We start from the raw sequence: 57,671 nt of genomic DNA, 5'->3' as shown, positions 1-57,671 counted from the left end.
TTTCATTCTTTTTCAAGGTAACATGGTCGCCCTTAACATGCTCCACGAAAGCATAGGCACCTGTTCCGACAGGATGGTTCAAGTAATCCTCGCCATATTTCTTCACCGCATCAGGAGATACCATCATCCCTGATCGATCGGTAAGGATGGAAATAAAAGGAGAGAATGGTTCGGACAGTTCAATCTTCACCGTTTGCGGATCTACTACCTCTACTTTTTGAACAAAACTCATTTCATTCTTACGACGAGAATTATCTTCTCTATTACGCTCGATGTTGAATTTTACAACGTCAGCATTAAATTCAGTACCATCATGAAAGGTAATCCCTGTCTTTAATTTCAAGGTATACACCTTTCCATCCGGAGAAACCTCATAGGATTCGACTAAGACAGGTACAATATTTCCATCCTTGTCCAGGTCAAAGAGTTTATCATAGATGCTGTTTTGAACCTGGCGATCTACTAAAGCATTGGATTGGCTGGGATCTAAGCTTGGCGGATCCGCTTTAAGACCGATATTAATCACTTTTTTGTCACCAGGTACTGAAGCTTGTGGCTTTTGTTCAGATTTACCACTCGTTGCAGATTCATTCCCGCCATTGCATCCCGTCAATGCCAGCATCGTACCGATTATGGCTGTAGCAAAAGTAAACCGAGCCTTTTTACTAAACATACTTTCAACCCCCATTTTGATTGATCTAATTTTTAAAAATAAAACTGAAAAATAATTATTTTCAGAAATTTTAATTCAAAAAAATAGCACACTACCTACTCAGCCATCCGAAGAAGGTGAAATTAGTTGTCCATTTTTCTCCCGGTCCTGTTCTTCTTTCTCCCATTTTTCATGTAGCTTTTCATATCGAATGGCTACGTCACACAAATGTTCCCTCATCATTTGTCTCGCCCGTTCTACATGATGGTCTTTGATCGCCTGATAAATGTTCTTGTGGAATTGAAACGTAGTTACTTTATCAGAAATCAAAACCATTTCTCTTTTGGCGGAGGTAAGTAAATCATTAATAGATTCATAGACTTTCATCAAGACCTGATTTCTTGTTGCATGGACGATGGCCTGGTGAAATCTTTGGTCCGCTTCCAAAATAGGTAAATTGAATTGGATCGCTCTCTTCATCATTTCCAGAGATTGCTCCATTTGAACAAAGTCCTCTTCTGTAGCAACTTCCGCTGCCTTCCCGCAAATTTCAACCTCAAGCATCAAACGAAACTCCATGATTTCTCTGGAACTTTTCGGATCAAGCAGCGCGGACACGACATGCGAGTGAACCATGCCGCTAATATCCGTTTTTTTGACAAATACCCCAATTCCCATGCGCTTCTCTAAAATCTGCATATCGACCAGGCTATTTAAAGCTTCTCTTACGGATGACCGTCCTACCTTCAATGTTTCCATGAGCTCTCGTTCCGAATGCAGTTTATCACCTACCTTAAATGTTCCCTTTTTAATTTCCTCCAGGACATATTCAGTTACAATACTACTTACTTTTTTCGACATGCTCAGCACCCCATTCGTTTTTTCTAATCTTATGCGTCTTCCTTTTCTTATGCGTCTTACATGTCTCACCTGTCTGATGGGTTGGTTTTATTTTATCGAATATTTTGAATTATTGTAAATATTACTATAATACTAAATTTTTAGAATACTATCCTAGGCTAAATTTCACAGGAATTGTTCTAATGGTTCAAATAGAGAGTCATCCTATTACATTACTTTGCACAAAAAGAAGCATAACGAAGCTTCCCAGCCTTCATTAATGCTTCCCCTGTTGATAATTATTTCTATTCTTTAAGCTCTGCCTTTTTAAAATTGAACCCATGCTAGGCACACATGTAAAGAAGATGAGCATATACTCATCTTCTTTCTTTTTTATTGGAATTGGTAGAATTGAATATTACTACAATAAATTAAGCATTTTTCACAATTAAATCTTCTGTTTTAATGGAATTTCCAGCTTCTTTCTTCACTGACTTTCTAAAGATTAAAGTCATTAAGATCGCAATAATACCTGCACATGCACAAAAGATAAAGTAGGCATTATATCCACTGTTATCACCGAATGATTTAAACAACACAATATTTACGATAGGCATGATAATATCTGGTGTATAGCCTATAAAGGATATGACACCTATTGCGAGGCCGAGTATCTTTTCATCAATCTTACAGTCACCAAGTAACGACCAGTAAAGACCTCTAACGGTATAAATCATTAATCCAATTAATACGACTAGGACATTAAAGTACATGTGAGGCATCGTAATGGGTAAGACTGATATAGCAATTAAAAAAATGGCAGATAACCCAAGGGCCGTCATTAAAATACTACTCTTCCCAAACTTATCACCTAAAAATCCACCTAAAATCTCATCAACAGGTCTTCGTTTATGTTTTTCATTAATTATTTTTTTGTTAAGTATCCTTACTTCACCAACCATTAGCAACCTCATATCCTCTACAATATACTTAGCTAACTCTTCGTCAGTAATGTCATCTCCATCAATATCAAGTCGAAATTCCTGCCCTTGTATTCCACCGCCATTAGTAAACTCGATTTCAAAGTCGAATTGAACTCTTTTATCCATTTTGAGGCCACCTTAAATTAGTTTTGGAGTGTTCTTTATATTCATATTTTCGTTGAGTGAAACAATTACCTTCATATGTCCTTTTCGCTTTTGGAATCATACTGGGAGATGCTGTTAGAAAAACACCTTTTACAGGTCATTTCTTCTTTATGGTGTAGGTGTAATAAATTTAGCACAGCAAATTCTTTTATTGCTCAATAATCTACCCTCTAGAACCTGATTCACTATCCTTAAGAGTAATGTATATACTATTCGTTAGATTTGAACTTTTTACTAAATCGATGTAAAAAAGGAGGGATTTCTTTAAATAATGGTTTAAATTGTTTAGAGGTTGTAACAAACATATCGATCGTTTCCATAAGCATTTCTAACTCTACGTTTTAAGAAGATTATCAATCTGATTTTGAGTGGTGTGAGTACTGGTCGCAGTTTCTTTTCTTTTTAAGCCAAAAAACAAATCATCGATCCGATTCGCTCTACTATCGAAAAATGGTTGCTCTTTATGTTTGGGCAATTCTTGTGAATTAATTTCGCCATCTTTTTAGTTCCTCGGTATTTACTTTTTGCAAACATTTTTCTAATTCTTTTAGATAAACTATGATTGTTTTTGTATCAGGGTACGGACAAATCTACACAATCATTATCTATTAATCTCCTCGGTCAACCCCCTCGTTCAATAAGGTATTACATATCTATACATGAAAGCCCTCTCATAAAACGAGATGGGCTTACTCTTTCTCAGTTATAAACCATCCTTCAGGTTTTTTTTCTATATTAAAAACATCTTCATCGAATTTTTTTCTAAGTGCTTTATATTCCTCATTTTCAATTTTAATCTGCGAAACTCTGATTTGTTTTAGTGTAATTTCGGGTTTCTGGACTTCAAATATCAAATCTTTAATTTTAAAAAAAGTTCTTTGTGGTTTCATTCTCACCACTTCCTTCCTTTAATATTTCTTACGAGAATTAGGCACCTTGGATCAGGCGCTCTCTTTTAAAAAAATTTGAATGAGCTGCATCTTCTTTAGTATTGCCATTTTACCTATGTTACAGAAGTTTATTTACATAGTAGTTTAAGTGAAAACCTATACAATCTCAACGGTATTCATACTCTTTTATATTAGGATTAAAAGCCCGTTTAACTCGAGAGGTGCTTTAAATATCACCGTTGCAGGGCGCACATAAAAAAACCACCATCCTTTCATAAGATTCTACAGAAAGAATAATAGATTCTTTTCCATGAACTTCACAACCTCTTTGAAAGAATATTAATATAGACCCATAACGATAAAATGCCCCTCCGTTTGAAAGAGAGGCATTTATCTTTACTTTTCATTCTGTAACAGTTACTTCAATCGGCTCAGCTACAATATGCCATTCCTTCCCGAGCATTTGGAAAGTATGCATCGCAAACACATTCATTATTCCCGGCTTCAATGCTTGAATGGTATTGCCTTCAATTTTCACTTTGTCTTCTCCGCTGTTCACAAATAGAGTAGTCGGAATCGTCTCTCGTATGTCACCTCGATAGTTCACTTTTGATTTTATTTGTATAGTCGTTGTTTTTCCGACTTTCAGATTCACTTTTTTGTTCGGGATTTCCAGACGAATCGGAGCGTCCGTCAGCCACTGCGTGTTGTCTGTGATTGGTCCGACAACGCCCGCCTGCAAGGCTTGTCCAAATGGATCCTCGTCCCTAAACGTCCAATGCATATTCAGAAATCCGCGCTGGCGCATGTACTGGATGAATTCCGGATACAGACTGCCGTAGTTTGCGTTTAGCGTCGCGTTCATGCTGGCGCCGTACTGCATCATTTGCTGGGCTTTTTTCAACCTGCTGTCTATCGTGGTCGGAGCGCCTGCCGAGTAAAGATAACCAGTGCCGACTTCTCGTTTGAGACTGCGAACGTTTCTGATATGGTTGGCATCAAAGCTTTGAATCACTACGTTATCAATCATTCCAGCTTGCTCAATTTCCTGCATCACTTGCTTCTCGATGCCGCTCGTCTTCAACTCGACCAGCAGGACCACATCTTTCCCTTTAAACTCATTTAAAAACTCTTCAAAGGTGGGCACCTTTTCACCTTGGAATTCGGGACTGAACTTGATGCCGGCATCCAATGCACGAATCTGTTCAAGTGTTAAATCCTTTACATAACCGGTGCCGTTCGTTGTCCGATCCACATTGTAGTCATGCATAATGACCAGCTTGCCATCCTTCGTGATCTGCACGTCCGTCTCAATCATATCCGCTCCTAATTCAGAAGCCTTTCGATAGGAAGCTATTGTATTTTCTGGCGCAAGGGAAGGTACGCCGCGATGTGCTGCAACGACCGGGCGCTGCACGAGCGTATTCACTGGATATTGCCTCAACGCTTCAATGGAAGCTGCAGGGTTCTCCGTCACAATACCGTCCACTCCAAGATGAATGAGCGTATGGGCGGTTTGCACATCCTCTGCGCCGCTACCCCAAACGGAAATTGCGCGGCTATGTAAATAATGTACCGCATCAGGGCTCAGATTTTTTTGTGGCATTACCGCAACCATCGCATCACTTTCATGAATGTCTCGCGCGAAAGCGGCCATATCATTCTTATTGAAGGATGACTTATTGTAAAGAAGGGCACCGCGAGCCGTTTTTATAAAGCTTCGCATTTCTTTCACGATGGCAGGATTGCTGGATAAAATCTGAAAATCCAGCATCTGTGTTTCTTTCATGATATTCGCTAGACCTACAATATCCGCATGTTCCTCCACCTGAACAACCGGAATGAAGTTGCCTTTGATGTTGTCTAGAGATTTTTCAATAGGAGCTCCGTCAACAGTCCATTGCCCCTGTACATTCCGCTTTGCCTGCAGGAGAACCGAAGATGCCCCTTCTTGCGCAACGGTTTGCGAAATGATCGTAGGAGGGTTTACGATATTCGTTTTCGTTTCTTTCGGAAGAAAAGCGTTCGTTTTCGCTAAAGGAGGAAGCGCATTCAGATATTCATTTACCTTTACATTATCGAATTGAACCGTCGTACCGTTCGCTTGAAAGCCAACATCCCCATTCGCCCATTTCCCGGCTTGATCCGTATCAACCACAAGCTGCCAGTCGATGAACTGCTGGACACGATTGCCGCTTGCGATCACTTTGATATGATAGGTTTTATTGAAAGCCATATTTTCCGGATAAAAATTTGTTTCCGGCACAACCCACTGATTGCTTTCATTCCGAATCGCAAACTCCAGCCCGTTCATTGCCGTAGTGCCTCTGCGCATAGCGAATTGATAATACGGATAAGAATTGGGCTGTACACGATACATCAACGAAGCCCATCGGCTGTCTTCCACCGCGCTTTTAAACGTCATATCCGCTTCAAAAACGTAATTCCCTGATTGATTTCCTAAAGGAATCACTACTCTAGCAGGAGAGGCAGAAGATGGAGAAGTTAATACTAGCTTGCCTTCTATGACCTTGGCATCTCCCTGGACCAGCTTCCAGCCGGCAGGCAGCAGCCCGTTAGCGATTTCCTCAAAATTCTCCTGTGTGAGTGTTTGCTCCGCAGCATGAACCTTGGTTGAACGGTCAACCGGAGCCATCCATATACTTCCGAAAATACTTGCCGATACTAGAATAGCTGCAACCTTCTTTGATTTCCCCTTGAATTTCATTGTCATTGCTAGTCTCCCTTTTAAATTAGTAGAAACATAGTGACTGATCGTGCGAGTGTTCTTCTGTCACTTTTAATAGAAAGAGAGAGAAGAAATAATTGAGTTTCCTATGAAAATAGTACCTAATGAAGGTAAAGGTGGGATTAATGTTTTGCAAATATTCTGTAAAAATTTTTGAATTTTCAAATGATAAATTCTATTTTGCCCCTGGTACCCAGATTTTTGTTCAAGCATTTGCAAAAAGTATTTACTAGGCAATTAAATTGTCTAAATGACAAAAAAGAGAAGTGCTTTTAACACTTCTCTCTTCCTAAACTTTATTAATTTACTTTAATTTCCTCAGTGAACCTTACATACCTTGTCTTTCCATATAAGCATCAATAAGCACAAACAGCTATCAAACTTCGACTAAATTAGGAAAGTGACAAGCTCCAAAAAAAGTGTTTAGTTGAGTAATTAAATCCTGGAATACTGGGTGTTCATGATACATGAAGTCGTTATGTTTCCCATCAATGATGTACAGCTGTTTAGGTTCTGCTGCTGCATCGTAAAATTTAAGGGATTCATCGACTGGATGAAGTAGATTATCCTTTCCATGTGCTACAAATAATGGACATTTAATGTCTTTCGCCGTTTTTTCAGCATTCAACTCAATAATCGATTCAGTAAATTGTAATTGTGTTAGCTTCCCAAATGGTGATAAAGGTGCAAGTTCTTTTTGGACATAATCATTAGTGGCAGGGTCTAATGGATAATGAATAAATGGATCCTCGTATTTTGAACTTCCAGTTGTGACACGAAGAATACGGTCTTCCTCGATCATCTTTTTAATCTCTACCCACTCAACATAGGAATGGATGGATTTTAACCATCTTTCACCGTTAAAAAAACCGTTTAGTGCGGCAACTGCCTTCACGCGGTCATCGGATGCTGCGACGCGCACAACGTTCGAGGCACCCATTCCCCAGCCGATTAAGCTAATATTTTCAGGATCTACTTCTTCTTGAAGCTGCAGGAACGTAATCGCATTTTTGATATCTTGTACTTGCTCATCTAAAATAACTCTACCTTGCTGCCCCTCACTTTTTGCAAATCCACGGTAATCAAATCCGAGGCAAACATAGCCTGCTTCAGTTAAATTACGGGCAAACAAACGCGGATAAAATTCATTAAAGCCCTGGTATCCAGAGTTAGGGATAATAGCTGGTCTTTTTTCACCAGGCTGATAATCATCTGGCAAATAGATCGTCCCATCTAATTTTAATCCTTCACTATAAAAACTAATTTGGCGTTCTTTCATGTTTAATCCCTCCAAGGTTTATTAATTCGCTTAAGTGGCGAATGTTTTTTAGGTTTTCTACATTTTGAATACATTCAAATAAATCATCGCAACGCGCTGCTCCTAATATCGGAGCTACTAAACTAGTAAACTTTTGCCTCTTTTCCGTGGATGTAAGCGGATAATCATAGTCACCCTTTGCTTGATGGATGCGAGAAGCATATAAGTTCCCCTCAGAATCTACAATTTCGATTCTGCTTAGAGCCTTTTTAGGAAATTCACGATTACATTCTTCACTTCCATAAACTTCCATTTTATCCATGATTTTTAGAATCTCTGGATTTTCTAACTCATTTAATACTTGATCGGGACCGACTTCACCCGCATACAGATAAGCGGCAACTGGAAAGGTTAAATTATATTGCGCTTCTTCCGTATTTTTTGGATAGCATCGACTCAAACTGGCAGACTCGGTAAAAGTATAAATGGTTATTTTTTCAACATTTTCCTTTGATAAATTATACTTTTCTATCAATTCTCGCAAAGCTTCGATACCTGGCTGGGCCCACCGGCAACAGGCGTAAGGCTTATAGTAGAGTTCTTCTGTTCTATAAACTTGCCCAAATTCTTGTAAGTAAGCATGGGCTTCCTCCATTTCAAAAAGAGATGGAATCCCCGTAAAACCCTCTTTTGCTAAGTAAGCAGAACTGATTCCTGTCATACTTCCCCAGCCGATCCCGTCCTTCAGCATGGATGGCTTTTCAATGCAGCGCATCATTGGTGAATAGGTCGATTGGTATTCAGCGATGCCAAGCGCATGATGCATTTCACCTTCAGATAATCCGATTACCCTGCCTACCCCAGCGGCTGCCCCAATGGCTCCCCAAGAACCAGTACAATGGTATTCAGAACGAAGGTGATGGGCGAGAATCCCAGCTCTAATCCCTACTTCATATGCTATTAGCAACGAAGTCAGAAATTCTTCACCTGAAATATTGTACTCTTCCGCAGCAGCAAATACGGCGGGGAAAACAATGGCACCTGGATGTCCTTTCACAAGGCGATGACCATCATCCATATCCAGGGCATTGGCTGATGTTGCATTGACAAGGACAGCTCCTGAAGCACTGAGTTTATAAGAACTCATGAGAATTGAGCTTGCTCCAGCTCCCCATTGACTTCTGGAAAATTTCCTCACGATTTCAAATACATTTGTTTTGGTTCCTGCAATCGTACAGGCAATAATATCTGTAAGGGCTTCTTTTAAAGCTTGCTTAACATGGATGGGAATCGAAGAATAAGATTCTTCCATCATATACTTCACTAATTTTCCAGAAACCATCTGCAATCCAGTTCACTTCCCTAGTAGAGAACGTTATTTTTTAATTAACCCTTCCTCTTCTAACCATTGACGGCTTACTTCTGTCACATCCTTATGATCTACATCAACGGAATAATTGAGGGTCATCATCGTTTCATTATCGAGAAGATCCGCCAATTTATTAAGCAACTCAGAGATTTCAGGATTTTTATCTGCTACTTCCTGTCTTACAACAGGAACCCCATTATAGGCTGGGAAGAATTGCTTATCATCTTCAAGAACAACGAGATCAAAGCCTTTAATACGGCCATCCGTTGCGAAACCAACTGAAATATCGACCTGTCCATCCTTTAACGCATTGTAAAGCAGCCCAGAATCCATTTTCACTACGTTCTTTGAAGGGAATTCAAAACCGTAATGCTCCTGTAAACCCTTTACTCCATCTTGTCGGGCATAAAATTCTGCATTAGAAGCAAACTTTAATTTCTTTGAATCATCATTTACAAGCTTCGATAAGTCTGAAACGGATTTTATCCCTAATTTTTCCGCTGTGTCCTTCTTCATCAAGATGGCATAAGTGTTGTTAAAATTGGCTTTATCTAACCAAGCAATTCCGTTTTCCTTATCGTTTTTCTTTACTTTTTCATAGGCTTTATCGGAATCTGTTTCCACCGCTTGTTTTTGATACACGACTAACCCAGTACCGGTATATTCCCAATAAACATCAATTTGTCCATTTTCTAAGGCAGAGCGGACGACAGTACTTCCCATATTGCTCGCTTCCTCAATATCATACCCCTTGTCTTTTAAATAAATAGAAGTAATTTTAGATAGAATTTGCTGCTCCGTGAAATCCTTTCCTCCTACCGTCACTTTCCCCTTACCTTTGCCAGAACCACCTCCATTATTACTTGCACTTGAACTGTTACATGCTGCTAAAGAGATGAGCATCATGACAGCGCATAACAGATAAACAAATTTCTTCATTGGTATTTCCTCCCCTTTTAGTAAAAATTAAGCTGCTTCGAGTGTTCTTTGAAGTCCCCTTGGAATGAGCACCTTTTCGAATCTTCCCAATAAAAAATCAATCAGGATGGCCAACAGGATGACAGGGACAGCTCCAGAAAGCATAATCCCAGTATCATAGAGGGAAATTCCAGTAAATATTAAATCTCCTAAACCACCGCCTCCAATAAGAAAGGATAAAGCAGCAGTTCCAATATTTATGACCACTGAGGTTCGAATCCCCGCCATGATTGCATACATGGCATTGGGAAATTCAAGTTTAAAAAAGATTTGCTTTGAAGTCATTCCCATTCCTTTTCCGGCATCGATAATGAGAGGATTGACGTTTTCAACCCCTGCGACTGTATTTCGAAGGATGGGAAGTAAGCTATTAAACCAAAGTGCGAAAATCGCTGTTTGCCAGCCTAATCCAAAGTAGCTCATCACAAGTGCAAGAATCGCTAAACTTGGTACCGTTTGACCTATGTTTGCAAAGTTCATCACGATCCAATCATATTTTTTAAATTTTGGACGTGTGATCAGTATACCTAGAGGCACAGCTGTGGCAATAGCTAGAGCCGCCGAAATTCCTACAAGCTTTAAATGCTGTCCAGTTAAATAGAGTAAGTCACCGGGATTATCAATAATGAACTGAAATGCTCCGGTAAAGTATGCCCAGCTTAAAATCGCCAACACAATTACATATAAACTGATCTTTACGATTTGTTCCGTTTTTTTACCTGTCAAAATGCCTCCCTCCTTATCTTACAATCGAGATATCTTTCGGATGGACTTCCGTTAATAAACTAAAATCAGAGACACGCAATACGCCTATTTTCCGGTTATGATCATCGACTACACACGCCTCTCCATTTGGAGCCATTAACAAGGCGGCTAAAGCGGACTTTAGGTTCTCGTTAACTGAAATGACCTGCCCATGCCACTCATTATTCAATCGGTTCTTTTTAAAGCCATCAACTAAAACAATCAAATCTCGAACGGTTAATAGCGTTAATCGCTTTAAGGAGCGGTCGTCTCCGACGAAATCACGGACAAAATCATTTTTTGGCTTAGACAAGATTTCATCAGATGTACCGATTTGCATGAGCTTCCCTGTATCAAAAATAGCGATTTTATCTCCTAATTTAATGGCCTCATCGATGTCATGACTGACAAAAAGAATCGTCTTTTTCATTTCTTTTTGAATCTTCAAAAATTCATTTTGTAAGTGGTCCCGAATAACGGGATCCAGTGCCCCAAACGGTTCATCCATTAGCATTACGGGCGGATCTGCCGCTAAAGCACGGGCAATACCAATCCGTTGCTGCTGCCCCCCTGATAATTCATATGGAAAACGCTTTTGAAACTGACCAGCGTCCAATCCCATCATATCCATAAGGTCACTATATCGTTTTTTCATTTTACTCTGATCCCAGCCCAGCATTTTCGGAACAACATTAATATTCTCTTCAATCGTCATATTTGGAAATAATCCATTGTGCTGAATGACATATCCAATCGATCTTCGAAGCTTAATCATATCCATGGAATGAATATCTTTACCTTCTACTTCAATCATACCGCTGGTAATGGGAATTAAGCGGTTGACCATTCGAAGCAAAGTCGTCTTTCCACATCCGGATGGTCCAAGGAAAACACAGATTTCACCTTGTTCAACTTGAAAATTAATATCATTAACCGCGGTCACTTTTTTGTTACCGCTTTCATAAACCTTTGTGACATTTTTAAATTCAATCATTCGACTTCACCATCCTCCTCATTTAGTTACGTTTTAAGATCTAGCACTTCTCCCTGCTACTTTCTTCTGCAACTTCCCTAACAATAAATCCACAGAAATGGCTAAAATGGAAACGGCTAATGCTCCTGCTTGAATCATCGCTGCATAGCTAGTTGAAATACCGCGGGCAATGTAACCGCCTAACCCGCCTGCTCCAATGTAAGCCGCAATGGCCCCTATACCAATGGTAAGAACAATCGCCATTCGTACACCTGCCATAATGACCGGAAAGGCCAGTGGAAGCTCTACTTTTACTAAACGCTGAAAGGTGGTCATTCCCATTCCAATTGCTGCATCTCTTACATTCGGATCCACATTCTTAATCGCAATATAGGTGTTTCGAATAATCGGTAATTGGGAATACAATATTAACGCCACAATCGCTGGTAAAAATCCAATTCCTTGATTAATAAGTGAGAAAATAGGAATCATGATCCCAAATAATGCGATACTCGGTATCGTCATGATGATACCTGCTACAGCCAGAACCAATTCAGCCAAGGATTCCCGCTGTGAAATATAAATTCCAAATGGTACCCCAGTAAAAATAGCAATTCCAACTGCTAAACCAACTAATTGAATATGTTCTAACGTCATCCTAAGCATTTCTGACCAATTGGTTGAGACGAAATCTAGAATCTCCAACTTCTGCACCCCCTTGCAAACTATTTATCTATATATCTTGCAAGTACCGTGCCAACACAGAATTAAAGATATTTATGTAATTTTCTAAAAATTTTGTAAAAAAACCCGCCAATCGTGTAAAAAAATATTTACAAAATACTCTCCCAAAGAGAAAGCGGATTCAAAAGCAATAAACTTTTGAATCCGCCTCTTATTTAAAGCTCCTCTGTGAAATACTTGTTCATTTTATATAAAAGGCTTTGTCTAGAGATTCCTAGTTTTCTTGCTGCTTTGGAAGGTTGTCCGAGCGAGTCATCAAGTGCCTTTAAAATATATTTCTTTTCCATCTCATCCAAGAGATCTGGCAATGGAATATAGGTGTCTTCATCCAAAAAATCTGTAAAACTTTGATTTTTAATATCGCGGATCTCCCTTGTGAAATCCTCAATCGTAATGGAATCCCCATGGCATAAAACGACGGCCCTTTCGATCGCATTTTCGAGCTCGCGAACGTTTCCTGGCCATTGATAATTCATTAAATGGTTCAATAATTCTCTGTTTGTTTGATAATTTTTTTGATGTTTGATCCGATACTTGTCCAAGAATTTTTCCACTAACAGGGGAATATCCTCCTGTCGTTCTCGTAAGGAAGGGATATAAATATCTACAATGTTTAAGCGATAATATAAGTCTTCTCTAAATTTCCCTTCTTCTACAAGCTTCTTTAAATCCCGATTGGTTGCACAAATAATCCGAACATCTACTTTTCTTAAAACATCACCGCCAACCCTCATAAACGTCTTGTCCTGCGTGACTTGGAGAAGCTTCGCCTGGAAAGCAGGTGAAATCTCGCCAATTTCATCTAAAAAAATCGTGCCTCCGTTAGCGGCTTCAAATTTCCCCTTCCTGCTGGAAACGGCACCAGTAAAAGAACCCTTTTCATGACCAAACAGCTCACTCTCAAGCAATTGCTCTGGAATCGCTGCACAATTTACTGGAATAAAAGGGGACTGTTTTCGCTCGCTAAGCATATGGATCATTTGGGCAATTTTTGTTTTTCCCGTTCCACTTTCACCTTGAATCATGATATTGGCTTCTGTAGAGGAAACCCGTTCTACCAGCCTAAGGATATCTTTCATTGCACTGCTGTTAGCCACTAATTCCCCATTCACCTCTGATTGCTGAAGCTTTTCTTTTAATCGCTTATTTTCCTCTTTTACTCCAAGCCATTCAAATCCTTTTTCAATGGTAACAAGCATTTCGTTTAACCGAACAGGTTTTACCATATAATCAAAAGCTCCCGCCTTCATTGCCGCTACGGCGTTGTCAATATTTCCATACGCCGTCATCATTATAAAAATCTTGTTAGGATAAAGCCCGCTAAATTCTTGTAAAAGCTCTAAACCACAAGCATCAGGCAGTTTCATATCTAAAAATACTAGGTTAGCAGGGAGATCTGATATTTTTTTTCGTGCCTCCTGACCGTTTGCAGCGGTATAGACGGTATAGCCTTGTTTCGTAAGCGAAGATTTTAAGATTTTTAAAATTTTGGATTCATCGTCCACAAGTAAGATGTTCTTCATGACCAAAATGCTCTCCTTTCTTCGATGAGTTTAGGCAGCTGAATGGATAAATTTGTACCACTTAAATCAGATTCAGCTAGAATATCCCCGCCAAACTGCGTGGTGATTTCATAGGCAATCGATAACCCTAATCCCGTCCCTTCTTTTTTGGTTGTATAGAAAGGATTAAAAATCCACTTAATTTCAGATTCGGGTATCCCAATCCCCGTATCTTTTATTTCTACAAGCCAATTTGCATCTGTCTCCATTAATCGAACAGATAACGTTCCTCCCTCTTCCATTGCATGCAGACTATTAATCATAACGTTTAAGAACACTTGACTTAATTTCCCTTGTTTCGCTAAAACAAACGCTTCATCAACGTCAAATATTTTTGTAACGGAAATATTGAGCTCAGAAAATTTATTTTTCAATAGATTGAGAAGTTCGTACAATACGGCAGCTAAATCAACTTGTTCCCATTCATCTTCGAATTCCCCTTTTGATAAACTCAAAAAATCAGTTAATAATTGATTTAAGCGATCCGTTGTTTCTAAAATATCCTCACTCATTTCTTGAACATAAACAGGATCCTTTACATCTAGTAGAATCGCTTCCGCTGCGGCTTGAATGATACTTAGCGGGTTTTTGATTTCATGGGCGATTCCTGCCGTTAATTGTCCTAATGAAGCCAATTTTTCACTTTGCTTAAGATAATCCTCCATTTTTTTCATATCACTTACGTCTCTTATAATAAGAATCGAACCAATAATCGTTTGATTTTCATCACTAAATAACGAGGAATAAATACGGACATCACGCTTGTTTCCATTTTTATCATAAATATAGCTTTCTTGTTCGTTAATTTCTCTTCCTTCCTTAATCGTTTTCCATGATAGAAATTCTTCTTCAGACCTTTTAAAGGGAACCTCGATAATAAATTTGCCCATTACCTCTTCGCGAGCATATCCTGATAAATCCTCTGCTCCCCTATTAAACGTCACAATCCTTCCATCTTTATCGATGGTGATGATTCCGTAGGGGATGGATTCTAAAATATAGAACAAATGCCTTTCTTTATTTTTTAATTCGATCGCCATGTTTGCCATTGTGTCCGCAAGGTTCTCAATCTCGTCCCCTGTTTGAAGCTTTTCAAAGTCATCCCTTTTCCCTTCAGAATACTCCTTAGCCTGTCTCGTTAATTTGGTTACAGGATGAATGATTCTAAAAGCTCCGAACAAGGTTAATAAATAGGTAAGAAACAGCACCAGTAAAAAACCTTTCAATAGGAGAACCTGAACCTGTTTTGATGGTGCCATTGCTTGTTCGGTGGATTCACCAATAATCAGACCCATTCCCCCTAAGGTAATCGGCCTGTACGAAGTAAGCAGTGATTCATGAAACAATTCCCCTTCCCAAATACCACTTCGATATCTACTTAAACCTTGACCTAACGGATGCTCCTTTAGCGATTCTCCAATATATTTTTCCTGTGTATGAGCGATGATCGTTCCATTGCGATCCACTAATACATTAAGCCCTTCCGTTCCAATTTTCCCCTGAGAAAGGTAATCTGATAGGACGTTTAAGTTAACATAGGCTAATACGGCGCCTCGATAATTTTCTTTTTCATCAAGAACAGGATAGGCAATTCCGATTGTTTTCCGGCCATCCTCCAGAGTTAGGAGATTCGTAATATAAAACGTCTTGCTCCATTCTAACCGGTCTAAAATATCATGGACTTCATCATAACTTGAATTATTTACATTTGGGATGGTGGCAATGGAATTTCTAGATACGTCGATAACTTCTAGGAATAAATACAGTGGATTTTTAGAAACAACATGGTCCATTTCGGTCTGATAAAAAACCGTGTTTTCGTTGGAATCACTTAAAACATACTCGGATATGATGCGGATATCATTGATCATTTTCTCGAGCAAAAAGCTGGTCTTGGTACTAATCGTTTTTCCCATTAATTGATTTCGATATTTAATTTCTGAGTGTACTGAATCATGTAAGACATTCGTCGTAACATAATAAATGGAGGCTAAAGAACCAAATACAACTATAAACGTAACCAGTACATATCTTTTTGTTATTCTAGATTGCAATAATTGTTTCAAGTTCATGTCTCCTATACATAATTTTTAGAAAATTTGCGTATATCTGATATTATAGTAGAATAAGAGAAACAAAAACAGCCTTACATTAAAGTATAGGTGTTTTGAACCATACTCTATGGCAAGGCTGTTTAAAATCGGTCTTATACAAATTCCTGCTCTGCAATCTCTTGATAATGCCTCATGGTTACATGGACATCCTCATCTCTTATAACAGGGAGCAGCGTTCGTATTTCTTTCACTAAGCTAGTATCTATTTCACAGATTTGGACGGACGGCTCTCCATATGGACATTGTGCAATAATTCGGCCATATGGATCGATTACCTTTGAATTTCCATAAAACGTGATGTCGTTTTCAATCCCTACACGATTGACTAATGCTACATAGCATCCATAAATTCCTGCATAAAACTTTCCTACTGTTTCCCAGCCCTTAGAACTGGAATACTGACTGCCAAGACCGCCATCTGGGCTATTAATTAATCCGATCAGCAGTGAAGTATGCTGGTGGGCTGCAATGTGTGGCAGTGACGGGTGCCATAAATCATTACAAATGAGCATGCTGGAGGTAAAAGAGCCAATTGGTTCGACCTGAACTTTTTTACCTCTGGAAAAATATTTCCCCTCTTCAAAAACACCGTAATTAGTAGGATAAATCTTCCTTTGAACAGAACAAATCTTACCCTCTTTGATCATCATCGCGGAATTATAAATTTGGTCGCCCTTCCCTTGTTCAACAAATCCGAAAACGACATTCATTCCAATCTCTTTTGATGACTCGCATATGAGCCTAATTTCTCGGGAATCCAACGTTAAAGCTACATCATACAGCCCTTCTTTCAGATCGTAACCCGTTAAAGATAACTCAGGAAAAACAAGCAAATCCGCTTTCTCTTTATTCAATTGCATGAAGTCAATCATTTCTGATACGTTTGCCTCCACGTTTCCAAAAACAGGCGCCACCTGAGCAATTCCTAGTTTCATATATCTTCCCCTTTCGCTCATATTTCGGAGGTGCCTGTCACCTACGAGATTCCACATGCATCAGCTAAGACATCGACTAAATGAACCCCTTGTACCTGACCGCTGCATCCCTGCCTTTCGATTCCAACCCGCATTTGCAGCAAACACCCTGGATTCGTTGTGACAACGGTCGCGGCATTCGTCTTTTCGACGTTTTCCATTTTTTGATCCAGGATTTTCATTGATTCCTCAAAATGGAGAAGATTATAGATTCCTCCTGAAGCACAGCAGCTGTCACTTCCAGGAAGTTCAACAAAGCAAGCACCGGGTATGGATTGGAGTAATTTCCTTGGCTCCCGGTGTACCCCTTGCACATTTCGTAAATGACAGGAATCCTGATAGGTAATCACACCATCCCATTCTTTCTTAAACGGGAGCGGTCCGAATTCAACGAGGACTTCACTAATGTCTTTGGAGGCAAAGCTAAATTTCTTTGCCCGTTCCGCCCATTCTTCCTCTTTTTCTAGAAGGTGGTCATATTCTTTCAGAAGAGCCCCGCACCCGCCTGCATTGTTAATATAATAGGCGGATTCTGTTTCCTCAAAAGCAGCAATATTTTGTTTCGCAAGCTCCTTGGCATGTTCCATCATTCCTTGGTGAGCATGCAGGGCACCACAACAATTTTGCGATTTTGGAATAATCACTTCGCAGCCAACCAATGTTAACAGCTCAATCGTTAACCGGTTGGTTCGATTCAGTAATGCGTCCGATATACAGCCTGTAAAAAAAGCAACTCTTGCTTTTGTTTTACCCTTAGCAGGAATAATCGTACCTAGTTTGATCCGTTTTGCTGGGGACTCGATCTCTGGCAGCACAGATTCAAATGTTGCCATCGGTTCTGAAATTTTGTGAAGAAGCTTTGTTTTCTTCACCATGGTTCTGAGACCGGATTTTTGATAAAACCACGTTAAATTTCCGATTAATCTCATCCGCTTTGGATAAGGGAAAACCTGTTTTAAAATTAATTTTTTCAACTTATCATTCTGGTTCGTTTGCTCTTCTGCAATGACCTGTTTTGCTGATTCTAAAATATGCCCATATGGAACACTTACAGGACAAGCGGTTTCACACGCGCGGCATCCTAAGCAAAGGTCAATCGGTTCAGCCAAGTGCTTGGAAATATCGATCTTTCCTTCCGCCGCCATTTTTACTAGATTAATTCTCCCTCTTGGCGATGCCGATTCCTTTCCCATGGATTCATAGGTTGGACAGGCAGGCAAACAATATCCGCACTGGATACACTGATTGGTAGCTTCATAGGCTAATTCGTATAATCGATTGCCCTTCTTTGGGACGAGAGAAGGCGGCTGAGGGGAGGGACAAGGCTCGGTTTTCTTCAATGGAGCATTCATACTATACGAGCACCACCTTTGTTTGCCCTGCTTTCGGAAATATTTTTCCCGGATTTAATATATTGAGAGGATCCCATGCCTCTTTTACCTTCTTCATTAACCCAAGGCCCGCCTCCCCTAATTCCATTTCCATGTATGGGGCTTTTAGGATCCCAATTCCGTGCTCACCTGAAAGGGTTCCACCGAGTGATACAGCAGCTTCAAAAATCTCACTGACCGCATTCTCAACTCGTTTCATTTCTTCAATATTTCGTTTATCCGTAATAATATTAGGATGCAAATTTCCATCACCTGCATGACCAAAAACAACTAAATTAAGATCATATTTTTTGCGGATATGACTCAATTTCTCCATCATCGCCGGAATTTGGCTGCGGGGCACGGTAGCATCCTCTGAGATTTTCGTCGGTCCCATTTGCGTAATGGCCGGAGACACCATGCGGCGTGCCTTCCAAATGTCTTCCCGCTCCTGGTCTGTTTTGGCGGTTCTAACACTGGTTGCCCCCGCTTGCCAGCAGATCTCCTCACATTTTTCAATTTCTTCCTGGATCGCCAAAGGATGTCCGTCTACTTCAATGATAATGAGTGCTTCAGCATCAATCGGAAGACCACATGGACTAAAGTTCTCCACTGCCCGAATACAAGGATTATCCATCAATTCCATTGCAGCAGGTAAAATACCAGAAGATAAAATTTTCGTGATCGCATACCCGGAATCAACTAATCTACTAAAGGTTGCCAATAAGGTTTTTTGTGCAATTGGTTTTGGGATTAACCTCAATGTCGCTTCGGTTACGATCCCGAGCGTTCCTTCCGAGCCAACAATTAATCTTGTTAAATCATACCCGGTTACATTTTTAACTGTTTTCCCGCCAGTTCGAACAATTTCCCCTTCTGGCGTGACCACTTCTAAGCCAATGACATATTCTTTCGTGGTCCCATATTTAAGCCCTTTTGGCCCGCTTGAATTCTCTAATAAATTCCCGCCAATCGTAGATATCTTTGAACTGCTTGGGTCAGGAGGATAAAACAGCCCCACTTCTTCTGCTTTTCGATGAATTTCACCGGTCGTAACCCCTGGAGATACAATGGCCAACAAGTTTTCACGGTCAATAATGAGTTTTTTATTCATCCTCGTCATATCTAAGACAATTCCGCCCTCAACAGGCAGTGGACCTCCACTTAATGAGGTAGCCGAACCTCTTGGATAGACGGGAATCCGATACTTGTTTGCTAACTTCATAATTTGACTAATCTCGTAAGCGTTTTCAGGTTGAACAGCTAGTTCAGGTAAATACTCACCAAAAGAAGCATCATAGCTATAAGAATAAAGATCTTCCAGCCCAGTCATCATCCGATTGGCAGAGACAATTTGCTCGATTTCTTTTACTATAACAGCTTCCATTCCTTTACTTCCTTTCTAAATCCCTAACAGTTTTTTAGGATTGTAATTGACCATTGTGGTAATTTCTTCTTCTGAAATGCCGTTTGCTAACATCTCCTCAATAAAATTGCTTAACGCTTTAATAGGCGGCACATTATGGCGCTGTCCATAATCAGTCACCATTACACAGGACTCGGCACCTAGCAGCTTAATACTCTCCGCCATTTCCTGGGCTGTGATATCATCAAAATCTTCGCTGCAGGCTAAATAACATTTTTCCAGAATACAGCCTTGTTTTACTAACTGTTTTTCTAATTCAAAAGGTACCCTTGCAATGCCTAAATCGGTATGTTGGATTAATATTTTCTCTACCTTTCTTTCTTTCGCTGCTTCTACTAAAACAAGAACTTCTTCTGCCGCCAAATGCCCTGTGGCCAAAACAATGTTCGCCTCAGCAATTAACTCTAATATTTCATAAACCTCTGGAAGGAGGTTTTTGTCTTCATCCCATATTTCAATTCCAGCAGCTGGATGGGTCATGGCACGTTTACTATTGAAAAATTTCGTTTTTTTCTTGCCAAAATATCGCTGGTGCTCCTCAGCCGAAAATGTAGGCATCCAAATGATTTTCGCCCCTAACCGGATCGCGGCATCAACTGCAGTGGCGGATAGGCCACCGGTAAAGTAATTACATACTAATCCTCCGTATACATGTAACCCCGGTTCCTTCTCACGAATAAGACTTGCCCGGTCGACCGTTTGCGCTTCATGGGCTTTTAAGACAACACCCGCCATTTGTGACTTTTTCACATCCTCGACAAGTTCCCAATCTGTTTGCTTCCGTGGAAACAAACTAGGTGAACTATGAACATGCAATTCAATGGCCCCTTTAAGCAATGGATGAAATTCATGATTCATATTCGTCACTCCTTAAATAAATTCACTTTCTTATAAGATTAGTAAGCAATTTTCATGCCAACTCTTTTAAAAGGGGACGTTTCAAGGGATAAAGAAGGTTAAGGAGATTTCGTGTAAAAAAACCAAACCAAAAGCGCAAGTTTTTTTTACACTATTTTTCTTTGTATAACATGATGAATATTGATAGTTATGATACTTGTGCGTCAAAATAGGTGAGTATCATTTACTTGCTTAGTGATTAGGGGTAATTATGTATGAACAGATCAACAATTCCAGTCATTTTTTTCAACACACAAGAGAAAAAGGCTGCCTCAGCAACCTACTCATATCCTCGTCCCTTTATGGACGCATGTTAATGTCTATACTACTTCCTCAACACAGACCTTAGAATTTTATTTAGGATTTTGATTATTTTTCCATGGGGGATCACCAAATTTATGGAGCACTTTATTTAACTTATAAATTCCTAGTGGGATTAACAAAGAGAAAACTGCATTTATGAGGATGAACTTCGAAGGAAGTCTTCCTATTATAAAGTCCCACATGGTTTACCTCCTTTATTTTTGGGTTTCCATGATCGTCCCGATACTACGTACAATGATCTTGGCATTAACGCGTATGTTACTTTTTGAAAAATAATGTGAACCACTCTCCCAATCATTTTTAATGGTTTTCCAACTATCATAGTGTTCTTGATGTAAATAGGAGCCTAATCCTAAAACATCGGCATTATATTCCTTTTGCGTTTTTTCAATCATTCCTGCTGTTATTTTCTCAATTTCTTTTGCCACTTTTTCTTCCAATTTAGCAACCGTTTTAGGTTCAAATATATGATAATCTCCAAATTCCTCACCCAAATTACCTTCAACCACAACATCAATCGTAAAGTCTATTTGATCTTTATTGGTGACATTCGCATGTATTTTTCTTTTTGCATCACTAATTTCAAATACGACCAATTGACCATCAATAATGACTTCAATAACCCCTCCTTTTAGTTCACCTGTAATAAAATTGACTCCCATTGTTTCCCTTCCATTTAGAGTTCCAATCATTTTTTTACTATCTCCTTTAAAAATAGCAGAACCAGACAGATCTACTTTTTGACCATTCGACTTTATGAAAGGGATGAGGAAGCTGTTTGTTCCAAGTAAGGATTTATGTACCCTACCAATATTCATAGGAGGTAATATCTCACCATTTTTGTAAGCATTTTCTGTTATCGAATCAATATACATAACAGGTAATCTCTCTACTCTTGTCTTTGATTCTAAAATATCCTTGGTTGTATCCTTGGAAATCATCAATTTTGTTGACCGCCGCATTTCATGATCTCGCAAGAAAATATCTAATACCTCAGCAAAATAACCCTTTTTCGCTACCTCGTCTGAGATAATGATCATCTTAATATGCTGGAAATAAGGGGACCGTGCAATTTTTTTCGACATATCACGGACAATTTGAAACATTGTATTACCACTGGCTGCAGTATTAAGAAACGGTTCTTGCAATTGACTGGGATCTCCCCCCCCTTGTAAAGCACTTGGAACCACAAATTGAAATGTCACCTTAAATCTCTCTTTACCAATGGAATCCTCGGTCACCTCTGCCTCATCTCGATCCTCTAAATTGTCATGATCTGAAGGATCGATACCCACTCCTATCACATATCCACGTTCTTCACTCTCCACTTGATCCCAGCATCCAGTTAGAAGCAAACATAAACTGACATATAATAAACCTTTATACATTCCCCTTCACCCCGCTTATTTTTGCGAAAATGAGCAATAGAGAAGGAATAATCATACTGAACACGATACCTAAATAACTGATATATAATCCAAATGTTGAAAATTCATTAAAATTTTGAGGTGTCATCGCGATTATATAAATGATGGGTGTTAAGACAAAGATGAACGTCATTCTCTTTATCCTTTTAAAGATTGCACAAAGTGCCAAAAGAGCGACATCAAATGCCATGGCAGCTGTGCTAAATAATGTCATAACCCATATCGTGAAAAATATCGATTCAAATCTTCCAAAAAATCCACCTGGTATTTCCACTTGTTTTGCTAATTCTGCCGTTGGAAAATTGAGATTATTCGTTACTTCGACGCCAAACACACCAATGGCAACCAAAAACACAATCAGATATAAAAGAAAGGCTATTGTCATTCCAATTAGTGAAGCTTTCAAAGTCTTTTTCGGTTGGTTATTATGCACATTATAAAATAATAAAATCTCAAAGCCTAAGAAAGAGAATACGGTTTCCTTTGAAGCCTTAATGACGTCTAACCACCCCGTAATAAAAAAAGGCTTGATATTTTCCATTTTGATAAATGTGATATTAAAAACGATTAAGATTAATATAATAAACAGGATGATAGGTATAAACATAATATTTAATCGTAATAATCCAGTGCTTGGACCTGCTACTCCATAAACAACCACTAACAGAAAAACTAAACAAATGACTTCGACAGGAGTGACATCAAACAAATATAGTTTGGCAATGCTCGCGACCCCCCTCATTTCATAACTAACAAAGAGCATCATATAGAAGGCAAATAAAAAGGTGATACCCATTGCAACTGGCTTATTAAAAATGGACTTCGAAATGTCAAAAAGGTTTTTCTTAGGGAATCTTGTAATTAATCGTGCAACCACTCCGGTAAAAAAAAGTGCAACGAATGCACCAAGACAAATGGATATCCAGCCATCTATTGATTTTGTGATATCTACAATGGCACGTGGAAGAGTAAGAATCCCAAATCCAATCACATAATTAGCGACCAGGAATGTGACTTCCTTATTTCCAATTTCCTCGTCACCATATTCAAAGGATTTCATGAACTACTCCTCCTTTGTATCCATCCTATTATCATCTTCAGTTTGCATAAATTGAGGTCTTCTCGATAACATGGTAAGAGGGGCCCGGATAACCAAATCCTTTAAATCATGTTTAAAGTTTGGTGAAAATGGAGCTGTATATGGCAACCCGAAGCTTTTAAGCCTCGCCAAATGAACATTGATCATAATATACGTTAAAATAATGCCATAAAGACCGAAAATACTTGCCGTAAGCATTGTCACAAAGCGAAGCATCCGAAATGCAATTCCCGCACTATAGGAAGGAACCGCAAAAGAAGCAATCGCAGTAACAGAAACGACTATTACCATGACAGGACTGACAATACCGGCTTGAACTGCAGATTCACCAATAACCAAACCGCCTACAATACCAATCGTCTGACCAATTGGCTTTGGTAAGCGTAGTCCTGCTTCTCTTAACAACTCCAACGTAACTTCCATCATGAATGCCTCCACCACTGCCGGAAAAGGCACACCTTCACGTGAAGCAGCGATGGAAAATGCCAGTTTTGACGGAATCATTCCCTGATGAAAGGAAACAAGAGATATATAAAGTGCTGGAAGAAACAAGGAAATAAAAGCTCCAATATATCTTAAGATTCTAACGAGGGAACCGATCATCCAGCGTTCATAATAATCCTCTGGGGATTGAATTAAAGCTACAAACGTCACTGGTGCGATTAAAACAAAAGGTGTTCCATCTAAGAGAATTACGACTTTTCCTTCTAAAATCGAGGCACAAGCTTTATCTGGCCTTTCCGTATGAAGAACCTGAGGAAAAGGAGACATAAAACTGTCTTCAATCCATTGTTCAATGAACCCAGACTCTGGTGCATCATCCATATCGATTGAATCCAATCTCTTTTTAACTTCCTTTACAATTTCAGGATGAACAATACCATCGATATAGACAAGGAAAAGATCTTTTTTCGAACGCCTTCCAACTTGAAAGTTTTCAAAACGAAGATTCGGATCTCGAATATGTCTTCGTATAAGTACTGTATTTGTCCGCACATCTTCAGTAAACCCTTCTCTTGGTCCACGCACTAATGCTTCTGAAACTGGCTCTTCAATTCCTCTGCTTGCCCAACCCTTCGTACCAATCAGTAATACATCCGTTGTTCCCTCTACAAAAATGGCGGTTTCTCCCGAAAGAACAGCTAACATCACAGCATCGAGAGTTTGAACTTTTTTCAGCTCACCTATTGAGAGGATCTCATTCTCCAGTTCGATTAACAATTCCTTCTCATTGGCTGGAATTTCTTTATTTGCTTGCGCCATACCAAGCTGAATATTATTAAGAATTTGCGTATTTACAATATCCTTTTCAACTAAGCCATCAATATAAACAATCGCACAACGATGATTGGAATTTCCGATTGTAACGATTCGAATGATAAGATCATTGGGAGAATGCAGCAGCCTTTTAATTTGTTCAATATTTTCCATAAGCGTAGGAAAGATTTGATTTGGATTTTCGTGATTTTGCTTCTTTTTATTTACTTCGTGCTTCATCTGTTGCAGGATTCTTTTTTTTAAAAAGCGAAACATCACATGCATCCCCTCTAAAACGCAAAGTAACCAATTTTTAACACGAATTTTTTTTAGTTTGTGATAAATACTGTTAACTATGCAAAAAAACGCATTTATAAAGTAAAAATGCTCTGTCAAAGAATAATCGTATTTTTAGATATTCTCCTCAAATCTTGTATAGAAAATCTGTTGTGTTTCGTGGGGGGGCTTCTTTTTTATCCTCCTCTCTCTAAGCTTCTAATAGATAAAAATTACACCCTTGTCTGTAAGTCAAGGGTGTTTGATTAATTTAGTTGATTTTGGAATTGAGTGGAAACCAGAATAAACTGGCCCTTTTGTCGAAAACCTACTAGCCTCGTCTATTTTTGTCTCCTTTTATCTTGTTTTATCGAATCTATTCCATATATGTTAAAAGATGCTATAATTCAATCCAACTCTATTAGAATCAGTTTACTGAAATTTGACGAGGTGTATTCTGCAATGAGACTAGAACAATGTGAAGCTGCTATAAAAGTGAAAAAAAACGAAATGATTAATTTAGGAATGACAAAAGGACTTCAAAATGAAGAAACCATCCATTGCAGCCAAGAACTAGACAAACTGCTTAATGATTATAATAGGTTATTATTGAACGATAAATATTCTAAACCCCTAAATAATGATCTTGACTTTTTCTTTATACTTAAAATACAGGTACATAAGATTTTAACGATTCCGTACAGGTATTTTTTTATTTAGTGGCATTAGTGATATTTTATTATTAACTTAATTTGGATACCGTTTTTTAAATAACGGTATCTGTGATGATCAATGAAACATGACTATGGTAAAGCGATCCTACTAGATAACCGTGTTAGATAATAACTGAATTAAAGCCACTTCATTATGAAGTGGCTTTATACTTATTAAGGGTTTCCACAGGGACGGTTCTCATGGTTCAATTGAGATTGGACCAAAAGAACCGTCCCCATGGTCACTCTCTTTTTGAATTCGTCCCTCAACTTCGTAACTGAAAGGTTTTGGAAGTGTTTTAACATAATCTACTGTTGCTTGTAGGTCTTCTGGACCTACTTCTAGATTCGTTGAAAGTGCACCAATACCATATTTGAGATTTCTGTACATATAGTTGTTCACAACAACGGAGTATTCTTGGTTTGGATCGATTTTATTACCATTTGGTAATACGATATCTACCACTTTGTTCGTGGCAGAATCCCACGTATATTTAAATCCAGCAATATGGAAATCAAGACCTTTATCAGTAATTTGATTATTTAATACGGTCTCGATATCTGCACCACTAAGTAATACTTTATTTAGTACATTTCCAAATGGTTGAATGGCAAATAAGTCGCCAAACGTAACTTCACCAGCATCAAGTTGTGCTCGAACTCCACCACCGTTCATCATGGCAAAGTCAGCATTCATTGAAGCTTTCATTCCGTCAGCTATTAAGTTTCCCAGTGCAAAATCACCGAATGTATCTGTAGAGGGATAACCTTTTGGTAAAGTTGCCATCGAATCTCCAACGATCTCTGCTTTAATTGGAGCAATTAAATCTTCATATTTCTTCATAATCGCAGAAACGGTAGGATCTGGTGTATAGTCTTTTTGGTATACAGTTACGACTTCAGCTTCCTTTTTAACGATTTCGCCTGTTACTGCATCCAGCTCTAAATCAACATCTGAAAATGCGGAGCCATAAGAATAAGCTTGAACGATTAATTTATTATCTACTTCCTTATCAACATATACGTGATTATGAGCTGCAAAAATGACGTCTACTTCATCATCTACTTTTTCTGCCATCTCAGATGCATCAAATATATCTGCCTTACCTGTTTGAAGTGTAGGATTATGCGCTAGAACGACAATCGCTTCAATTCCTTGTTTTTTAAGAATATCCGTATACTGATTAATGGCTTCTGCCTCATCACGGATTTCAAGTGTTTCATTTCCTTTTCGGACAATCATGGTTGGTGTTTTTAGTGGTTGGTCGATGTGTACCCCCACAGTGGACTTTCACCACCTAGATAGTTGCCATGCCTGGCACACAAAGAAAAGCATCCTAAATAAGGATGCGTAATTAATCATTTTTTTAATCTTTCTTCAATAACCAATGATGGAAAATAAACATCAAATTCATTTGTTTCCTTTTCATTACGATTCATACTGATTCACTGCAACATTTTCCAATCCTGAAACTTTTCTTCCTGCTTCATATTAATATATCATAATAGAATCCTCGGCAGGTGTTTCTTCCTTTTCCTCCACTTGGGGTTCCGTAGGTTCCTTTGATAGGGTTTAGATTTCATTTTCCCTTTCCTTTACCGACTGAGAAGAAAGTAAACATTGCGTTTCAACATTGCTATTATTTTCACCGTTTATCAGTTGAATATCTTGATTGCTCTCCATCATTTCATTTTCAGTTATCAATTGGGTTGGTTCTAAGGTCATCGTTTCTGGAGATAATTCATCGGTAGTATCTACCTTTCTCTGAGAAACATCTTCAGAAGAACATGCAGCCATTAACATCAAAAAATGATCAAAATTAAACCTTGCTACATCTTTTTCATTACCTCCCAAAATTATCCTGTACATATAAAACGATTTAGAATTAAAAATGTTCCCTATTTTCTAAAAAATAGTTCAATGGTTACAATCTTGAAAAATTCCAACACTCTATTACACCTACCTATTAAATACTAGATTAGAGCTGCGAGTTAGGGAAGTTTCTAATCTCCTTTTTAATTACCCACATTTACACTGATATAAACTACTATTTTCGGATTTTTACTCACTTTTTCAACTAGGAATGGCGCCTCGTAGTCTGGATAGTCCCTTTAGACTGTTTTTTTATATTTCGAGTGATGGTTTTAGAAGAAATTCTGGCAGTAGCTTTAAATGGAAGTTTGTATTTCTTTTAAAAAATGGTGAAACAAAGGAGTATGGTTCGAGAAGTGACAGCACCGGTATTTACAGGAAACGATATTTTTTGTCGGAATATTCATTCCATTACAATATATACTTCGACAAATATATTTAAGAGCTTGTAATAAAATTTAATTCTACGTGTATCACGTAATACTACATATAATGGGAGGAATTTAAATGAAGAAGAAACTAGCTGTACTATCTATTTGTTCTGCTCTATCATTTTCACTACTTGTTGGGGTCCAACCGAACAAAGCAAAGGCTTCACCAGAGCTGGAACATTATGTTGTAGCCTATAAGGGGAAACTGCCATCTAATTTCTCTGAGAGAATTGAAAAATCAGGCGGGAAAGTAGAACGAATCATAGAAGAAATTGGCATCGTAGAAGTAGCATCCAATAATCCTACTTTCCTTACAAATGTAATAAAAGATGCAAACGTACAATCAGCAGGCAGAGAACTTGAAGCATACTTAGAAACAGATCCCGATACCAAAGTTAATTTTACCCCAGGAACTCCAAATGGAGTGAAAGTTACTTTAGATGCAAACTCAGTCAGCTATTGGGATAAACAATGGGACATGCAGCGTCTTACTAATAATGGGGAATCTTATAAATTAAATGACGGAGATGAAGATACAGTTGTTGCGGTAATTGATACTGGTATTGACTTTAGCCATCCGGACTTGAAGGATAATGCTGATTTGAAAGGCTCTAAAACCTTTGTACCGGGAACTACAGATGCTTGGGACCAAAATGGCCACGGCACACATGTTGCTGGATCGATAGCAGCTAATGGAAAGGTAAAGGGTGTTGGTCCGGATTTAACTGTCAGAGCTTACCGTGTTTTTGGAGCAACTGGAGGAGCACAGCAATCATGGATTACCAATGCCATTGTAGCCGCAGCAAACGATGGCGTTGAAGTTATAAATATGTCCATTGGCGGCTGGCGCTGGATGGCTCATAACCTAGAAGAGAAAGGTGATTCCGCTTCAATGGTTGCCTATCACCGTGCCATTCAATACGCAATTCAAAAAGGAGTTACAGTGGTCGTATCTTCTGGTAACGACTCAAAAGACCTGAACAATTTACATGATATGCAAGCTTATTGGAAAGCTACTTATGGATTAGATATTAAGGGTCCTTCTCGTGTAGTTCCAGCACAAATTCCTGGAGTGATTACCGTGTCTTCATCTAATGAGTGGTCAACAGATGGAATCGCATTCTACTCCAATTACGGGAATGCCATTGATGTTGCTGCTCCTGGAGGTGATAATGGCCCATTGTACGACAGTCTTTACCGTCAAGATCCGACAGGAAACTATTTAAATAAACGTGATTTTACGTATCGTACATTATCTACTTATCCTAGTTATCCAGTAGGGGGAAATGCTACAACGCAATTTAGCGACGGACAATGGCATGGTTACTCATATTTGCATGGTACTTCCATGGCAGCACCGAAAGTAGCTGGAGTTGCTGGAGTCATTAAAGCCGCTCACCCTGAGTATACTCCTGCACAAGTAGCAGCTGCCATCAGACAAAGTGCCATTGATTTTGGAAAAGTTGGAGTAGATCCACTATATGGGTCAGGCGAAGCAAATATTTATAACTTCTTGTCAAAGGATACTTCTAAGTAGTAATTTGAAGAACCACTGAGTTTAATCTCAGTGGTTTTTTAACGCCATGGGCGCCATGGGGACGGTTCTCATGGTCCAATTGGGATTGGACCAAAAGAACCGTCCCCATGGTCCCCCAGACACACGCCACTAATTTATTTTGGTGCCTTTATTAAATGGTTGTTTGCTCTGAATATTTTTTGAAATTATCTAGAATCGCCTGCCATCCTTGTTGTTGTAACTCAATTGAATTCTTAGTTTCAGCATCAAAAGTTCCAATTACTTCGGTTACGTTATCTTGACCATTAAAAGTGATATTAACTTTTCTTCCATCACCCAGTGTATGCGCAATAACCTCATGTAATTTCACTTCATCATAATTCCACCAAAATCGAAACCAAAACTGCCATCTTTGGCTTCCATTCTTGAATGGAATTTCCCTCCTGCTCTTAAATCATTCTCAGCAATTGGTGTGTGCCAGTCATCTGAAGCTGAGTTCCATTTTGCCAACAAACTTAGCTATGGGAACAAAAAAGGACAGAGAGTCTCAAAACCCCTGTCCTCTTGGTATGAATTTTGTCCTTTGTCGGTACCGGACACCATTGTCCTTATACGCGACACCATAGCTAATTACGTTATTTTAAACCTAACTGACTTAACACCATATCCAACGTTATACCCTTGTAAGTATCTTTCGCTTTAGGGGCATCTGGAACGGAGTCATTTTGTAATCCATAGTTTTTAATGACATAGTCCATATCCTTTTTATCAACAGTGCCGTCGAAGTTCAAGTCGGACCCTGATGTATTTTTACCCCAATTTTTTTGAAGTTCGATTGCATCTAATACATCAATGACATGATCTTTATTAACATCTCCTGCTTTAGCTGGAGATAATAAATAACTCATGTCCCTTCCAATTATTTCACCTCGAACGTCATACGATAACACTAAAGACTTAGAAATCGTAAAATGACCTGGTACATCAAGAGTCACTGTATAAGGATTTATATCAGCTTTCATTCCACCAGCAACGTAACTACCAGATTTGTTTATCAAAGGAGCATCAACAACTGTTTTTCCATCATAAGACGTAACTGTAACTTTTGCACCAATGGTTCTGTGGTCTAATGCGTTGTTTCGCCCGCCTGTTAAAGGATTAAGCATGCCCTCAAATTGTAATGAACCCCATAACCTTGAGTAGGTTGGTTTCAGTTTAAAAGTCTCCATATAAGTATAAACATTATTTGTTTGTACATTTAATTGATCAATGGTCGTTCCTTTCATCTCCATATCATACCAATTGACAGGAGTACCTTTCGAATAAATGTTAGATGTTTGTAAGTCGAAATTTACTAACTGCATATCTTCTGGTAAAGCCTTAGTTCCTAAGTAGTTAAATGTAATCGTATAATACGTATTTAATGTATCTGATGTGGTTGTTACTATTACTTCTGCATTACCATATTGCTTCACTGCATCGCTTACAACGACATTTTTTATGGTAGCTAAGTCACCATTGTCCTTGATGACTGGAATCGTCATCTTGGCAGTTTTTAAGTTTTTAATATTATTCGAACGTATCGAATAATTGACTGTATCTCCAGTCGAAATAGATTGTTTATTTGCTTTTAAATAATAATATGGTCTAGTATCAGTAACAAATGCTACCCGTAGCATTGCCGTAGCATCTGCAGTAAAGTTTCTCGCAGCATCCATTCCATAGAACTGAACTTTTAAAGGTGCCGCTTGCTGTTTAACAAGGATTTGATCCTTGTAATCTCCATTTTTATCAGTATAGATTGGCTCATATGGCCATGGTCCATTGTAAAAGGAAACAACTGAATTGTTTGATTGATCAACAGGAATACCTAAGCGGCTTGCCTCTTCCGTTTCAGGATCCTTCAAATTAATGTTAAAGTCATATAAAAATTGTCCATTTGAATCAAGCTGACTTAAATTATATTCAATAACCTTTTGATCTAACGAATCAAAGGTAGAAGTCATCGTTGGTGCTCCAACCTCGTAGATGAAAGAAGCTTCTTTAGAGAATGTTTTCCCTTGATTATTCGTACCAACCATTTTTAATTTGTAATGACCCGTTTTGGCAATGACAAATTGACTGCTTACCGGATTTTTCGCATCACCTGTGAACGGATAGTAAGACCCATTAAATCCACTAGTATTAGTTAATAGTTGGTTTTCAGGCAATAAATGCCCATTGTAAGATCCTAATATACCAAGATCTTCACCGGTTGTTCCATCTTGTAATACTACATCTATAGTCTTCATATGTGACTTTAAAGAGAATTGGAATGGCATGTAAGGCATTGCTTGTTCCGGCCAAGCGGTATCAGCCGAAAACATAGGATTAGAAATCTTAAATGCATCTATTCCTTCATTTACTACTCGACCACCAAATGGGATTTGGTAGGTTTCCGTTGGATCTTCATTATTTGTAAAAACGATATATCCCTCATATGTTCCTTTTTCAGCTGTCTTTGGAATAGACAGATTAAATTTGATTACATGCTGGCTATTTCCTTCTATATTAACTGAAGTTGGGGCATCCAATGTGACATTATTTAAAGCTGCATCTTTAGAGCCTTGTATTCCAGTTTGGAATTTCACATTGACATTAAATGTTTTTGCTTTTTCACTTCGGTTTTTTAAGATAATATTTCTACCCTCTGAAATATCCTGGTCATCAAACCCAATCGTTCCAAAGCTAAATCCACCCGTTAATTCTCTTATTGTTTGTTCATTTCTATGATTAAGAGTAGATGTTCGATCGTCTACTTGGATCTCAACATTCGAATGAATGGCTTCATAGGCATCCACTTGACCACTACCGATTTCGAATACACTATAATCTTTTGATAGCGGATCAGCTGTATTCATTAAAATAGATTTAATGTCAGCTGGTTCAAGATTGTCGTTCGTTTGTAATAGTAACGCTGATACACCTGCCACATAAGGTGTTGCCATCGACGTACCGGATAAACGTGAATAGCCATATTTATAGTCCTCTGGTTTAGACCCATCGACTGTTTTATCATTTATATAAAATGGAACAGTGGATAGAATAGAAGCTCCAGGTGCTACTACCTCAGGTTTAATATCATAGTTTACACGTGAAGGCCCTCTTGAACTGAAAGCTGCTAATTCATTGCCAGACGTTTTTACCTTCGTATAATCGCCAAAAGTAATATCTGTTTTACCCGCTTTTACGGCTGCTAAGATAGCTAGTCCTTCCGCGTTTGTGACAGTGAATGAAGGAACCGCATCGACTAACTCGCCTACAAATGCTTGGATGGGACCTTCTGCCCTATTTATTTCATCATTATATATAAGTACCCCAATGGCACCTTTTGCTTTTGCATTTTTAATTTTTTCTATTAAGGAATTCGAACCCCGTTTAATGAGAGCGATTTTTTTATCTACAATCTTCCCATTAAAATCAGCAGGTCTACCTAGTCCAACATCAACCAGCTGATAGGTGTTTCCTTTTAATTGCGTTAAATCATCCTTATAGTTTCTTGCTAGCTGTCTTAATGAATAATTAACCCCATTCTGTACGCCAGCAAATTGATAGATATCAATGGCAACTGTGGATGCACCAACCGTTAGTGCCAATGCCGAAGCTCCTGGTGAACCTAGCGTATACATTTTATCTCCACTATTCCCCGCTGCAACTACGGTGGTTACCCCACTTAAAACGGCATTGTTTACAGCAATCGAAGTCGCGTAAAGTGGGTCATTTAAAGAATTGCCTAATGACATATTAATGACATCCATACCGTCATTCACAGCGCGATCGATTCCGGCAATAATGTCATCACTTGAACCCGATCCATAAGAACCAAGAACACGATAAGCAAAAAGATCAGCTTCTGGTGCTGCACCTAATGTTTTATATTCACTATCCGCTACACCTCGGCCTCCGATAATACCCGCAACATGTGTACCATGCTCTGTATAGTAGGCACGACCACTACTTATTTCTGGTTTACCTGATTTTTTCCAATCGGCATAGGTTGTTTCCATTGGATCATTATCATCATCGACAAAATCAAATCCGCCTTTATAGGCATCCTTTAAATCAGGGTGGTTGTAATCCATTCCTGTATCGAGTATCCCTACTTTAATTCCTTTACCAGTAAAGCCTTCTGCATGCAGACGATCTAGTCCATCATAAGGCGCATAATTCGCCACATTTGCTTCATCCGCTTTTAATTGCTCGCTATCTGCGGCAGGCGGGTCGATTGAAAATGTTTCGTTGCTCCAAACTGATTTTACTGCTTTTGATTTTAATAGATTATTAATTTGGTTAGCTGGAAGGCTCATCGATACACCGTTAAATGCATGTTTATAGGAATGGTGAATCTTATAATCTACCGCTTTACTGTTTTCGTCGGTTAAAATTTGTCCTAAATCCTGATTAAAGGTTTCATGATCTTTTTGTACTAAACCTGCTGCTTCCGCTTCTGATAATGATTGACCTTCTGCACTTGCCTTTATTTTGGCCACTTTAGCAGGCTTATTGGCAAATTCCACAATAACAGATGTTTGTTTGGTAGACTGTAAGTCAATATCCGATGAAATTTGGAGCCCAGATGTCTCAGTCGTAGAAAGTTGATGAAGAGCCGCTCTTTGTTCAGATGTTAAATTAGCAAGCAAATTTTCAGAATTCGAATAACTAACCGCTTTCGTAGTAATTGGTACTTGTCCAATAGAACCTAAAATAAAGCTAGATGATATAGTAGCAACAGCTAAGCTTTTGACAATTCTACTTTTGTACGATTTTTTTCTCATTTTTTTCCTCCAGGTCACTTTATTACATATGTAAGTGCTGATGAATAACGAAACGATGTTTAAATTGTTTTTCCATAACAAATTACTTATGTATTTATAATTATCCAATTTATTCGTAATATTGTAAATTGGGGTAAAATTGAATAATTTATTAAAAAAACGCATATTTCGATAGATTATTTTAAAAAACTTGAATCATTATTACACAACAAATAGGCATCCGAATGGAATCATTCGGATGCCTATTTGTTTACAATTAAATGATTTTATTTCGTAACAGTTACTTTTGTAGCAGCACTTACGTTGCCAGCTTCGTCTTTCGCTGTTACGTATAGGATTGTGCTTGCTTTTTGTTTTTCAATGGATACAGTGTAATTGCCATCTTTATTAACTGTTGCAGTTCCAATTATTTTTGTGCCTACTTTGATTACAACTGTGGAGCCTGCTTCAGCTTTACCAGTTATTTTTGTAGTCTTTGTAGTTACTTTATTTACTATTGGTGCAGTCGGAGCTGTTTTGTCAATCGTGAACTTCACAGTTGTTACGTTTCCAGCATTATCTGTTACTTTTACAGTATAGGTTCCTTCCTTACTTACAACGGTTCCATTTGATATGGCATCACCATTTAATGTTGCCGTTCCTTCACTGAATAAAACAGTTACATCATGATTATATAGACCATTGTTGCTTACGCCCGTTACAACTGGAGCCGTTTTATCAATGGTGAACTGGATAGTTGTTTCATTTCCAGCTGCGTCCGTTACGACTAATGTGTGGCTACCCTCGCTCGTAACTGCCGCTCCGCTTGTGTAATCTTTGTCATTTAATTTAGCAGTTGCTTCATTAAAGGTAATGATCACATCCTTGTTGTAATGCCCATTGTTTTCTACACCAGCTGCCCATTTCGCGTAAAGTGTTGTAACCTCTGTCACTTGATCTGTCGTAAAATTCCATGCTGTTTTACCTGCAGAATCTTTATACCAACCAAGGAATGCATATCCAGTTCTGGTTGGTACTGTTGGAGCTGTAATGGTAGTGTTATATTCTGCTGTCGCACTTTCTACTGAACTACCATCCTGTTTATCGAAGTTAACTTTAAATTTTTGAAGCTTGAACGTTACATCGATCGTATGATTGCCAGTTACGTTAGTTAACGTGTACGTGTCGCTTGTTAGCGTTGCATCCACACCGTCAACCTTCAACGTAGCAGCCTCATAACCGATATTCGGTGTAATCGTGAACGTTTGATCTTTTCCGTGATCCACAGAAACCCAGCCGTTCGGGTTAATCGAACCATTGCTGTCCGTTGTTGCCCTGATCAAGTATGCCAATTCGTCACTTACGAAAATATCAAATGTGGCATCGAGATAACCAGGCGCGGAAATGGTAAACTTATAATCACCTAGTGCATCGAACAATGATCTGTCAACAAAGGTAAATTCCGTAGCTGAAAGCGTGTATTTGCTAGGATCAACTACTTTGCCATTCATCGAAATAACTGGCGCGGCTGCAAGCCATGCTGAATCCTGTCCATACTTAATAGTAATTGGTTTTGATTCTTGAATATAAGCAATTTTTGAAGCAAACACTGGCGGGTTGCTCTTAACTACTTGAGTTACGGTCGTATCAGGATAGCAATACGCTTTAAATTTAATCTCAATATTTCCTGTCGCTGGAAACGCCGTACCTGGTAGTGTAAGCGTGATATTGCTATCATCTGACGATATTGTTGTATCCGCTTTAACCGATACTCCTCCTACCGTAATATCACCTGAAACTGCCTTTGCAGCAGTTGCCCATCTCATGTTTTCAGCATTGTTCGGTACAGTCATAATGACCGGCTTGCTAACACCACTTGGTGTCAAAGTAGGCGTTGGTGCTGTTCTTTGAGCAAATGGTTGAGCAATGGTAATAGGTGTAAAATAAGGCGATTTGAACTTTATGCTCTTATTACCTGCAGCCGTATTCGACTGTGTAGCATTTCCGTCAATCGTTACTGCCCCTGTACCATTTGTTACAGATGTTGTTACAAAAGGTTTTACCGTTGTATTTTGAATTGTAACATCGCCATTGTCTATCGTTAGATCTGACGTTGACGCAAGGAAAATTGAACTTCTCCACAACGGATTATCATCACCGTTTATCGTGTAAGAAATGGTGTCGCCATACTGCGGTGTTCCTGCAGGTGTGGAAAGCGTAAGTGCAGGCGCTGTTTGCGGTGTAACAGTTGCAGTCACACTATTGTCAGCATAACCTGGAGCTGTAACAACTAAACTCCTTGAAACTGCACCACCACCATCAGTTCTTACCAAATCATATGGAATCGTTACTGTTCCTGCTGTTTCATCAATGACAACTCTAGTCTTGATTGTATTTCCGCTAAATTTAATATTGCCAGTAGTCTTTATTGCAGATAGCCAATCAGATGCTGCTGTACCAGGAGTAAATGTCATCACTAGTTCTTGTCCTGCGTAGATTGTACCTGCCGGTTTTGTAAGTGCTATACCTTGCTTGTAGAAAGGCTGATCTACTTTCACAGTTTGGTAATTTGTTGCGATCACGTTGATCGTGATGCTCCCTGGAGCTGTAATCAGCGATTTATCAATCTTTATAGGTGTTCCAGGAGCACCTATCGTGATGTTTTTTGTTACAAATTCCTCTCTCGTAATCGTAGTACTGCCAACTTGCACGGCTGTAATCGCATCTCTCCACGCTTGTGAATCGTTTGTAGTTCCAACTCCAATAGAAATTGGGTTTGAATTGCTATCATTAAAATATCGATTCGGTTCGGCTGTCAACGATGGAGCCGCGACAGCATTAATTCTTTGTGCAAATGTATACGATGAGTAATTGTTCGCTTCTATTTTTATATTCCAATCATACATATATGGTCCGACCTGTTTCGAAGGTGTCGAGAAAACCCCTGCCGGGATGGTAAAGTTAAATGTTGTTGCGTTTGGCGGCGTCACTTGGTTAAAGAGCGCTGCAAGTTCAGTTCCCTTATAGGTTGCAACAACATTATTGTCTGGATCTGTTACAGTTATTGACGTAATATTCGGCTGCCAAATATCACGCCAGTGGGCAGCTGTTGATCCTGTTCCATCCGTACGACTAAATGTTAACGCTTTTCCAATTGTTGCAACATTATTCGGTGCAAATAGGTTAAAGCTATTACCGATACCATCTTGCATTTTAAATTTCAAAGTGCGATCCATGTAGCCCGGAGCTTTAAACACAATCGTGTGAACTCCAGATGTTGCGAACAACGATGGATCAAATTCGTATTGTCCTTTGCCAGATACAACTTTGCTAACAATCGAATTAACGGTAGCGCCATTATATACATTCGTAGCTGCTTTACGGTCAACGCCATCAATAAGGATTTGTCCGCCAGCGCCGTCTAAAGCAGCCCTCCAAGCGGCATCTTCTATTTGTGTAACTGTAGAAGCGCCTGTTGCTGGGTCTGGCGTTTTGTAAACGACAGAAAACAATTGAAACGGATTTACTTTTCCGTAATTTACGAAAGCATTTGGATCGTTTGTTTTGATATATGGTACTGGTTTTACGACAGAGTTAAACGCAGTTAAATCCGAACCGCTTGGTATCGTATTAAATCCGGTTAACTGAATCTCTGCACTCGTAGTTGTTACTATAGTTCCTGCTAAAGCTGCTGCATTAGGAGCCGTTGTATTGTATTTGCCGAAGTTTTTGACAATGTAAGCAAAGTCATTGTAATCAATGACGCCGTCAAAGTTTAAATCGGCTGCTCTTGTGTAAGTTGACGGTGTCGCCACATAGGCATTGTAAGCAGCACCTTCCGCCTCGATGTCTTTCATGTCAATCACATCATCGCCGTTCACATCACCCGCAAGCATAACACCATAAGGAACTTTAAAGTTTCCTCCTGCTGCATAACCATATTGTCCTGAGCTGTTCATCGCTAAAGTTCCATAGTAAGTTAAATGCCCCGGCATTTTCATTGTAAAATTGTACGGCTTACTACCAGCCGGCATCGGAAGTTCTGTTGTAAATATGCCAACGTGATTGATGCCTGGGTTTTCCCTTGAAGCACTGCCAGTAGGATCTTGCGCTATTGGCAATTCGGTTGTAATACCGCCTGCATTCGGATCCTCAAATGTAATCTCGACGCCTGAGCCATCAGCCGTTATCGGTGTCGTTCTACCGTATACACTAGATGTCGGATAGGATTGGAATCCTTCTGGTTGAATATTGCCGCTGATTGATGCCCCGCCTTTAACGTAAAGAAATTTATCAAGGAAGGTTGGGACACGATCAATTCCTGTCGTACCACCGCTGTACGTGGTGATTTCCGGAATATTAGCCGATCCTTGAAGCCATACGGTATCTAATCCGGCATCGTTCGTCACTTTGTAAGTGATATCTAGGATAGGCAGTTCCTGTGCAATGCCCTCTTCAATAGTATCTGCTGTATTCAATACACCTTGGGCTTGAACAGCTGCAGGTAGATTGAAATGGAACATAAAATCACCATTGATGTCTAGGTCTTGATGAATCCAACTTTTATCTGTTGTAATTCCTTTAGATGCTAAAAATGCTTTGTATGGTGCACTAAAGTCAATATTCTTAATTTCTGTAAACGGAAGCTCATCGATATAGAACTTCGCGCCTACCACATTTTTAGGATATTTAATGGACAACGTTGATTGAAAGTTATCTCCTTTGGAGACTAATGTTTTGTCAACAAGGAAAGCAGGATCAATCCCATTTAATGTTGTCGATCCTGGTGTTTCCAAACGTTTAAATCTGTTTACGACGTACTCGTTGCCTTTTTTCACAAAGTAATAATATTTTCCTTGTGTTTCAAGATTTCCTGCATACGAATAATCTTCAGGGTAAATTCTGAACATTGTCCCCCAGTTTTCTTTTTCAGGGTCAGCATCCGTATTCACGACGTCATCTTTGGATATACCAAATTTAAATGTTCCGTCCTCATTTAAGTCCAGGAAGTAATTGACATACGGTGCAGAGTTTGAATCTCCTAGCATACCGTCAATTCTACCCAAAGATTGGCTCACGTTCGTATCGGTGTCATAGACTGGTGGTTTAGGAACGGATGTTTCCTTACCAACATTCTTCATATAATCAACGTTTGAGTCGTAAGCTTTTCCTGAGAACCATTTTAACCCGCCGTCTGTCAAAGGACCGTTAGGGTCAATCTCATAAATGCCCGGTTCGCTTCCTGCATCCATTTGCACTGTCGGGGCTGTATTATCAACGTAAACTGAGCTGTTTAATTCATAAAGCTTTCCAGTAGAAGCGTCTATGGCACGAGCCTGAATGACGTATCCGCCTTCATCCGTTACTTTTGTCTGTGACGATTGTTGGGTCAGCTTCACTGTCAGATTCGGATCATCCTTGGAAATAGGAGCCGGATATGGGTTGTAAACTCCGTTTAGCATAAAAGCTAAATGTCTTAAATCCCCAAGAATAAAGCTAGAAGCGCTATAGGAACCGGCAAAACCTATATAATTACTGCCTGTTATGTCCATAACATAAAGTCTAAGGCCGTAAGTTGGGTCAATCGGACTTTTCACTCTAACTCCTGCAAAGGCTGCCGGTAGAACGGCGTACGTATTAGGATTAAAGTTCTTCTTTCCGCCAAGTGTAAATGCTTTTCTTTCAACCTTGAAATCTATACCTCTACTTTGAACGTTAATCGCAAGAGGAATACGATAGGTTTCAGTAGAGCTAGCTGGATTATCAAAATTAATATACGCCTCGTAGTATCCACTTGCAGCCGAAGCAGGCATAGTGAATTTTGCTAGAAGATGAACCGTGCCACCTGCTGGAACAGTGATCGAAGTTAATTCTGTTGCAGGAGATGCCGCATCACTTAAACTAATTTTAGCGCCTTCTTTTGCACCATCTTGTCCGTTTTTCAAAAACGTATCCTTGAAGAAAACGCTGTTGGTGTCGAAGGTTTTAGCAGCAGCACCGTTATTGGTGATATACAAGTCGCCTGTCTTCTTAACAGAGCCGTCTTCTTCACGCGCAGTATAGCCAAACGAAAATGAAGCTGTTGTATTTTCTACGCTAATAATATTAGAACTGGATGACTCATCAGTTGACGAGCGTGATTGAATAAAGTCCTTTACCTTAAATAGCATATTTGTATGCACAGCTTGATAAGGATCCGTTTTACCAGAACCGATTTGAAATAGACTTTGCTGAGTGCTAATAGGGTCTGCGGTTTGCATCAATACGGCTTTAACATCCTCAGGCTTATAGTTCGGATGAGCCGACAAAATCAATGCAGCCATTCCGGCAACATGAGGAGTTGCCATTGATGTACCCGACATCGTTTGGTAGGCATTCGTATAGTCTGTGTTAGTTGGTTCCACAATATCAAAAGGCGCAGTCGAGAAAACATCGACACCTGGCGCAACAACGTCAGGCTTGATTGCCAACGAACCTGAAACTGGACCTGTCGAGCTAAAGGCAGCAAGCGTATTTCCGCCCATCATGTAGTTGCCTGCATTCGTAACAGAGATCTTCTTAATCGTACCGCTTTTAACAGCATTATAGAAGTTTGTTCCGTCATTCTTGCTTATTTGCAACGTGTAGACTGTACCGCCTACTGGACCCGGATAAAATGGATAGTAGCCTTGTTCATCCACGAGAAGATCAGGATTGTCGGCCGGATTCCACAAAATCATGGCTTTAACCTGTTGTTCAGCTGCATACATCATAAGCTGGTTGACAGACGCAGCACCACGCTTTACTAGTACAACTTTATCTGCAACGCTGATATTTTTATTTTTAAGATTATCGTACCAAGCAGGAGTACCGTATCCAGCATCGACAATGTCGTACTGAGTCGAACCGCTAAGCTTAGTATTGGATTCCGTAAAATCCCTTCCAATCAAACGAGTATTAATTATTGGAAATGAATCTTGTTCAGTTGCACCATTTGAATGAATATCGAATGTTGGAACTTGTTTCGGGTACGTAATCGCTCCGACCGTAATCGACTTAGCAGCCGCACCCGGGGTTCCCAATGTGCCAGCGCCTGGACCGGCGTTGCCCGCAGCGATAACAGCCGTTACGCCAAGGTCAGTAATGTTATTGATCGCAACAGAATTAGAAGATAACGAATCATTATAATTCGCACCAAGTGATAGGTTAATCACTTGACACCCATCCTTGTAGGATTGTTCGATTCCGCCCAGAACAGACTCATCACTACCACCATAAGGACCTAAAACACGATAAGCATATAACTCCACTTCAGGCGCAACACCTCTAAGAGCATATGGAGAGCTGTTACGTGATTGGCCTGCAATGGTACCGGCAACGTGAGTTCCGTGTGAAGTAATATAATGACGGTAATCTGTCGGGAAGTTTGGATCTCTCTGTTCAGGCGGAAGCGCATCATTCGCATTCTTCGCAGCCAACCAGTCAGGATATACCGTTTCCATCGGGTCGTTATCATTGTCTATAAAATCTTTACCACCTTGATATAAACCAGCAAGGTCTGGGTGGTTATAGTCGAGCCCTGTGTCAAGAACGCCGACTTTTACGCCCTTCCCTGTAATGTTTTCATTTTGAAGATCGTGGATTTTCAACCAATCAAGAACGGCTGTTTCACCCGATTGTGGGCCTTCTGGACCTGGTGCTGGAACAGGAACAGTTTGCGGCTGAATTGAATTTCCTGATATAGCAGGGCTATCAGAAGTAGCGCTAGTTGATTGTACGTTACTACGATTCTTAGGTATAACAGGTAACAAATCTGGGTTCTTTTGTTGTTCAGAAACCTTTCCGTCACCTGTAACGCTCGCTGGAGCGTCAATCACCTGTGTAGCAGGAATTGGCGCATACTTAACGTTGAGATAAACGCTCTTTACATATGGCAGTGCCAACATATCATTAAGGGCTTTACTAGGCATTTTAACAGCTAGGCCGTTAAATACTTGAGTAAACTCTTTTCCTATTTTAATAGTTTCAGTTACACCAGCATCTTTCAAAGCTCTAGACTCATTAGTTACGAAACTCTTAAAATTGCTGTGAGTTTGAGTGACAGCTGCCTCAGCGCTTTCAAGTGTGACAACAGATGTGCTTTGTTGATTAACAGAGACTGTGTTAACACCAGCTTTTTGATTCAGCATTTGGATTGCCGCCGGATCAACATCAAATTGTACAATTAAATCTAGTTGTTTTGACGAATCTAGCAGCTTCGGATCAAACTGAAGCTTTTCCAAATATAAGTTCTGTAATTGTTGCGCCTGATCCAAGCCAAGGTTGCTATTACTACCTATTTCGGTAGAATGACCAGTGTTTAAAGATTCGGTAGCATATGTTCCGCCTGTCATGGCAAACGTCGGAACGGTATTGCTTAACAGAATAAAAGTTGAAAGCAATATTGACTTGAACATTTTGTTCATTTTACGATGCCTCATACATGATTCATATCCTTTCATAACTTTAATAGATAGAGCAAATACTTTATTTCCTCCATTCACCTTCCCTCTTATAAGACAAATTTAAATAAACTTTAAAATATTTCGACAATTACCTTTCTACTTAAATTATACTTGGGGGTAAATGGACAGTACATTGGGGGAATTTCGTGCAAAATGATAGGATTTTTTGGGGATTGGACGATAGAAAGTTAAGAATTCTACCTATTTCTTTTGTTTCACTCAGATTTTTACAAAAATAAAAGTTGGGGAAAAATTCGTGTTTTGGTATATTACTAATTTTATGGCTGTATTATTGTTTAGTGTTGATTTTTGCGAAATCCTCTCCCTTTTAGGGGGTTCACCGGTGAGCCTCCTCAGTCTGCCCTCACTACGGGGTTAAACAACAATTAAATAAAAAAAAATATAGAAAAACCTGATCTACTTATGATACAGTTCACCGTGATGTAACAAAGTAAGGTTTAAAATTGTTAGTTTAGAATTAAGTGGTTATATTAATTCTAAAAATTTTCCCTTTGTGATATAGGTCAATTTATGCGGATTTTTCAATATATTTTTTTTTACAATATTACAATTTCTGTCGAACCGAATTGGACAATAATTCGTTACCTTTAACGAAAGGCCATTTGGGGAAAAAGGAGATGTAGTAAATGAAAAATCGTTTTACCTTTGTAACAATTATGTCATTAATTTCTATGCTTTTGTTTGGTGTGTCTGTACTTGCAGCAACTGATTTTACGCAATTCGGATTTGCTAAAGTTGTGGCTGAAAAGAAAATTGAAGCAGGTGAAGCTGCAAAAATTAGTCGTAGTGGGATAAAAATTGATATTCCAGAGGGGACATTTACGACTGATGTTATATTTCAAGTACTTGAGGGGGATAACGATCACTTCCAGGCTCATGCTCCTGCCGGAGAAACTGTTATCATGAATTTTGCCTTTAGAGTATTAGATGCAAAGACAAATGAGATTATTGCCAAATTTAATAAACCAGTTATGTTTAGCTTTAAAGATAAGGATGTTAACCAAGGAAGCATTTACAATAATGTAAGTACGAACGGAAGTATTGTTCCAAATACAGTTCCTGCTGTGATAGAAGGAAGGACATTGACACATCCTATTGGCGGTGCACCTGTTGGCTGGGTGATTACATCACCTACAAATAGCATCAAAAAATAATCCAAGACTATCATACTAAAAAAATGCCCATGACTCATTTTCGTGAATCATGGGTATTTCCGTTTATGAACCTAGCACCTTTTTTCCGCGAGGCTGGGTACCATTGGCATCTGGTTCGAGCGAAACTCCGATTGCCTCAATAGCTGGGTCATGTTCATTTAACACATAGGTTAGGAAGCCGTTTCCATTTTTATCAACATGGAATGTACCCGCACTCTTTCGTTGTCCACCATGGATTAGCCATACCTGGTAAGCCTCAGAACCTTTAGTAGAGGAAAGGCCCTGAAGCTTAAAAACGATCTGTTGTTGATCACCATGCATGTAAACCAAAGCATTTCCTTTGGCTGAATCTACGTTTGGGTCAGCTGATTTTAATGAATAAACTTGAACCACATCAGTCGGGGACAATGTATTTTCTTTCACTTCCGTCAACTCCTGCCTAAGCTGGAGATTATTCCAAATGACCCCTCCAAAAGATAGAAGAAAGGCAGCTGCTGCGACCCCATATAGGGATTTACGAATACGCCCGTTAGGTTTTATTTGAGCCTTTTGGGTTTTCTCCATCTGATTGATAGTAAGAGAATTGTCGGCTTCAAAAATAAAATTCATCACTTCTTCCTTTAAATCTGACGGTACCTCCACATCATTCATTTTAAAAGGGATCAATTTCCACGCCTCCTGCATCTCTTGGACTTCCAAACGACATGACGAACAGTGAAAAAGGTGTTCCTCGAATAGAATCTTTTCTTCTTCCGTTATTTCTCCAAGTAAATAAGAGACTATTTCATTGGAAAATGAACAGCTGTAATCGATCGTCATTTATTCATTCCTCCCATCTCCGTTACCATGTGATTTCTTAAGATTTTAAGAGTCTGATGCAGCCGGCTTTTAATCGTGCCAAGTGGTTCCTGTTTCATTTCAGCTATTTCGCGAAGAGTATAGCCTTCCCAATACAGCCATTGAATAAGCTCGATTTGATTGTTTGAAAGATATTGATAAGTTTTTTGTATTTGTTCTCTAAGCAGCTTTCTTGAGACGATTTCAGCAGGATTATTGGCTGGATTTTCTGGTATTTGCTCCAATTGCTCCTGTTCGATTGCGACGAAGACATTTTCCCTTTTTTCCTTACGATGATGGTCAATAGTGATATTTCTTGTAATCGTTAGCAGCCAATTCACAAACTGACCTTTCTCGGGTTTGTAGCCATTCTCAGTGGTCCATATCCGCATAAAGACAGCTTGTACGATGACTTTGGCTTTATCGGGATCCTTCGTCGAATTTAAACTAAAGGAATATACAAGTTTAATATAACGATCATATAATTCTTCTAATGCAGGTCGGTATTTTTCCTTAATTAACTGCATCAATTCTGCATCACTCTTTTTTTGCATAAAGAAAGCAAACCCTCCTCGTTTTTTCTCTGATTCCTTTATATTTAATAGAAACGAACAGAAAAGAAAATCAGTTTTGTATTTTATAAAGTTTTTAGGATAGTGAATGGTGTAAGGTATATGACGGAACAACTCAAAAAATTCAAATTGGTCTAAAATAGTATAAATTAAAAAAAGCAATTAATCTTTATTGGTTAATTCCTTTTTTTCCACTATCAATTATCCTTAAGATAAGATTCCTTCCTTTTGATCTGAAATCCATATCAAAAAAAACCTCAATTACTTATGGTACGGTTCACCCCACAAGGTTAAACGGCGGTTTTTATTTAACCATTTCAGACGTTAGTCAAATATGGTTTGGCATCCTCAAAAATCTATATAGCCTTTGATGTAATTTCCGCATTTTTCGGATCATTGAGCATTCTTCTTTTTAAAACTAATATTTTTAAATTTAGCTATTTTTGTCGATTTAATTTTAATATTGTCGAATAGAAATAGTATTTTTTACCTATTGTTTAAATTATAATTATTCCCATGATAGGTGTTCGATATATTGAACAAGCCGTGATATGTCTAACCACCTACAATAATGGGGAAGCGTTGAATTATAGCCTTTAATTGGACACTTTGGCTATAAGAAGCTACTAGTGTAACCGGCCCTCTAAATCATTAAGAGGAGTGTATTTTATGTTAAAAAGAACGAAGAAGAAGTTTCAGAAGCAAGCAATAATCGGTGCTGTAACTGTTCTTACTCTTTCAGTATCTGGCTTATTACCAATTGGGGCTGCATTTGCCCAAGGAGAACTTGTTGCCGAATTAGTTGCTCAACAAGGAGGGATAATTTCCGGAAAACCTGGAGAAACCATTTTAGTGCCTGTAAACATTCATGTATCTCAGTTCGGCTCTGAAAATCATTCTACAAGTGCAGTAACCGTAACTGCTAACTTTGAGGGCAATCCTGTAAAAACTGTTTTCTTCAATGCCAATGAGTTTAATGTAAAAAAACAGTTACAGCTTGAGTACACTATTCCAAATACCACTGCCGCAACTGTTACACCGAGAGTCGTTATGTCCTCTACTGATTTATCTGGAAATGACAAAGTAGTAGATGAAAAATATGACACTGTTACAATTAATGTCGTCCAGGCTCCCCCAGCAGGAGATTCAATAGCACCAATTGTATCATTGACTAACCAAATTAACGGTTTTTACAATGCCAACACTCTGCCCGGCACGTTTCAATTTAATCTCGACGAAGCAGCTGAAGTGTTTGTCAATGGCGTATCACAAGGTTCCTTTACATCTGGATCACATGTTTTAGCCTTACCAGCTTCAAAACAAGGTATCAATTCTGTAACTCTTGCCGCAAAGGACGCTGCCGGCAATGAAAGCACACCAGTAATCTTTACCTATTTCTATGACACTATTAACCCATTAGTAACTCCAATTGCGGATAGCGAAGCTAACACGCACGGTTGGTATAACAAAGATGTGGTAGTTTCTTTTGCTGCTTCTGATTTAAATGGATCAGGTGTTGCATCATTTGATCCACCTGTAACAGTGAGCACAGAAGGAGAGAATCAGATAATTACTGGAAATGCCCAGGATAATGCAGGTAATGTTGGTTCCGGTAGTATTACCCTCAATATTGATAAAACCAATCCGACTATTAGCGGCAATCCTGATAGGGGCGCAAATTCTTACGGCTGGTATAATAATGATGTCACTGTTAGCTTTGAAGCAGCTGATACATTATCTGGCGTTGCAAGTTTCACAGATCCAGTTAAACTAGTTGAAGGTGCAAATCAATCTGTTACAGGTATAGCTATTGATAGAGCTGATAATGATACCTCAACTACAGTGTATGGCATTAATATTGATAAAACTGATCCGACTATTAGCGGCCAACCTGATAGAGAGGCAAATTCTTACGGCTGGTATAATGATGATGTCACTGTTAGCTTTTTAGCAAATGATACATTATCTGGCGTAGCAAGTTACACAGGTTCAGTTCCACTTGGTGAAGGTGCAGACCAATCTGTTACAGGTACAGCTATTGATAAAGCTGATAATGATACCTTAACTACAGTGTATGGCATTAATATTGATAAAACCGCTCCAGTTATTGTTTTTGATAGCGTTAATGATGGAGATCAATTTACTCTAAATCAAGTGGTAAATTGGAGCGCAAGTGATAACTTATCCGGACTTGCAACTGAAAGTAGTGGTACAGTGGATACAAGTAAAGTGGGCACTTACAAAATTACTGCTAAAGATAAAGCAGGGAATACCGTTGTGAAAAATTATTCGGTGGTTTACAATTTCAGTGGAATTCTTCAACCGATAAACAAAGACGGCTCCAGTATTTTTAAAGCCGGCAGCACGGTTCCCGTCAAATTCCAATTAACTGATTCCCAAGGTGCCTTTATTTCAACTGCCAATGCAACAATTTATTATGCAAAATACAGCAATCAAGTTCTTGGAAATGAAGCAGAGGCTGTTTCAACAAGTGCATCCACATCTGGAAACTTATTTAGATATGACCCAATCTCTAATCAATATATCTTTAACTTAAGTACAAAAGGGCTAACACCAGGATCTTATCTAATCACAATTAAACTTGATGACGAAACAACTCAACAAGTTAAATTTTGTCTAAAATAGTATAAATTAAAAAAAGGAATTAATCTTTATTGGTTAATTCCTTTTTTCTACTATCAGTTATTTCCCTATACTTCAGATAGTTTTTTAGTCCCTAATAATAAGATACCTTCCTTCATATACGAGAAGAACTAGATCCTGCTGGCTTGTTTTTAAATAAATACTTGTGCAGCTTATTGGCGTAATAATGAGCAATGAAAAGAAAAGCTACAATATGTCTTCTCCTTGTTTTTTGGTGTAAATTTTCAAAAACGACACCCATGATTGCGCTTTCACGGACGAACAATATAGAATTCGAAGATAGGGGGCAGTAAATATGTCATTAAGATATAAGATTCTATACAGTTGGCATAAAGTAAGAAAGAACTATCATCTGGAGTTACTTAATAGTTGTCTCGATCATAAAACAAAAGATAAATTAAAAATTAAATATGAATATCATAAGAAAAAAGTTAACCAATTAATATCTATTAAAGCATCTTTATAGGTGCTTTTTTTGATTTCGTCTTAGGTGAAATGCACGTCCTTATTGGCGGAAAGTCCTTAGAAATCACTACCTATTAGGGATAGTATTCTCCCAAAACGGACTTCGAAACCCCAGAAACCATCTCGCCAAGGCCTGATATGAAGCAACAAGCTATGGAAGACCACTCCAAAGCTTCACTTCTACTATATAAAAAATGGTAGGCTAACCAATGCCTTGGTCCGCACTACCAATCTTAGTATGATTTTATTATTTGAACCTATTTACTATACTAGGAACCAGAAATCTAAAACAAGTTATCTTGCTGTAACATCCTTTACGGCATTGGAAATACGGTCAACTGCTGCTTTTCCAACATCTTCAACAGTATCAATAACATTTTTTGCTGCATCGCCTGTTGCTTCAACCCCACGTTTTGTCATGTTGCGTCCCCGATCAATGGCAGATTGATTTTGGTCAGTCATTCGTTAATCCTCCTTAAGAAAGTATCGATTCTAGTTTTAGAAATTGTTATTTTTTTATTCATGCTGAACATGATAAATTGAAGGATTTCTGACAACGCCTCTTGAATATAAGGAGTAAATTACTTTTTTAAATCTACATGAAAAAAACAATTTTGAGAGGAGCAAGAAATTGAATAACATAGATCAACGTTTAGAAGATTTAGGTATCGAATTACCGGAAGCAACTGCACCTCTTTACCATTATGTACCAGTAATGATTCATCAAGGTGTAGCTTACATTAGTGGACAAGTACCTAGAATAAATGGAGAAGTTCCTTTTCAAGGTAAAGTAGGTAGAGAGGTTACGATTGAACAAGCTCAGGAACTAGCAGAGATGTGTGTGCTAAAAGGGCTTAGCAGTTTAAAAGCTGCAATTGGCAGCCTTGACAAGGTTGAACAAGTATTAAAAGTAACAGGCTATGTTCAGACTGCACCTGGTTTTTTTGAACCATCAAAAGTTCTTGATGCTGCTTCTGAATTATTATATAAGATTTTTGGCGAGAAAGGACATCATGCTCGTGCAGCTGTTGGAGTAGCGGAACTCCCTAGTAATACTCCGATTGAGATTGATTTTATCATTGCAGTAAAACAAGAGGATAGAACCAGATGATTTCTTAGAGAGAAGCATGGGGACGGATCTTAATTCTAACTCAACGGAACGCTCCCCGCTTCATTTTCCTATGTAAAAATTTAGGGGTAATATTTCAGTGAGATTGAACTAGGAATAAGTAACAATTTTTCTTTTTATGGTAATGTTAACTTTGAGTTAAAGCGTATTAAGCTCTTGTTAACGCTGAAGATAATCGTTCAGGGGATATTTTCCTTTCTGCTATAAGTGAATCCTATCATAAGGGTTACTTGTCTTTCTTTCCATACAAAAAGGCGCCATTTCAAAGAATAGCGCCCGCTTGTTAAATAATATTACTATAGCTTTTTGTTTCCACAGGTTTCCACAGGGACGGTTCTCATGGTCCAATTGAGATTGGACCAGAAGAACCGTCCCCACGGTCTTTTTAATTATATTTGGGTAAAGTGATCATCGACTTAAACAAGTCTCCATCCACTTGGATGGTGAATTTCCCTTTTTGGATATCGATGAGGCTTTCTGCAATGGACAGTCCTAATCCGCTGCCTTGACTTGTTCTGGATTCGTCGCCTCTTTTAAATCGCTCCATTAATTCGTCTGCTGAAATATTTAACTCGTACGCTGAAATGTTCTTGAAGGTGAGAAGCACTTCACTTCCTAAATCCTCGACATCGATATACACCCGTGACCCTTTGAGGGCATATTTGAATATATTGGATAAGACGTTCTCGATGGATCTCCATAGTAATTTTCCATCGGCTGCAACGTATACCTTTTCCTTAGGATAATTGAACTTAAAAGCTAAATCGTAATCTTCTATTTTATCACTGACTTCCCCAAGTCCCTGGGTGATTAATGAGACAATATCGATACGCTCCAATTGAACCGGAATACTTCCGCTGGAAGCCTTAGCCGCTTCAAATAAATCATCGGTCAGGATTTTTAACCTTTTGGACTTTTGATCCAGTACTTCGACATATTCCTCTGCCTTTAATGGAAGCTTTTCCTTCTTCAATAAATCCACATAGGTGATAATCGAGGTTAAAGGCGTTCTGATATCATGAGATACATTGGTGATGAGCTCCGTTTTTAACCGCTCACTTTTCAATTCGCTATCAACTGCCTTATTTAACCCATCGGTGATGCTGTTGATATTAGCGGCTAGTCTCGCGAACTCTCCTTTTCCCCCCACATCAATGGTATGATGAATATCTCCATCTTTTATCTTCTCTACCCCTTCTTTAATGGCCTGAAATGACTTAACTCTCCTAAAAGCAATCCATGCTGCCAGACCCAAGGTTATCGGGAATATAAAAAACGTTGCCACAACCACTATCGGATACCCAATGACAATCAATACCGTCTTTACCCCAACACTACCGCTATCATAAACATTTTTTACAAATTGAAACAGCCTACTGAACATTCGATAAATAAACGTATGCCTGAAGAACGTCCCATTCTTGAAATGCTTCACGAGCGATAGAATCAGCACGAACACTGCTGCCGCAATCGGGATCGTAATCGGAATCACCATTTTCTCGATGTTTGGGGAAGTGAACTCATCCAACATAACAACCCAAATAATTAATAGACCCATACCAAGCAGGATATTCAAATCAACATATAATTTATCAACTGCATGCATGCGCAGCTCTTCATCCTTAAATGACTTTCTTCCGGTTACAAGCACCAGATAAACAAACGAAAAAATAAATCCTGTTAAGAACGCTAATAATCGGTAAAAAACAGCCTTAATAATGACTTTATTTTCTTTCCATTCTTCTATTTTCTCATCTAAAAATCCCTTTGTAAAAGCAATCGAAACAACATGGCCTTCCGGATCTAGCTCATCTATTCTTTCTGATATCCAATAGAAATGTTCATTCTCAATTATTTCTTTTGGATATATGTCTCTCTTATATTCCTCAAACATCATATAGGAAGGATACGTTTTAAACCTTTCTCTTGCTGTACTGGTGTTTGTATACTCATTCACACCATCACTTGCATAATACATTGGCGCCTCAACCTCTTCTAGGCTCTGCACTAGTAAATGGTATTCCCTTAAATCATTTTTTATCAGCCTATCCCTTGCCTTCGCGATTTTATCGGCATATTCGGTTTTAAACTTTTCATAGTTTTCCGCTTCACTAGCATTTGGATTATAACTTTTGGATTGATACATGAAGTCTGAAAATAAGGGGTCCTCTTCGGCTCTTAATTCTTCCTCCGTAATACTCCCGCCATTTAAAATATGTTCCTCACTCTTATACTCCCCAAGAAGTCTCGTTAGATTGCTAACAATACTCTCCGTTTCCCGCACATATGCCTGGCTTAAAAAGTAGTTTTCTTCAAAAACGATACCAAGGTCGCCACCATTTACTTCCTCAACATCAACAAATGCTTTAATGACACCTGTAAAACAGGTAATCATGATCATAAAAACGATAATTTTTGTTGTAATCGAGTGACTATATTTTTTCAACTTTATATCCAACTCCCCACACCACCTTCAAATATTTTGGCTCTTTTGGATTGATTTCTATTTTCTCTCTAATTTTTCTGATATGAACAGTAACCGTATTTTCCGGACTAAAAGCCGCTTCATTCCATACCTTCTCATAAATCTCCTCGATGGAGAAAACCCTTCCGGCGTTGGCAGTCAGAAGCCTTACAATTTTATATTGTACCGGTGTCAGATGGACAATCTCTCCATCAACGGTAATCGTTTTACTTTCATCATCGACCATGAGTCCGCCCGTTTGATAGACATTACTCTTGGTTTCAAGCCCTCCAAAAGATGTATATCTTCTAAGCTGTGATTTAACTCTTGCGATGAGCTCTAATGGATTAAACGGCTTGGTGATATAGTCATCTGCTCCAATATTTAATCCTAAAATTTTATCGTAATCCTCAGATTTGGCTGAAAGCATGATCACTGGTATTTTATTATCCTCTCTAATCTTCATCGTAGCTCGAATTCCATCCATCCTTGGCATCATGATATCCATAATAATAAGATGAATCTCCTGATGATCGATGATTTCGATAGCCTCAATGCCATCAAAAGCCTTAAACACTTGATAACCTTCATTCTCCAAGTAAATTCCAATCGCATCCACAATTGCCTTATCATCATCACAAACCAATATGTTCATGAATCATATCTCCCCTTTTTTGCTACTAAAATCATCATACCCATCAAATCTTAAAAAACTCTATATATAAATCTTAAGATTTTCTTAGCATTTACGCCAGGGGGACGTGGGGGACCGAGGACCGTGGGGACGGTTCTCATGGTCATTTGAGACCAAAAGAACCGTCCCCACGGTCTCCACCAAATGCTATAATAGTTGTAAAAAAGAAAATTTCTTTGCAGGGTTTTGTGAGTTTTTTGTTGAATTTTATTACAGCAGGACAGGTAAGAAGGAGATTATGAGAAGTGAATGGACAAAGCATTTCAAATTTCCACCCAATTTTTAGCAATTCCTAATTTCAGTTCCTTTCTCCTACACTATGATTTGGCCAAATGAAACAAAAGACCTCTACCATTAATATGGTAGAGGACTAAAGGGGGACATGGGGGGGGACATGGGGACGGTTCTCCTGGCAATTATATCTAAACATGACCACAAGAACCGTCCCCCTGTCCTTCCCCCTGTCTCATCTGTCTCACTTATTATTAAGCAGCGTATCGAACCCAGCATTGATTTTATTTATGCTTTTTAATGGTGCAATGTCCACATGGATGTCATTTTTATTTAATGTGGGGAATTTCCTGCTGGTTTGAAGCGACTTCCAATCATCGTGCATAAATCGGTATAGATAGTCCTCAAATTGATAAATATCCCCGCCGATTTTTTGACTTTTTAAATAGGCAGCATATACTTCTTTACGTATGTCTTCTTGAATCTGTCTCTTGACGCTTGGGGCGAGAATCCCTTTGCTTGATTCTCTAACAATGGCAGAGATTTTTATATCTAAACCAATCTGTACCCCATTTTGATCTTTCTTCACCTTTCTTTTCATCTTTGGGTTCAATAATTCGATTTGAACCAATGCATCCTCGCCTGCATTTTTTTCACTAAAAGTGACGGGTGACCGAACTGATTTGTTATTCACCCGAATAAAACCCTCAAGATCCTTTTCCGTTAAGTGCCCCTTCAATTTTTCCCCTTTCAAAAGATAAGCACCATTAAAAATGGTCACAGGCAATTTATCTTGATCCTTCAAGATGATGGCATCATTTGTAGATATACTTGGCACTAATATCGTTTTGGTTGGTTCATGTAGTTGGTAAACAAGTCCTTGCAGCGACAAAGCTGGAATAGAAGAATCTTGCTGCTGCATGTATTCTGGCTGAACAATCCTAGCGTTTGTATAGGCATAATTAAACGGAACCTTCGTGGTAAAAATCTTTTCAACCGGTTCCTCCGTACCGTAAACCCAGCCCGTTAGGCGGATATTGAAATTCGTATCTAACGCCTCTACGGTTCTACTCAATCTGTTTTCTAATAAAGACTTTCCAAAAATAAATACACTTAACTGGTCGTAATTTACTGGAATTTGAATACCCTGGTAGATCTTATTAATCGCATCTTCAACGGTTTTTCCTTTTCCTTCGCCAAGCCAAACAATGCCAGGCTGGTCACTTTTCCCTTGATCGGTTTTGGCAACATTTGAAAAATCTAGGAACTGGAGTACCACGTGATATTCATCATTCTGATAGTCAATTCCAATCCCGACTGCATAGGCATGGAATTGAATTTCATGAATTTTAGCACAACCCGTTAAAACAGTAAGAATACAGATCATGTATAAAAATTTTCTCATTTATTCACCTGATCTCGTGCCATCTTTATTATGTAAAGCTGCATTCCGTTTTTTCATGAATGAAAACGGAATGCGGAAAAAAGTATAGAGGATATCTTTACCTTTTGGCGAAGAGATATCCGCTAATAAAGGAACCCCAAAGGACCTCAACCTTGTTAAATATAGAAAAACGAACATGAGGCTGATGAAAAAACCATAAATCCCCATAAAGTAGCTAAAGAGTAGGACGAACACTCTTAAGAGAAAAATGTTACCTGATAGAGACTGATTAACAAGAGTAAAGCTAGAAATGGCTGTAACCCCAACAACAACCAGCATGGTCGGTGCTGTAATACCACCGCGAATGGCTGCATCACCTATAATCAATCCTCCAAGAACGGCAACGGTTTGTCCAATTCCCTTTGGCAAGCGTGCCCCCCCTTCTTTAAATAACTCAAACATGACGAGCATGAGTAAGACTTCAATTAATGGTGAAAATGGCAATCCTAATCTCGAAACCGTGATCGTTGCAATGAGCGGGAGGGGTAATTGCCCTACATTATGTGTGATTAATGCCGTATAAAAGCCAGGCAGAAAAGTCGTTGTAAATAAACCAAGAATACGCAGGGTTCTTTCCATTGAAGCATAATAAAAACTCGTATTAACATCTTCAGGGGTCTTAAAAAGAAAAGACAAATTGACCGGTGCAATCAACGCTGTCGGCGCTCCATCCACGATAATGGCAAACCTCCCTTGATTGACGGCTTCCGCGACGAAGTCAGCCCTACCTGTATAGTCAATTAGAGGAATAAGCGTAAATTTATTATCCAAAATATGTTCCATCAGCATAGATGTGCTTGTTAGTATATCAATGTCTAAAGCCGTAAGACGTCCTTGTATATCTCTTAGAATCTCACCATTTATAATATCCTTTATATAAAGGAGAGAAATTCTTGTATTCGTTCTTTTGCCGATCGTGTAATCTTCTACCACTAAAGATTTCGTCTTAACCTTTTGCGGATTAGTCCAAGGTTTGTCGTAATATCCTCAACAAATCCATCCTTCGGTCCACGAACGGAAACCTCTGCCACCGACTCATCCGGCTGTCTTGTGGGAGATTTACTAATATCATAAAAAATAATCTTATCTCCAGGTGATACCACCATTAGCTTCCCTGAAAAAATTGCTTCCTCTATTTTTTCAGCATCGACTTCCTTTTTACTCATAACCTCCATCTGTAAAGATTGATAAATGGAGCTGGAAGTTTCCATAGAGGGCAATACAAACGAGGGAATCAGACTAGTATCACTTAAGGGTTTACAATAGACAAAAATGGAGGATTTCCCCTCAGAATGCTCCTCTTTGACTTCAATATCCGATGAATGGTTGAAAAGCTTCTGCAGGTTTTCAAAAGAGAAAAGATGTTCATTCATGATTCGATCCTGCCTCCTGACCACTTCTGTTTATTCTTCACAACAAATAACGCCAAGATTGAGATTTGTATGGTTAATAAAAAGAACGACAGAGGTCTGAAATATCCATAGATAATGGTAGAGAATGTACTTTGATCAAATGGATAAATACAAGCGATAAAAATGATACCGTATAGGATCCTTACTATTTTTACATTCGCCATTCCTTTCGTAAGAATTCGAGAGGCGATGAATACAAATAAACTGATTCTTATCACTCCACCTGAAAGCCACTGATAAATCGCAAAAAAATCCGCATGAGAAAAATATCGGCCAATGGAAATTAAGCGCCACTCTTCATAAGCGGGATATCGATAATCAGAAGCCTGCTCAGGTCCAAACTCAACAATCGCTGCCATCGTAGGTCCTAGCGTTAACCCTATGATTAATAAACCAACAACGAATAATTGCTTTCTTGAAACAGCCTTTTGTAATACCGGAGTTAAAAAAATGATGATAAATAACTCTAAGATGGGTAAAGAAGTATATAGGAGCCCCTTCGTCATTGGTAAATAGCCATCCGTAAACAATGGGAATAACAGTTCATAATACTTTTTCTTCATATTGGCAAACGAAATAAAAAATCCTAAAAAAATGACGATGGGACAAAGAATACTGCTTAAGAGCCCAATGGAAAACAAGCCAGACTCCGTACATAGCAAACAGAAAATGAGTAAGACAAGAGCCAGTGTAAAACTGTTAAATCCTTGCATGTAGCTCAATTGTGACCAATAAATGATATCCTGCGCCGTCACAAAAGCATCAATCAGCATATAAATGGCTAATGGTAATAGCAGGAGGTAATAACTAAGCTTGCTCCCATTATCCTTTAATAGCTGTATGATGGAACGTTTGTTTACAATCGCGATAATCTTGTATAGAACGTAAATCCATAAAGGTAGAATGATAATCGTTACGAGGATACTAATCCAAGAATCTCTTTTCGCTGTCGTTAACAGGAAAGGAATGATCTCCACATGTGCAAACAAGCCCACAGAAAGCAAAATGGTGTACACGATAGAAATAAATCTTAACGTATTCTGCATGTATCAATATCCTTTTTTCCATATTATTCATCTTAGGAGCAAAACCTATGCATGGGGGACATGGGGGGACATGGGGACGGTTCTTCTGGCTTTTTTTGTTTAATCTGGTCCACAAGAACCGTCCCCACGGACTTCCACGGACTTCACTCAGATCGAAAAAAGCACAAAAAAAAGAGAGCGGCGAACCACTCACTTACTTAGTTTAGTGATTGAAAATACCCCTCTTTTTTGTTCTCCTATTGCTCTATTCACTTATCTTTCTACTAGTTCTAGCTTCTCACCATTCGGACCTTGGAAAAAGGCGATTTTTACTGTACCATTTAAAATGCTTCGAGGTTCTTCATCTATTAATTTGACGCCTGCTTCTTTAAAGCGTACGAGCTCAGCTTCAATGTTTTCAACAGTAAAGGCCAAGTGGTTCACGATTCCTTCGTTTTCGACCGGGCCGCCGTAGACAAGTTCAACCTCTACACTCGGCTGCTCTGGAAAAAATAAAAAGGCAAGCTCAATACTGTCATTTAACCACTCTCTATTTCTTAACTCTAAACCGAGGATGTTTTGATAGAACGCTAAAGACTCGTCCATATCATTAACCATAATCCCCACATGTTCCATTTTCACAATGCATTCCTCCTAACGAGTCCATGGGGACGGTTCC

The 57,671-nt window shown here is 38.8% G+C and carries 36 protein-coding genes, 3 pseudogenes and 1 riboswitch (1 of these 40 running past the window's edge); of the genes and pseudogenes, 5 read left to right on the top strand and 34 right to left on the bottom strand.

All coding sequences use genetic code 11. The annotated features are described in order from the left end of the window. The 20 genes and pseudogenes from CHI06_RS15580 to CHI06_RS15480 all read right to left on the bottom strand — a co-directional run. A protein-coding gene (locus tag CHI06_RS15580) for an ABC transporter substrate-binding protein (protein WP_095249547.1) crosses the window boundary here: on the bottom strand, window positions 1–673 show its start. The gene continues 890 nt to the left of window position 1, outside the view; only the first 673 of its 1,563 coding nucleotides appear in the window; it begins with the start codon at window positions 671–673; its stop codon lies beyond the left edge, outside the window. Window positions 674–772: 99 nt separating this feature from the next. Next, the gene (locus tag CHI06_RS15575) at window positions 773–1,513 is read right to left on the bottom strand and encodes a FadR/GntR family transcriptional regulator (RefSeq protein WP_095249546.1); all 741 of its coding nucleotides are present in this window, start codon (window positions 1,511–1,513) and stop codon (window positions 773–775) included. 869 nt (window positions 1,514–2,382) lie between these two features. Continuing rightward, window positions 2,383–2,601, bottom strand: a pseudogene (locus tag CHI06_RS30935) (cyclase); the annotation flags it as partial. A gap of 728 nt (window positions 2,602–3,329) precedes the next feature. Continuing rightward, window positions 3,330–3,530: a hypothetical protein gene (locus CHI06_RS15560; protein WP_095249545.1), complete on the bottom strand. Its 201-nt coding sequence runs from the start codon at window positions 3,528–3,530 to the stop codon at window positions 3,330–3,332. Between the two features lie 403 nt (window positions 3,531–3,933). Beyond that, window positions 3,934–6,264, bottom strand: coding sequence for a glycerophosphodiester phosphodiesterase family protein (locus CHI06_RS15555; protein ID WP_095249544.1), 2,331 nt, complete (start codon window positions 6,262–6,264; stop codon window positions 3,934–3,936). Between the two features lie 391 nt (window positions 6,265–6,655). Next, window positions 6,656–7,558, bottom strand: coding sequence for an alpha/beta hydrolase (locus CHI06_RS15550; protein ID WP_095249543.1), 903 nt, complete (start codon window positions 7,556–7,558; stop codon window positions 6,656–6,658). Further along, entirely contained in the window at window positions 7,539–8,879 is a 1,341-nt protein-coding gene (locus CHI06_RS15545) for an MmgE/PrpD family protein (protein WP_257009326.1), read from the bottom strand. The genes CHI06_RS15550 and CHI06_RS15545 overlap by 20 nt, the downstream gene beginning before the upstream one ends. A gap of 33 nt (window positions 8,880–8,912) precedes the next feature. Further along, window positions 8,913–9,845 (bottom strand): glycine betaine ABC transporter substrate-binding protein, encoded by a 933-nt coding sequence (locus CHI06_RS15540; RefSeq protein ID WP_095249541.1) that lies wholly within the window; start codon window positions 9,843–9,845, stop codon window positions 8,913–8,915. A 27-nt stretch (window positions 9,846–9,872) separates the two neighbouring features. Next, entirely contained in the window at window positions 9,873–10,610 is a 738-nt protein-coding gene (locus tag CHI06_RS15535; RefSeq protein WP_095249540.1) for an ABC transporter permease, read from the bottom strand. A gap of 13 nt (window positions 10,611–10,623) precedes the next feature. After that, window positions 10,624–11,622, bottom strand: coding sequence for an ABC transporter ATP-binding protein (locus CHI06_RS15530; protein WP_095249539.1), 999 nt, complete (start codon window positions 11,620–11,622; stop codon window positions 10,624–10,626). Between the two features lie 33 nt (window positions 11,623–11,655). Beyond that, on the bottom strand, window positions 11,656–12,306 hold the full coding sequence (locus CHI06_RS15525; protein ID WP_095249538.1) for an ABC transporter permease: 651 nt from the start codon (window positions 12,304–12,306) through the stop codon (window positions 11,656–11,658). Window positions 12,307–12,500: 194 nt separating this feature from the next. Then, the gene (locus CHI06_RS15520) at window positions 12,501–13,868 is read right to left on the bottom strand and encodes a sigma-54-dependent transcriptional regulator (protein WP_095249537.1); all 1,368 of its coding nucleotides are present in this window, start codon (window positions 13,866–13,868) and stop codon (window positions 12,501–12,503) included. Next, complete coding sequence (locus CHI06_RS15515; protein WP_095249536.1) at window positions 13,865–15,973, bottom strand: PAS domain S-box protein; 2,109 nt, start codon at window positions 15,971–15,973, stop codon at window positions 13,865–13,867. The genes CHI06_RS15520 and CHI06_RS15515 overlap by 4 nt, the downstream gene beginning before the upstream one ends. A gap of 140 nt (window positions 15,974–16,113) precedes the next feature. Continuing rightward, complete coding sequence (locus CHI06_RS15510) at window positions 16,114–16,956, bottom strand: nitrilase-related carbon-nitrogen hydrolase (RefSeq protein ID WP_179292641.1); 843 nt, start codon at window positions 16,954–16,956, stop codon at window positions 16,114–16,116. A 41-nt stretch (window positions 16,957–16,997) separates the two neighbouring features. After that, window positions 16,998–18,347 carry a (Fe-S)-binding protein gene (locus CHI06_RS15505; RefSeq protein ID WP_095249534.1) on the bottom strand — a complete coding sequence of 450 codons (1,350 nt, stop codon included), beginning with the start codon at window positions 18,345–18,347 and terminating at the stop codon, window positions 16,998–17,000. A gap of 1 nt (window position 18,348) precedes the next feature. Then, entirely contained in the window at window positions 18,349–19,752 is a 1,404-nt protein-coding gene (locus CHI06_RS15500) for an FAD-binding oxidoreductase (protein WP_095249533.1), read from the bottom strand. A gap of 15 nt (window positions 19,753–19,767) precedes the next feature. Next, a complete protein-coding gene (locus CHI06_RS15495; RefSeq protein ID WP_095249532.1) occupies window positions 19,768–20,649 on the bottom strand; it encodes a DUF6282 family protein in 882 nt (293 codons plus the stop codon). Between the two features lie 557 nt (window positions 20,650–21,206). Continuing rightward, a complete protein-coding gene (locus tag CHI06_RS15490) occupies window positions 21,207–22,400 on the bottom strand; it encodes a Ger(x)C family spore germination protein (protein WP_095249531.1) in 1,194 nt (397 codons plus the stop codon). Further along, on the bottom strand, window positions 22,393–23,499 hold the full coding sequence (locus tag CHI06_RS15485; RefSeq protein ID WP_095249530.1) for a GerAB/ArcD/ProY family transporter: 1,107 nt from the start codon (window positions 23,497–23,499) through the stop codon (window positions 22,393–22,395). The genes CHI06_RS15490 and CHI06_RS15485 overlap by 8 nt, the downstream gene beginning before the upstream one ends. A gap of 3 nt (window positions 23,500–23,502) precedes the next feature. Then, a complete protein-coding gene (locus tag CHI06_RS15480) occupies window positions 23,503–25,071 on the bottom strand; it encodes a spore germination protein (RefSeq protein WP_095249529.1) in 1,569 nt (522 codons plus the stop codon). Between the two features lie 462 nt (window positions 25,072–25,533). On the opposite strand from CHI06_RS15480, the gene CHI06_RS29395 reads away from it, so the two are divergent. Beyond that, a complete protein-coding gene (locus tag CHI06_RS29395) occupies window positions 25,534–25,791 on the top strand; it encodes an aspartyl-phosphate phosphatase Spo0E family protein (protein WP_142300966.1) in 258 nt (85 codons plus the stop codon). A gap of 192 nt (window positions 25,792–25,983) precedes the next feature. Here CHI06_RS29395 and CHI06_RS15470 read toward each other — a convergent pair whose 3' ends face one another. Together CHI06_RS15470 and CHI06_RS15465 are read right to left on the bottom strand one after the other, a co-directional pair. Beyond that, window positions 25,984–27,066 carry a 5'-nucleotidase C-terminal domain-containing protein gene (locus CHI06_RS15470; protein WP_257009318.1) on the bottom strand — a complete coding sequence of 361 codons (1,083 nt, stop codon included), beginning with the start codon at window positions 27,064–27,066 and terminating at the stop codon, window positions 25,984–25,986. A gap of 291 nt (window positions 27,067–27,357) precedes the next feature. Further along, window positions 27,358–27,639: a hypothetical protein gene (locus CHI06_RS15465; protein WP_095249527.1), complete on the bottom strand. Its 282-nt coding sequence runs from the start codon at window positions 27,637–27,639 to the stop codon at window positions 27,358–27,360. 525 nt (window positions 27,640–28,164) lie between these two features. Between CHI06_RS15465 and CHI06_RS15460 the strand changes: the two genes are divergently transcribed. Beyond that, complete coding sequence (locus CHI06_RS15460; protein ID WP_095249526.1) at window positions 28,165–29,625, top strand: S8 family peptidase; 1,461 nt, start codon at window positions 28,165–28,167, stop codon at window positions 29,623–29,625. 151 nt (window positions 29,626–29,776) lie between these two features. Here CHI06_RS15460 and CHI06_RS15455 read toward each other — a convergent pair. The 3 genes and pseudogenes from CHI06_RS15455 to CHI06_RS30930 all read right to left on the bottom strand — a co-directional run. Continuing rightward, window positions 29,777–30,114: pseudogene (locus CHI06_RS15455) on the bottom strand (SRPBCC domain-containing protein); the annotation flags it as partial. Between the two features lie 125 nt (window positions 30,115–30,239). Next, entirely contained in the window at window positions 30,240–34,418 is a 4,179-nt protein-coding gene (locus CHI06_RS15450) for a S8 family serine peptidase (RefSeq protein ID WP_095249525.1), read from the bottom strand. A gap of 266 nt (window positions 34,419–34,684) precedes the next feature. Beyond that, on the bottom strand, window positions 34,685–42,841 hold the full coding sequence (locus CHI06_RS30930; RefSeq protein WP_179292640.1) for a S8 family serine peptidase: 8,157 nt from the start codon (window positions 42,839–42,841) through the stop codon (window positions 34,685–34,687). Between the two features lie 686 nt (window positions 42,842–43,527). Between CHI06_RS30930 and CHI06_RS15440 the strand changes: the two genes are divergently transcribed. Then, complete coding sequence (locus CHI06_RS15440) at window positions 43,528–44,055, top strand: hypothetical protein (protein WP_095249523.1); 528 nt, start codon at window positions 43,528–43,530, stop codon at window positions 44,053–44,055. Window positions 44,056–44,118: 63 nt separating this feature from the next. Here CHI06_RS15440 and CHI06_RS15435 read toward each other — a convergent pair whose 3' ends face one another. Continuing rightward, complete coding sequence (locus CHI06_RS15435) at window positions 44,119–44,874, bottom strand: anti-sigma factor (RefSeq protein WP_095249522.1); 756 nt, start codon at window positions 44,872–44,874, stop codon at window positions 44,119–44,121. Further along, on the bottom strand, window positions 44,871–45,446 hold the full coding sequence (locus CHI06_RS15430) for an RNA polymerase sigma factor (RefSeq protein WP_095249521.1): 576 nt from the start codon (window positions 45,444–45,446) through the stop codon (window positions 44,871–44,873). The genes CHI06_RS15435 and CHI06_RS15430 overlap by 4 nt, the downstream gene beginning before the upstream one ends. A gap of 584 nt (window positions 45,447–46,030) precedes the next feature. After that, window positions 46,031–46,114: riboswitch (cyclic di-GMP riboswitch) on the top strand. Between the two features lie 19 nt (window positions 46,115–46,133). Between CHI06_RS15430 and CHI06_RS15425 the strand changes: the two genes are divergently transcribed. After that, window positions 46,134–48,110, top strand: a complete 1,977-nt coding sequence (locus CHI06_RS15425) for a PxKF domain-containing protein (protein WP_095249520.1) — start codon at window positions 46,134–46,136, stop codon at window positions 48,108–48,110. 777 nt (window positions 48,111–48,887) lie between these two features. Here CHI06_RS15425 and CHI06_RS29785 read toward each other — a convergent pair. Beyond that, window positions 48,888–49,055, bottom strand: a complete 168-nt coding sequence (locus CHI06_RS29785) for a hypothetical protein (RefSeq protein ID WP_179292639.1) — start codon at window positions 49,053–49,055, stop codon at window positions 48,888–48,890. A 169-nt stretch (window positions 49,056–49,224) separates the two neighbouring features. Between CHI06_RS29785 and CHI06_RS15420 the strand changes: the two genes are divergently transcribed. Next, window positions 49,225–49,704, top strand: a complete 480-nt coding sequence (locus CHI06_RS15420; protein ID WP_095249519.1) for a RidA family protein — start codon at window positions 49,225–49,227, stop codon at window positions 49,702–49,704. Between the two features lie 403 nt (window positions 49,705–50,107). Here CHI06_RS15420 and CHI06_RS15415 read toward each other — a convergent pair whose 3' ends face one another. The 6 genes and pseudogenes from CHI06_RS15415 to CHI06_RS15385 all read right to left on the bottom strand — a co-directional run bounded on the left by CHI06_RS15415 (window position 50,108) and on the right by CHI06_RS15385 (window position 57,628). Beyond that, the gene (locus CHI06_RS15415) at window positions 50,108–52,180 is read right to left on the bottom strand and encodes a sensor histidine kinase (protein WP_095249518.1); all 2,073 of its coding nucleotides are present in this window, start codon (window positions 52,178–52,180) and stop codon (window positions 50,108–50,110) included. Further along, the gene (locus CHI06_RS15410) at window positions 52,155–52,841 is read right to left on the bottom strand and encodes a response regulator transcription factor (protein WP_095249517.1); all 687 of its coding nucleotides are present in this window, start codon (window positions 52,839–52,841) and stop codon (window positions 52,155–52,157) included. Before CHI06_RS15410 ends, CHI06_RS15415 begins: the two co-directional genes overlap by 26 nt. A gap of 514 nt (window positions 52,842–53,355) precedes the next feature. Further along, window positions 53,356–54,516, bottom strand: a complete 1,161-nt coding sequence (locus CHI06_RS15405; protein WP_095249516.1) for a Ger(x)C family spore germination protein — start codon at window positions 54,514–54,516, stop codon at window positions 53,356–53,358. Further along, window positions 54,517–55,928 (bottom strand): annotated as a pseudogene (locus tag CHI06_RS15400) (spore germination protein). Continuing rightward, window positions 55,925–57,013: a GerAB/ArcD/ProY family transporter gene (locus CHI06_RS15390; protein WP_095249513.1), complete on the bottom strand. Its 1,089-nt coding sequence runs from the start codon at window positions 57,011–57,013 to the stop codon at window positions 55,925–55,927. The pseudogene CHI06_RS15400 and the gene CHI06_RS15390 overlap by 4 nt, the downstream one beginning before the upstream one ends. A 252-nt stretch (window positions 57,014–57,265) precedes the next feature. Then, a complete protein-coding gene (locus CHI06_RS15385; protein ID WP_095249512.1) occupies window positions 57,266–57,628 on the bottom strand; it encodes a VOC family protein in 363 nt (120 codons plus the stop codon). Window positions 57,629–57,671: the final 43 nt, after the last annotated feature.

It is taken from the genome of Bacillus sp. 7884-1 (assembly GCF_002272245.1).
Classification (GTDB): domain Bacteria; phylum Bacillota; class Bacilli; order Bacillales; family Cytobacillaceae; genus Neobacillus.
The sequence above is the reverse complement of the archived record's forward strand: the minus strand, read 5'-3'. Positions and strand labels throughout refer to the sequence as shown.

What these genes read in the sequence shown, in the direction of transcription:
- CHI06_RS15575 (WP_095249546.1), bottom strand. Translation starts at nt 1,513, where the DNA reads ATGTCGAAAAAAGTAAGTAGTATTGTAACTGAATATGTCCTGGAGGAA.
- CHI06_RS15560 (WP_095249545.1), bottom strand. Translation starts at nt 3,530, where the DNA reads ATGAAACCACAAAGAACTTTTTTTAAAATTAAAGATTTGATATTTGAA.
- CHI06_RS15555 (WP_095249544.1), bottom strand. Translation starts at nt 6,264, where the DNA reads ATGACAATGAAATTCAAGGGGAAATCAAAGAAGGTTGCAGCTATTCTA.
- CHI06_RS15550 (WP_095249543.1), bottom strand. Translation starts at nt 7,558, where the DNA reads ATGAAAGAACGCCAAATTAGTTTTTATAGTGAAGGATTAAAATTAGAT.
- CHI06_RS15545 (WP_257009326.1), bottom strand. Translation starts at nt 8,879, where the DNA reads ATGGTTTCTGGAAAATTAGTGAAGTATATGATGGAAGAATCTTATTCT.
- CHI06_RS15540 (WP_095249541.1), bottom strand. Translation starts at nt 9,845, where the DNA reads ATGAAGAAATTTGTTTATCTGTTATGCGCTGTCATGATGCTCATCTCT.
- CHI06_RS15530 (WP_095249539.1), bottom strand. Translation starts at nt 11,622, where the DNA reads ATGATTGAATTTAAAAATGTCACAAAGGTTTATGAAAGCGGTAACAAA.
- CHI06_RS15520 (WP_095249537.1), bottom strand. Translation starts at nt 13,868, where the DNA reads ATGAAGAACATCTTACTTGTGGACGATGAATCCAAAATTTTAAAAATC.
- CHI06_RS15510 (WP_179292641.1), bottom strand. Translation starts at nt 16,956, where the DNA reads ATGAAACTAGGAATTGCTCAGGTGGCGCCTGTTTTTGGAAACGTGGAG.
- CHI06_RS15505 (WP_095249534.1), bottom strand. Translation starts at nt 18,347, where the DNA reads ATGAATGCTCCATTGAAGAAAACCGAGCCTTGTCCCTCCCCTCAGCCG.
- CHI06_RS15500 (WP_095249533.1), bottom strand. Translation starts at nt 19,752, where the DNA reads ATGGAAGCTGTTATAGTAAAAGAAATCGAGCAAATTGTCTCTGCCAAT.
- CHI06_RS15495 (WP_095249532.1), bottom strand. Translation starts at nt 20,649, where the DNA reads ATGAATCATGAATTTCATCCATTGCTTAAAGGGGCCATTGAATTGCAT.
- CHI06_RS15490 (WP_095249531.1), bottom strand. Translation starts at nt 22,400, where the DNA reads ATGTATAAAGGTTTATTATATGTCAGTTTATGTTTGCTTCTAACTGGA.
- CHI06_RS15485 (WP_095249530.1), bottom strand. Translation starts at nt 23,499, where the DNA reads ATGAAATCCTTTGAATATGGTGACGAGGAAATTGGAAATAAGGAAGTC.
- CHI06_RS15480 (WP_095249529.1), bottom strand. Translation starts at nt 25,071, where the DNA reads ATGTTTCGCTTTTTAAAAAAAAGAATCCTGCAACAGATGAAGCACGAA.
- CHI06_RS29395 (WP_142300966.1), top strand. Translation starts at nt 25,534, where the DNA reads ATGAGACTAGAACAATGTGAAGCTGCTATAAAAGTGAAAAAAAACGAA.
- CHI06_RS15460 (WP_095249526.1), top strand. Translation starts at nt 28,165, where the DNA reads ATGAAGAAGAAACTAGCTGTACTATCTATTTGTTCTGCTCTATCATTT.
- CHI06_RS15450 (WP_095249525.1), bottom strand. Translation starts at nt 34,418, where the DNA reads ATGAGAAAAAAATCGTACAAAAGTAGAATTGTCAAAAGCTTAGCTGTT.
- CHI06_RS30930 (WP_179292640.1), bottom strand. Translation starts at nt 42,841, where the DNA reads ATGAACAAAATGTTCAAGTCAATATTGCTTTCAACTTTTATTCTGTTA.
- CHI06_RS15440 (WP_095249523.1), top strand. Translation starts at nt 43,528, where the DNA reads ATGAAAAATCGTTTTACCTTTGTAACAATTATGTCATTAATTTCTATG.
- CHI06_RS15435 (WP_095249522.1), bottom strand. Translation starts at nt 44,874, where the DNA reads ATGACGATCGATTACAGCTGTTCATTTTCCAATGAAATAGTCTCTTAT.
- CHI06_RS15430 (WP_095249521.1), bottom strand. Translation starts at nt 45,446, where the DNA reads ATGCAAAAAAAGAGTGATGCAGAATTGATGCAGTTAATTAAGGAAAAA.
- CHI06_RS15425 (WP_095249520.1), top strand. Translation starts at nt 46,134, where the DNA reads ATGTTAAAAAGAACGAAGAAGAAGTTTCAGAAGCAAGCAATAATCGGT.
- CHI06_RS29785 (WP_179292639.1), bottom strand. Translation starts at nt 49,055, where the DNA reads ATGACTGACCAAAATCAATCTGCCATTGATCGGGGACGCAACATGACA.
- CHI06_RS15410 (WP_095249517.1), bottom strand. Translation starts at nt 52,841, where the DNA reads ATGAACATATTGGTTTGTGATGATGATAAGGCAATTGTGGATGCGATT.
- CHI06_RS15405 (WP_095249516.1), bottom strand. Translation starts at nt 54,516, where the DNA reads ATGAGAAAATTTTTATACATGATCTGTATTCTTACTGTTTTAACGGGT.
- CHI06_RS15390 (WP_095249513.1), bottom strand. Translation starts at nt 57,013, where the DNA reads ATGCAGAATACGTTAAGATTTATTTCTATCGTGTACACCATTTTGCTT.
- CHI06_RS15385 (WP_095249512.1), bottom strand. Translation starts at nt 57,628, where the DNA reads ATGGAACATGTGGGGATTATGGTTAATGATATGGACGAGTCTTTAGCG.